Annotated in this window: 56 protein-coding genes and 1 pseudogene (2 of these 57 running past the window's edge); 30 read left to right on the forward strand and 27 right to left on the reverse strand. The window is 59.2% G+C overall.

What is annotated here, in order from left to right:
• A protein-coding gene (locus tag MT962_RS00920) for an SDR family oxidoreductase (RefSeq protein ID WP_024557783.1) crosses the window boundary here: on the forward strand, positions 1-798 show its 3' portion. 228 nt of this gene lie to the left of the window's left edge; 798 of the gene's 1026 nt are visible here — the last part of the coding sequence; its start codon lies beyond the left edge, outside the window; the stop codon is at positions 796-798.
• A gap of 58 nt (positions 799-856) precedes the next feature.
• Here the strand turns inward: MT962_RS00920 and MT962_RS00925 are convergent, their stop codons facing one another.
• From MT962_RS00925 to eat, 8 genes are all read right to left on the reverse strand, one after another.
• A complete protein-coding gene (locus tag MT962_RS00925) occupies positions 857-1624 on the reverse strand; it encodes a GGDEF domain-containing protein (protein ID WP_024557784.1) in 768 nt (255 codons plus the stop codon).
• On the reverse strand, positions 1618-2034 hold the full coding sequence (locus MT962_RS00930; protein WP_188723092.1) for a DUF1987 domain-containing protein: 417 nt from the start codon (positions 2032-2034) through the stop codon (positions 1618-1620). The genes MT962_RS00925 and MT962_RS00930 overlap by 7 nt, the downstream gene beginning before the upstream one ends.
• Positions 2027-2602, reverse strand: coding sequence for a SiaB family protein kinase (locus tag MT962_RS00935; RefSeq protein WP_029696821.1), 576 nt, complete (start codon positions 2600-2602; stop codon positions 2027-2029). Before MT962_RS00935 ends, MT962_RS00930 begins: the two co-directional genes overlap by 8 nt.
• A gap of 14 nt (positions 2603-2616) precedes the next feature.
• Positions 2617-3837, reverse strand: coding sequence for a SpoIIE family protein phosphatase (locus MT962_RS00940; RefSeq protein WP_024557787.1), 1221 nt, complete (start codon positions 3835-3837; stop codon positions 2617-2619).
• 154 nt (positions 3838-3991) lie between these two features.
• On the reverse strand, positions 3992-4561 hold the full coding sequence (locus MT962_RS00945) for a GNAT family N-acetyltransferase (protein ID WP_247364185.1): 570 nt from the start codon (positions 4559-4561) through the stop codon (positions 3992-3994).
• Positions 4562-4637: 76 nt separating this feature from the next.
• Positions 4638-5405: an ethanolamine ammonia-lyase subunit EutC gene (gene eutC, locus MT962_RS00950; protein WP_024557789.1), complete on the reverse strand. Its 768-nt coding sequence runs from the start codon at positions 5403-5405 to the stop codon at positions 4638-4640.
• A gap of 2 nt (positions 5406-5407) precedes the next feature.
• The gene (locus tag MT962_RS00955) at positions 5408-6790 is read right to left on the reverse strand and encodes an ethanolamine ammonia-lyase subunit EutB (protein ID WP_024557790.1); all 1383 of its coding nucleotides are present in this window, start codon (positions 6788-6790) and stop codon (positions 5408-5410) included.
• A gap of 10 nt (positions 6791-6800) precedes the next feature.
• On the reverse strand, positions 6801-8180 hold the full coding sequence (eat, locus tag MT962_RS00960) for an ethanolamine permease (RefSeq protein WP_029592027.1): 1380 nt from the start codon (positions 8178-8180) through the stop codon (positions 6801-6803).
• Between the two features lie 246 nt (positions 8181-8426).
• Here eat and zapE point away from each other — a divergent pair, with 246 nt between their 5' ends.
• Positions 8427-9395 carry a cell division protein ZapE gene (gene zapE, locus MT962_RS00965; protein WP_247365077.1) on the forward strand — a complete coding sequence of 323 codons (969 nt, stop codon included), beginning with the start codon at positions 8427-8429 and terminating at the stop codon, positions 9393-9395.
• 160 nt (positions 9396-9555) lie between these two features.
• On the opposite strand, the gene MT962_RS00970 is transcribed toward zapE, so the two are convergent.
• Positions 9556-9702 (reverse strand): Hok/Gef family protein, encoded by a 147-nt coding sequence (locus tag MT962_RS00970; RefSeq protein ID WP_028019862.1) that lies wholly within the window; start codon positions 9700-9702, stop codon positions 9556-9558.
• 514 nt (positions 9703-10216) lie between these two features.
• Here MT962_RS00970 and MT962_RS00975 point away from each other — a divergent pair.
• From MT962_RS00975 to MT962_RS00990, 4 genes are read left to right on the forward strand one after another with little or no spacing between them, the layout of a single operon-like run.
• Positions 10217-11023, forward strand: a complete 807-nt coding sequence (locus MT962_RS00975; RefSeq protein WP_188723096.1) for an SDR family oxidoreductase — start codon at positions 10217-10219, stop codon at positions 11021-11023.
• Positions 11024-11040: 17 nt separating this feature from the next.
• Positions 11041-11802, forward strand: a complete 762-nt coding sequence (locus MT962_RS00980) for an SDR family NAD(P)-dependent oxidoreductase (protein ID WP_024557794.1) — start codon at positions 11041-11043, stop codon at positions 11800-11802.
• Between the two features lie 50 nt (positions 11803-11852).
• Entirely contained in the window at positions 11853-13067 is a 1215-nt protein-coding gene (locus MT962_RS00985) for an MFS transporter (RefSeq protein WP_028019861.1), read from the forward strand.
• Positions 13068-13099: 32 nt separating this feature from the next.
• Positions 13100-14053: a GlxA family transcriptional regulator gene (locus MT962_RS00990; protein ID WP_024561887.1), complete on the forward strand. Its 954-nt coding sequence runs from the start codon at positions 13100-13102 to the stop codon at positions 14051-14053.
• Here MT962_RS00990 and MT962_RS00995 read toward each other — a convergent pair.
• Genes MT962_RS00995 through fdhF form a run of 4 tightly spaced genes read right to left on the reverse strand, consistent with a single transcriptional unit; the run spans position 14023 to position 19910 of the window.
• Positions 14023-15030 (reverse strand): cytochrome d ubiquinol oxidase subunit II, encoded by a 1008-nt coding sequence (locus tag MT962_RS00995; protein ID WP_024561886.1) that lies wholly within the window; start codon positions 15028-15030, stop codon positions 14023-14025. The genes MT962_RS00990 and MT962_RS00995 overlap by 31 nt on opposite strands.
• Positions 15023-16435, reverse strand: coding sequence for a cytochrome ubiquinol oxidase subunit I (locus tag MT962_RS01000; RefSeq protein WP_247364188.1), 1413 nt, complete (start codon positions 16433-16435; stop codon positions 15023-15025). The genes MT962_RS00995 and MT962_RS01000 overlap by 8 nt, the downstream gene beginning before the upstream one ends.
• A 17-nt stretch (positions 16436-16452) precedes the next feature.
• The gene (locus MT962_RS01005; RefSeq protein ID WP_024555656.1) at positions 16453-16938 is read right to left on the reverse strand and encodes a hypothetical protein; all 486 of its coding nucleotides are present in this window, start codon (positions 16936-16938) and stop codon (positions 16453-16455) included.
• The gene (gene fdhF / locus MT962_RS01010; protein WP_247364191.1) at positions 16938-19910 is read right to left on the reverse strand and encodes a formate dehydrogenase subunit alpha; all 2973 of its coding nucleotides are present in this window, start codon (positions 19908-19910) and stop codon (positions 16938-16940) included. Before fdhF ends, MT962_RS01005 begins: the two co-directional genes overlap by 1 nt.
• Positions 19911-20215: 305 nt before the next feature.
• Here fdhF and mmuP point away from each other — a divergent pair, with 305 nt between their 5' ends.
• From mmuP to asr, 3 genes are all read left to right on the forward strand, one after another.
• Positions 20216-21619, forward strand: coding sequence for an S-methylmethionine permease (gene mmuP, locus MT962_RS01015; RefSeq protein ID WP_024555658.1), 1404 nt, complete (start codon positions 20216-20218; stop codon positions 21617-21619).
• Positions 21606-22547, forward strand: a complete 942-nt coding sequence (mmuM, locus tag MT962_RS01020) for a homocysteine S-methyltransferase (protein ID WP_247364193.1) — start codon at positions 21606-21608, stop codon at positions 22545-22547. The genes mmuP and mmuM overlap by 14 nt, the downstream gene beginning before the upstream one ends.
• A 159-nt stretch (positions 22548-22706) precedes the next feature.
• Positions 22707-23174, forward strand: a complete 468-nt coding sequence (gene asr / locus MT962_RS01025; RefSeq protein ID WP_247364194.1) for an acid resistance repetitive basic protein Asr — start codon at positions 22707-22709, stop codon at positions 23172-23174.
• A gap of 70 nt (positions 23175-23244) precedes the next feature.
• Here asr and MT962_RS01030 read toward each other — a convergent pair whose 3' ends face one another.
• The 3 genes from MT962_RS01030 to MT962_RS01040 all read right to left on the reverse strand — a co-directional run bounded on the left by MT962_RS01030 (position 23245) and on the right by MT962_RS01040 (position 26355).
• Positions 23245-23499 carry a SemiSWEET transporter gene (locus MT962_RS01030; RefSeq protein WP_024555661.1) on the reverse strand — a complete coding sequence of 85 codons (255 nt, stop codon included), beginning with the start codon at positions 23497-23499 and terminating at the stop codon, positions 23245-23247.
• A gap of 2 nt (positions 23500-23501) precedes the next feature.
• Entirely contained in the window at positions 23502-24920 is a 1419-nt protein-coding gene (melB, locus tag MT962_RS01035; RefSeq protein WP_247364196.1) for a melibiose:sodium transporter MelB, read from the reverse strand.
• An 82-nt stretch (positions 24921-25002) separates the two neighbouring features.
• Positions 25003-26355, reverse strand: a complete 1353-nt coding sequence (locus MT962_RS01040) for an alpha-glucosidase/alpha-galactosidase (protein WP_188723105.1) — start codon at positions 26353-26355, stop codon at positions 25003-25005.
• Between the two features lie 237 nt (positions 26356-26592).
• Here MT962_RS01040 and melR point away from each other — a divergent pair, with 237 nt between their 5' ends.
• Positions 26593-27525: a transcriptional regulator MelR gene (melR, locus tag MT962_RS01045; RefSeq protein ID WP_024555664.1), complete on the forward strand. Its 933-nt coding sequence runs from the start codon at positions 26593-26595 to the stop codon at positions 27523-27525.
• Positions 27526-27554: 29 nt separating this feature from the next.
• On the opposite strand, the gene MT962_RS01050 is transcribed toward melR, so the two are convergent.
• The 5 genes from MT962_RS01050 to ampH all read right to left on the reverse strand — a co-directional run bounded on the left by MT962_RS01050 (position 27555) and on the right by ampH (position 33104).
• Positions 27555-29270, reverse strand: a complete 1716-nt coding sequence (locus MT962_RS01050) for a GNAT family N-acyltransferase (RefSeq protein WP_247364198.1) — start codon at positions 29268-29270, stop codon at positions 27555-27557.
• Between the two features lie 363 nt (positions 29271-29633).
• Entirely contained in the window at positions 29634-30611 is a 978-nt protein-coding gene (hemB, locus tag MT962_RS01055; protein WP_024555666.1) for a porphobilinogen synthase, read from the reverse strand.
• Between the two features lie 103 nt (positions 30612-30714).
• Complete coding sequence (locus MT962_RS01060) at positions 30715-31194, reverse strand: carboxymuconolactone decarboxylase family protein (RefSeq protein WP_024555667.1); 480 nt, start codon at positions 31192-31194, stop codon at positions 30715-30717.
• 104 nt (positions 31195-31298) lie between these two features.
• Positions 31299-31793: a 2-oxo-tetronate isomerase gene (locus MT962_RS01065; RefSeq protein ID WP_024555668.1), complete on the reverse strand. Its 495-nt coding sequence runs from the start codon at positions 31791-31793 to the stop codon at positions 31299-31301.
• Positions 31794-31946: 153 nt separating this feature from the next.
• Positions 31947-33104, reverse strand: coding sequence for a D-alanyl-D-alanine-carboxypeptidase/endopeptidase AmpH (gene ampH / locus MT962_RS01070; RefSeq protein WP_247364202.1), 1158 nt, complete (start codon positions 33102-33104; stop codon positions 31947-31949).
• Positions 33105-33310: 206 nt separating this feature from the next.
• Here ampH and MT962_RS01075 point away from each other — a divergent pair, with 206 nt between their 5' ends.
• From MT962_RS01075 to MT962_RS01085, 3 genes are all read left to right on the forward strand, one after another.
• Entirely contained in the window at positions 33311-33865 is a 555-nt protein-coding gene (locus tag MT962_RS01075) for an isochorismatase family protein (RefSeq protein WP_247364204.1), read from the forward strand.
• 153 nt (positions 33866-34018) lie between these two features.
• A complete protein-coding gene (gene sbmA, locus MT962_RS01080) occupies positions 34019-35236 on the forward strand; it encodes a peptide antibiotic transporter SbmA (RefSeq protein ID WP_024561065.1) in 1218 nt (405 codons plus the stop codon).
• Between the two features lie 136 nt (positions 35237-35372).
• Positions 35373-36473, forward strand: a complete 1101-nt coding sequence (locus tag MT962_RS01085; protein ID WP_024561064.1) for a DUF1615 domain-containing protein — start codon at positions 35373-35375, stop codon at positions 36471-36473.
• Here the strand turns inward: MT962_RS01085 and MT962_RS01090 are convergent.
• Positions 36470-36775: a DUF2755 family protein gene (locus tag MT962_RS01090; RefSeq protein WP_024555673.1), complete on the reverse strand. Its 306-nt coding sequence runs from the start codon at positions 36773-36775 to the stop codon at positions 36470-36472. The genes MT962_RS01085 and MT962_RS01090 overlap by 4 nt on opposite strands.
• Positions 36776-37042: 267 nt before the next feature.
• On the opposite strand from MT962_RS01090, the gene MT962_RS01095 reads away from it, so the two are divergent.
• Positions 37043-37264 carry a DUF2754 family protein gene (locus MT962_RS01095; RefSeq protein ID WP_024561063.1) on the forward strand — a complete coding sequence of 74 codons (222 nt, stop codon included), beginning with the start codon at positions 37043-37045 and terminating at the stop codon, positions 37262-37264.
• A gap of 3 nt (positions 37265-37267) precedes the next feature.
• On the opposite strand, the gene ddlA is transcribed toward MT962_RS01095, so the two are convergent.
• Complete coding sequence (gene ddlA / locus MT962_RS01100; protein WP_024555675.1) at positions 37268-38368, reverse strand: D-alanine--D-alanine ligase; 1101 nt, start codon at positions 38366-38368, stop codon at positions 37268-37270.
• 132 nt (positions 38369-38500) lie between these two features.
• Here ddlA and MT962_RS01105 point away from each other — a divergent pair, with 132 nt between their 5' ends.
• From MT962_RS01105 to MT962_RS01140, 8 genes and pseudogenes are all read left to right on the forward strand, one after another.
• On the forward strand, positions 38501-39199 hold the full coding sequence (locus MT962_RS01105; protein ID WP_048887272.1) for an extensin family protein: 699 nt from the start codon (positions 38501-38503) through the stop codon (positions 39197-39199).
• Between the two features lie 165 nt (positions 39200-39364).
• Positions 39365-40585 carry a multidrug efflux MFS transporter gene (locus MT962_RS01110; RefSeq protein ID WP_247364205.1) on the forward strand — a complete coding sequence of 407 codons (1221 nt, stop codon included), beginning with the start codon at positions 39365-39367 and terminating at the stop codon, positions 40583-40585.
• 230 nt (positions 40586-40815) lie between these two features.
• A complete protein-coding gene (iraP, locus tag MT962_RS01115; protein WP_024555678.1) occupies positions 40816-41076 on the forward strand; it encodes an anti-adapter protein IraP in 261 nt (86 codons plus the stop codon).
• Between the two features lie 178 nt (positions 41077-41254).
• Positions 41255-41561, forward strand: a pseudogene (locus MT962_RS01120) (alkaline phosphatase); the annotation flags it as partial.
• 191 nt (positions 41562-41752) lie between these two features.
• Positions 41753-42067 carry a PsiF family protein gene (locus MT962_RS01125; protein ID WP_247364209.1) on the forward strand — a complete coding sequence of 105 codons (315 nt, stop codon included), beginning with the start codon at positions 41753-41755 and terminating at the stop codon, positions 42065-42067.
• A gap of 103 nt (positions 42068-42170) precedes the next feature.
• Positions 42171-43271, forward strand: a complete 1101-nt coding sequence (adrA, locus tag MT962_RS01130) for a diguanylate cyclase AdrA (RefSeq protein WP_024555681.1) — start codon at positions 42171-42173, stop codon at positions 43269-43271.
• Positions 43272-43395: 124 nt separating this feature from the next.
• Positions 43396-44931, forward strand: coding sequence for an FAD-dependent oxidoreductase (locus MT962_RS01135; RefSeq protein ID WP_247364211.1), 1536 nt, complete (start codon positions 43396-43398; stop codon positions 44929-44931).
• 365 nt (positions 44932-45296) lie between these two features.
• The gene (locus MT962_RS01140) at positions 45297-46715 is read left to right on the forward strand and encodes a sugar porter family MFS transporter (RefSeq protein ID WP_024555683.1); all 1419 of its coding nucleotides are present in this window, start codon (positions 45297-45299) and stop codon (positions 46713-46715) included.
• Positions 46716-46742: 27 nt separating this feature from the next.
• Here MT962_RS01140 and proC read toward each other — a convergent pair whose 3' ends face one another.
• Positions 46743-47552, reverse strand: coding sequence for a pyrroline-5-carboxylate reductase (proC, locus tag MT962_RS01145; RefSeq protein WP_024555684.1), 810 nt, complete (start codon positions 47550-47552; stop codon positions 46743-46745).
• Positions 47553-47664: 112 nt separating this feature from the next.
• Between proC and MT962_RS01150 the strand changes: the two genes are divergently transcribed.
• Genes MT962_RS01150 through MT962_RS01160 form a run of 3 tightly spaced genes read left to right on the forward strand, consistent with a single transcriptional unit; the run spans position 47665 to position 49091 of the window.
• Positions 47665-48177 (forward strand): hypothetical protein, encoded by a 513-nt coding sequence (locus MT962_RS01150; RefSeq protein WP_024555685.1) that lies wholly within the window; start codon positions 47665-47667, stop codon positions 48175-48177.
• A gap of 9 nt (positions 48178-48186) precedes the next feature.
• Positions 48187-48642 carry a YetF domain-containing protein gene (locus MT962_RS01155; RefSeq protein ID WP_048887269.1) on the forward strand — a complete coding sequence of 152 codons (456 nt, stop codon included), beginning with the start codon at positions 48187-48189 and terminating at the stop codon, positions 48640-48642.
• Positions 48642-49091 (forward strand): YaiI/YqxD family protein, encoded by a 450-nt coding sequence (locus MT962_RS01160; RefSeq protein WP_024560709.1) that lies wholly within the window; start codon positions 48642-48644, stop codon positions 49089-49091. Before MT962_RS01155 ends, MT962_RS01160 begins: the two co-directional genes overlap by 1 nt.
• Positions 49092-49094: 3 nt before the next feature.
• Here MT962_RS01160 and MT962_RS01165 read toward each other — a convergent pair whose 3' ends face one another.
• On the reverse strand, positions 49095-49868 hold the full coding sequence (locus tag MT962_RS01165; protein ID WP_247364214.1) for a DUF2076 domain-containing protein: 774 nt from the start codon (positions 49866-49868) through the stop codon (positions 49095-49097).
• Between the two features lie 352 nt (positions 49869-50220).
• Between MT962_RS01165 and aroL the strand changes: the two genes are divergently transcribed.
• The 4 genes from aroL (at position 50221) to ppnP (ending at position 52306) form a co-directional block, all read left to right on the forward strand.
• Positions 50221-50745: a shikimate kinase AroL gene (gene aroL / locus MT962_RS01170; RefSeq protein ID WP_024555689.1), complete on the forward strand. Its 525-nt coding sequence runs from the start codon at positions 50221-50223 to the stop codon at positions 50743-50745.
• Positions 50746-50796: 51 nt separating this feature from the next.
• Positions 50797-50988 (forward strand): YaiA family protein, encoded by a 192-nt coding sequence (locus tag MT962_RS01175; protein WP_024555690.1) that lies wholly within the window; start codon positions 50797-50799, stop codon positions 50986-50988.
• Positions 50989-51263: 275 nt separating this feature from the next.
• Positions 51264-51941 (forward strand): AroM family protein, encoded by a 678-nt coding sequence (locus MT962_RS01180; RefSeq protein WP_024555691.1) that lies wholly within the window; start codon positions 51264-51266, stop codon positions 51939-51941.
• 80 nt (positions 51942-52021) lie between these two features.
• Entirely contained in the window at positions 52022-52306 is a 285-nt protein-coding gene (ppnP, locus tag MT962_RS01185; RefSeq protein WP_024555692.1) for a pyrimidine/purine nucleoside phosphorylase, read from the forward strand.
• A 64-nt stretch (positions 52307-52370) separates the two neighbouring features.
• Here the strand turns inward: ppnP and rdgC are convergent, their stop codons facing one another.
• Positions 52371-53282 (reverse strand): recombination-associated protein RdgC, encoded by a 912-nt coding sequence (rdgC, locus tag MT962_RS01190; RefSeq protein ID WP_125454194.1) that lies wholly within the window; start codon positions 53280-53282, stop codon positions 52371-52373.
• A gap of 126 nt (positions 53283-53408) precedes the next feature.
• On the opposite strand from rdgC, the gene mak reads away from it, so the two are divergent.
• Entirely contained in the window at positions 53409-54320 is a 912-nt protein-coding gene (gene mak / locus MT962_RS01195) for a fructokinase (RefSeq protein WP_028019858.1), read from the forward strand.
• A 27-nt stretch (positions 54321-54347) separates the two neighbouring features.
• Here the strand turns inward: mak and sbcC are convergent, their stop codons facing one another.
• Positions 54348-55372 carry the final stretch of an exonuclease subunit SbcC gene (gene sbcC, locus MT962_RS01200; protein WP_247364217.1) on the reverse strand. 2128 nt of this gene lie beyond the right edge of the window, so only the last 1025 of its 3153 coding nucleotides appear in the window; its start codon lies beyond the right edge, outside the window — the gene reads right to left on this strand; it ends in the stop codon at positions 54348-54350.

Genomic DNA, 55372 nt, shown 5'->3' on the forward strand with positions numbered 1-55372 from the left:
ATGAACCCGCGTCCCGATCACGGCGAGCAGAGCTACAAGGGGAGCGGGCGGCTTGCCGGGCGCAAGGCGCTGATAACCGGCGGCGACTCCGGCATCGGGCGCGCGGCGGCCATCGCTTTCGCCCGCGAGGGGGCGGATGTGGCGATAAACTACCTGCCGGTGGAAGAGCCGGACGCCCGCGAAGTTATTGCGCTCATCGAAGCCGCCGGGCGCAAAGCGGTGGCGATCCCGGGCGATATTACCGACGAAGCCTTTTGCCAGAAGCTGGTGAACGACGCAGCCGCCCAGCTCGGCGGGCTGGATATTCTGGTGAATAACGCCGCGCGCCAGCGCAACGTGGAGTCGATTAACGATCTCAGCACCGAGTTTTTCGACAAAACCTTCAAGACCAACGTTTACGCCATGTTCTGGATAACCAAAGCGGCGATGGCGCACCTGAAGCCGGGCGCCGCCATCATCAACACCGCTTCGGTACAGGCGCATAAGCCGGACGCTAACCTGCTCGACTACGCCTCCACCAAAGCGGCTATTGTCGCTTTCAGCAAAAGCCTTGCTAAGCAGCTCGCCGAAAAAGGGATACGCGTGAACGCCGTCGCGCCGGGCCCGTTCTGGACGCCGCTGCAACCAAGCTGCGGTAAAAAGAAAGAGAAGTTCGAACAGTTTGGCGCCGAGTCGCCTTATGGCCGCCCGGGCCAGCCTGCGGAGATAGCGCCGCTCTACGTGACGCTGGCGGCGGCGGAAACCAGCTACTCGTCAGGCCAGGTCTTTTGCGCCGACGGCGGCGCCGGCACGTTCTGACGACGCTATCCGCGGCGCCTGAAACGCGCCGCCAGCGCGGCGAACAACGTGCGGCGGGTTACTCCATTCGCAGCTTTCCCGCGGCTAAAGGCAGCGACGGCGGGCGAAAAAGCGTGTCGCTGAGCGCCACCTGGTTACGCCCGCGCTTTTTCGCCACATAAAGCGCCGCGTCCGCCGCGCCGTACAGCGTTTCGAAATCGCTGTCGCGCAGCCCAAGGCTGACGCCAAGGCTTACCGTCACCCGCTGTTCGGGCAGGACATCAAGCGGCGAGGCGTTCAGCGAAGCGTGAATATAGCTGGCGATAATCATCGCCTCTTCAACGCGGCTGCCCGGCAGCAGCACGGTAAACTCCTCGCCCCCCACGCGGCCGATGGCGGCGTGAGCGGGCAGGGCTTTGCGCACCCTTTGCACCAGCGAGCAGATCACCCGGTCGCCGGTGGGGTGGCCGTGCTCGTCGTTAATGCGCTTGAAGTGGTCGATATCCAGCAGGATAAGCCCCACGTTGCCTTGCGTCAGCGCCTGGTTTATCTGGTGGATAATGGCGCTGCGGTTAAAGACGGCGGTGAGGGCGTCATGGGTGGCTTCGTATTCCAGCTGCCGCGCCAGCTTCTGAAGCTGTTCGTTCATGCGCGTCAGCTCCCGCTCCGCCCGGTCGCTGCGGGAAATCAGCCGGTAGGAGTGGCGAATCAACCGCTGATAATGTTTGGCTATCAGCCACAGCTTATCGCGACAGGCGTCGGCGCTAAGCTGCGGGTTGGCGGCCGCGAGGCGGGCCTCTTCCAGCACGGCATACTCGTCCTGGAACAGCTCGTTAATATCTAGCATGCGTTCAGTTCCGGCTTCAGCAGCACCGTCAGCGAGGTGAAGTCCAGGCTCAGCTCCTGGCCGAACTCCTCGGAAATGTCATCCTCTTCATCGTAATACCAGTGCAGCTCGCAGCGTTTGCCCCGCTTCGCGAAGCTGTTGAGGCATTCGAAAAACTCAAACAGCAGCTTGGTGCTGGAGCTGTTGAAATAGCTAAGCGCCACGTGCAGCGCAATGGGCTGCGCATCGACGGGCGAGGCGTTAAGCCAGTTCTCCACCGCCTGAATGAGCGGGCGGAAAAAGGCGGCGGCGTTTTCCGGGTAGGCTTCGCCTTTCAGCCACAGGCGATGGGCGGCGAAATCAAAATTCACTTCCGGCGTGGAGTGGGTCGCCGCCAGCACAACGGCAGGCGTTAAGGTAGTTTCAGTCATGGCAGAACGTCGCCTTCAGGTGAAAGGCGGACAGATGACTCGCCGCCAGGGGATGTAAACGGTATTCCAGCGGCTCGCTGGTGTCCCGCGCCATTGTCAGCAGACCGATGTTGGCGCCTTTGCTGGTGGGCGGCGCTTCGCTGCGCAATCCCTGCTTCCAGGCCTGCCGGATTTCGTCCTGCGTCATGGCGCGCAGCACTTCCAGATTGGCGCGCAGCAAAGAGGACTCTTCCGGCCCCACCAGGTTTGCGGTTTCGAGGTAATAGCGGGTGCAGTCGGCGTGAAAGCAGAGCGAGCCGTAGCGCAGCGCCTCTTCGCCCTTATGCAAAAAGCGTTCGTCAGAGGAGTAGCGCACAATGTTCTGGCCCATTTCGACAAACACCGAAAAGAGCTTGCGGCGCAGCGCCGCGGAGGCTTCGTTTTCATCAAGCCAGGCGCGGACCACTTCGCCCATCGACACAATATTCTGCTGCGAAATAAAACCCGTGTAAGAGAGGGCGACGCCGCCCTGTCGCTGTGGGGTAAGCAGCGGCAACAGCGTCGCTGTTTTTACCTGTAATTCACTCATGCTCATCTCTTTATTTACCAGCGAAAGCCAAACCAGGTCATGTCATCGCGGGAAGGTTGTTTGCCCTGCCACTCGCGAAGCGTGGCAAAGAGCGCGTCGGAAAACTCGCGCATCGGCAGGTGACGCTGCGCCAGCAGCAGCGACTGGATGCGTTTTTTGCCAAACATGATGTTGCGCTCGCCGCCGATCTGGTCAGTCACGCCGTCGGTGACAATCAGCACCCGATCGCCAGGCTTAAGCGCGCGCCGATGGCGCTGCCAGCGGAAATCGGCAGGCGTGTCGATATAACCCATCCCTTTACGATCGCCTTCCAGCAGCGCCACCTCGTCTTCCCCCTCGCCCAGCACAAAGGCGTGCATCTGCGCATTCGCCCAGACAATCTGCGCGTCGCGGGCGTCGACAAACAGCGCGATGGCATCGCAGCCGTCGTTCGACTGGCTATGGTTAGGCGTGGTTTGAAGCTGGCTCAGCGTCTGTTTGATGTACTGGTTAATCAGGCTCAGCAGGCGGTCCGGCTCGTCGGGCGCCGCCTGCGTCAGCGCTTTTTCCAGCGCGGAAGAGAAAATAAAGGTCATAAAGGCGCCGGGCACGCCGTGGCCGGTGCAGTCGGCTATCACCAGCAGCCAGCCGTGCTCGTAACGCTGGAAAGCGTAAATGTCGCCGCCCACGCAGTCGCGCGGATACCAGGAGAGACACCAGTCGCGCAGGTGCGCTTCCATCGTCTGGCGCGAGCGGTTTAGCATAGAGTCCTGAATCACGCGCGCGTATTCGATGCTTTGCATAATCTGCTCATGTTGACGGGCCTGCAGGCCAGAGACGGTTTTAATCAGATCGATGCCAAGGCCGATGCCTACGTAGCCGCCCGCCTCGGTGAGAATAAACCCCTCAGCGACCGCCTTGTCGCCTGTCTCCACCACCCGCTCGGCCAGATATTCCAGCCCGGCGTCCGCCTCGACGATAAGCGGCGTTTTATCCATAAACGCGATGCAGCTTTTCTGATCGTAAAGCTCATGGAAAAAGGGGCGGCTCATTTGCGAGAGAAAAATGTGCCGGTTGATCATGCCAATCGGCCGGTTGTTCTCCAGCACCGGCAGGCCAATCAGCGATTTATGTTCGTTAAAGAGCGCCATCACCTGCAGATTGGTGGAACCCGGCGTGACGTGGGGCACCGCGATGCGCAGGATCCCGGCGTTAAGCTGCTGCGACGAGGAGGCCAGCGCCAGTGGAATATCCATTAAACAGATAACCCGTTACGAAGTAAGAATTATCTTAGGGTAGGGGAGAAGTGTGACACTTTTACTGCAATACCAAACTTAAGCGTTATTCAAGAGTTTAGCGTCACTAAAATTAAACTGAAGCCATAAAAAACTATTAGCGCGGCGTTATCCCTTAAACGCCATCCGCCTGCTTTACTTGCAGCCATTCATCACGCGTAATTTCCCACACTTCGGAATCCAGCTCGCCGCTGACGTACTGCTTTTTTTCGTGGCGGATAAGCCGCATGCCGCTTCGGTTTGAGAGATTGCGTGAAGCGTCGTTGGCCTGCGCTTTCGCCACGCGCAGCACCTTACGATCGAGTACGGTAAACCAGAAGTCGTTCACCGCCCGGCACGCCTCGCTCATCAGCCCCAGGCGTTGTTGCTCCGGCGCCAGCCAGAAGCCGCGGTTGTTGTCTGGCTCATCCAGCAGGCAGATAACGCCAATCAGCTGCGCCGGCGCTTCGCGGCGACGCAGCGTCCAGAACCAGCCGCGGCCTTCCGCCGCCGCAGGTAGCGCCACGTTATTCACATAATGCCGCGCCGCGTCCGGCGGATAGGGCCAGGGAACGCTCGCCACCAGGTAGCGCACAATTTCCCAGCGGGGAAAGGTCTGTTGAATCTGTTCTGCATCTTCCGGCGCGAGCGGTTTTAGCAGCAGGCGTTCGGTATGAAGTTCAGGTGCGGCGGGAATCGCTGTCATGACGGCTTCCTTTCTCAACAGTAAAACACCGTTTTTACACAGAACGGTGCGCCTGTCGACCCCGCTTTGCAGGAGGTTAGCGCAGCAGCGGCTTTACTTTGCCATGCAGCGCCGGGTTGTCGCTCTCATCCTTGAGCTTCACGCCGGTAAGCCTGCGCAAAAAAGCCTGCTCCAGCAGCCAGGCGAGCTTAAACGCCGCCGCTTCCCAGGGCAGCCCTTCAGGCCGGATGTTGGAGATGCAGTTACGCTCGGACTCGATGCGCGAACGTTCGGGTTTCCAGGTAAGGTAAACCCCGAGGCTGTCGGGCGACGAGAGGCCGGGCCGCTCGCCAATCAATATAGCCACCGCTTTCGCGCCGAGCGCTTCGCCAATATCATCGCCCAGCGCCACCCGCGACTGATGCGCCAGCGCCACCGGCGCAAGCGTTAAGCCGAGCGTTTCAATATAGGGCAGCAGGGCGCGAATCAGCCCAACGGACTGGCGGTGCACGGCATGCGAAGAGAGCCCGTCGCCAATCACCAGTAGCAGGTCGGCATTCCCTTTACGGCGCGCCAGCAGCGCGCGGCTCTCCTCATCCAGCCTGCGGCCTAAGTCGGGGCGGTGAAGATAGGTATCGCGGTCGGCGGCGGCGCTGTGAACAGTGAGCGTTTCCAGACCCAGCGCCTCCAGTTCGCCGCGCAGCGGTTCGCTGTCGAAAGGCTGATGAATAGCGTCCCGCGCCTGCGCATGGGCGAGGCCGAATTTCAGCACTTCGCGGGTAGGCAGGCTGGCGCCGCTGCGCCCCAGCGCAATGCGGGCGTCGGTAAACTGGCGTAACAGATCCCAGGCGTCGTGGGTGCTCATCGCTATACCTCCTGCGGCAGCGCCGCCAGCAACGGATGGTTGGCCCCGGTGAGCCGCAGCTGCCCCTGGGCGTTGATAATCTGCATCTTCTCAAGCCAGGCGGCGAACTCCGGCGCGTGCTTCAGGCCCAGCAGGCGGCGAATATAGAGGGCGTCGTGAAACGAGGTGCTCTGGTAGTTGAGCATGATGTCATCCGCCCCCGGCACGCCGATGAGAAACGTCAACCCGGCGTTCGCCAGTAAGGTAAGCAGCGTATCCATATCATCCTGGTCCGCCTCGGCGTGGTTGGTATAGCAAACGTCGCAGCCGAGCGGCAGCCCCATCAGCTTGCCGCAGAAGTGATCTTCCAGCCCCGCACGAATAATCTGTTTGCCGTCGTAGAGGTACTCCGGGCCGATAAACCCCACGACGGTATTGACCAGCAGCGGCTTAAAGTGTCGCGCTACCGCGTAGGCCCGCGCTTCGCAGGTTTGTTGATCGACGCCGTGATGCGCGTTTGAAGAAAGGCAGCTTCCCTGACCCGTTTCGAAATACATGACGTTATCGCCAAGCGTGCCGCGACCCAGGCTTAACGCCGCCTCGCGCGCCTCTTCCAGCAGGGCGAGATTGATGCCAAAGCCGCTGTTGGCCGCCTCGCTGCCCGCCACCGACTGAAACACCAGGTCCACCGGCGCGCCGCGCTCGATGAGCTGGAGCGTGTTGGTGACGTGGGTCAGCACGCAGGATTGTGTTGGGATCGCAAAGCGGCTGATAACGTCGTCGAGCATATAGTTGAGCCGCTCCAGCACCGGCAGGCTGTCGCTCGCCGGGTTGATGCCGACCACCGCGTCGCCGCAGCCGTAGAACAGCCCGTCGAGCATGCTGGCGGCGATGCCGCGCAGGTCGTCCGTCGGGTGGTTGGGCTGTAAGCGCACGCTTAAATGGCCCGGCAGGCCGATGGTGTTGCGAAAGCGGGTGACGACGCGGCATTTGCTCGCCGCCAGAATCAAGTCCTGGTTGCGCATCAGCTTGCTCACCGCCGCCGCCATCTCCGGCGTGACGCCAGGCGCGACCCGGGAGAGCGTCTCAGAGGTAGTGGCGTCGTCCAGCAGCCAGTCGCGGAACGCCCCCACCGTTAAATGGCGGATGGGGGAGAACGCGTCGCGGTCGTGGGTGTCGATAATCAGACGCGTGACTTCATCCTGCTCGTAAGGGATGAGCGGGTTATTGAGCAGCTCGCGCAGCGGCAGGTCGGCGAGCGCCATCTTCGCCGCCATGCGCTCTTCGGCGCTTTTCGCGGCGACGCCCGCCAGCACATCCCCGGACCGCGCCGGGGAGGCTTTCGCCAGCAAATCTTTCAGAGAAGAGAAGCGGTAAACCGTATGCGCAAGCGTAGTCTGGTACACGAGTGACTCCTTACGAGGCGACGCGCAGTTGCGGGTCCAGCGCGGCGCTGGCGCGGGCGCGCGCCGTCAGCCGGAACCACAGATAGCCCGCCAGCATCATGACGGCGAAGATGGCCGCCAGCACCAGGTTGTAGTAAACCATCGCCGCGAGACACAGCACCGCCATGCCCAGCGCGAAGGCCGGGGCGAGGGGGTAGAGCGGCGCGCGGAACGGGCGCTCCAGCCCCGGCTCGCTGCGGCGCAGCTTAAACAGCGACGCCATAGAGACGATATACATAACAATAGCGCCAAAAACCGACATGGTGACGATGCTGGCGGTCAGCGGCATGCCGTTAATGGTGATGAGCGAATCAGAAAAAATCGCCGCAATGCCCACCACGCCGCCCGCAAGAATAGCCAGGTGCGGCGTGCGGGTGCGACGGTTGATTCTGGCGAGGCTTGCCGGCAGATATCCGGCCCGCGCCAGCGAGAAAATTTGCCGCGAGTACCCCATGATGATGCCGTGAAACGACGCCACCAGACCAAACAGCCCCAGCCACACCAGCATATGCAGCCAGCCGCTGTTTGCGCCGACGATGATTTTCATTGCCTGCGGCAGCGGGTCGTTGATGTTGGAGAGCGTGCGCCAGTCGCCCACGCCGCCGGCGAAAATCATCACTCCTACCGCCAGCAAGGTCAGCGTAATGATGCCGCCGCCGAGGGCGCGGGGAATGGTGCGTTTCGGATCTTTGGCTTCTTCCGCCGCCATCGACGCGCCCTCAATGGCCAGGAAAAACCAGATAGCGAACGGAATGGCGGCAAACATCCCCGGCAGCGCCAGGCTGCTGAAGGTTTCCGACCCGGCCCAGCCGTTGGCGGTGAAGTTGCTCCACGAGAAGCCCGGCGACACCACCCCCATAAAGACCAGCAGTTCGAAGATGGCGAGCAGGGTCACGATAAGCTCAAACGTCGCGGCGATGCCGACGCCCAGAATATTCAGCGTCATGAAGATAACGTAAGCGGCGCAGGCAACCCATTTCGCATCGAGCGAAGGGAACTGCACGTTGAGGTAAGCGCCAATCGCCATGGCGATGGCGGGCGGCGCGAAAACAAACTCCACCAGCGTCGCGAAACCGGCGATAAACCCGCCTGTTGGCCCGAATGCCCGGTAGGCGTAAGCAAAGGGGCCGCCTGCGTGGGGAATGGCGGTGGTCAGCTCGGTAAAGCTGAAAATAAACGCGCAATACATGGCGGCTATCGCCAGCGCTACAATAAGAAAACCCATGGTGCCCGCCTGCGACCAGCCGTAGCTCCAGCCAAAATATTCACCGGAAATCACCAGCCCCACGGCAATGCCCCACAGGCGGAAGCTGCCCAGCGTGCGTTTTAATCCGGACTGTTCGGTTTGCATTCTCATTACTCACCTCGCCAATAAACGGATATCCCGCAGGGCTATTGCAAGGAGTGTACCAGCGGCAAAACGGGCAACTTTTCACCCGCCGGTATGAGGCGCTGCCTCGTGAAGTGGCAGGGCGTGCGCCCTTTTGGTGAAGCTTTTGAAAATTACGCCCGCTTATGGGTAAATAACAATTCATTCACAAAACAATTGAGAAAAGCGATGCTGCTGAAAGAACCGCGTCTGAACTTTACCGACGTGATGAACCGTAAAGCGCAGGAGAAAGGGATTCAGCTTGATAATGACCAGCAGCGGCTCATCCGGCATCTGGAGACGCTTGCCGAAACGCTGCTGCGCCGCCGGGCCGCTTTCGCCGGGCTCTACCTGTGGGGGCAACCCGGACGCGGCAAGAGTTTTATCGTCGACAGCTTCTTCGCCGCGCTGCCGCTGGCGCAAAAAAAGCGCGCCCACTTTCATACCTTCTTTCGCGAACTGCATCAGCAGCTTAACGGCCAGGGGCTGGACGCCGCGCTGCTTGAGTTGATGGGCGAGGCGCGGTTGCTCTGCTTTGATGAGTTCCATCTGCACGATATCGGCGACGCGATGCTGGTGAAAAGGCTGATAGCGCTGGCTATAGCGCGCAACGTGGCGCTTATCTTCACCTCAAACTATCCGCCGCGCGCGCTGCTGGCGAACCCGCTTTATCACGATCGCTTTGTGCCTTCCATTGCGCTTATTGAGCGCCACATGACCGTTATGGCGCTCAATGGTCCGCGGGATTATCGCCAGCAGGCGACGGGCCACGGCGTTTTCAGCGAAGGCGCTTATCTGTGGCCCGCCAGTGCGGCCCGGCGGCAGGCTTTGGGGCTGCCGGACGCCTCCGGGGTGGTTGCGCTGACTGTCGGCCACCGCACGCTGCACGCCGCCTCCGCGCCGGGCGAGTTTTTGCATTTTACCTTTGCTGGCCTTTGCGAGGCGCCCACGGCGGTAATGGACTATCTGGCGCTGTGCGAAGGGCATGAGCGCTGGTTCCTTGACGGCGTGCCGCCGCTTGCGCGCGTCAGCCCCGCCGCGCAGCAGCGTTTTATCAACCTGGTCGATGTGCTCTACGACCAGCAGCGCCGCCTGTTTATCGCCGCCGCCTGTCCGCTTACGGAGCTGGTGGCGGGCGTGGAGCAGGAAGACATTGCGCGCACCGCCAGTCGCCTTTCGCAATTAACGACGGAATAAATTAACCTGGCGCTAATTAATTAAGAAAAAGCCAGGGCGGAAGCGAAAATAAATAACGTCTTACATAAAGCCGTTATTAAAATAATGAAAAAAGGGCGCCGTTGGGCATGATCCTGACAGCCTGATTCGCGGGGATTGCTCCCCGCGTAGACGCTTACTTTCAGGGCTTACAGGCTAATAAAGCCGTTACCTCTTTTTCCCCATCCCGGTAACGGAGTTCGTAAAGCCTTTCCCGGGTAAGGAGTATTATTGCCAGCACCGTCGCGCAGACGATAACCAGACGCCATACAGAAGTGTTGTGCTTCATAGCCTTTTCTCCTTGCCGTGAGGCGAGTAAGAGGCTAACATCATGACTGTTTGGGTTCATGTGTCGGCCTCGGGTTAAGTCATTAACTCGGGGCCTTCATCTTTCTGGAAACCACACGTTGCCTGAAACCAGAAAGCCTCAGGCGCCCGCGCAAATAATAAATAACCTGCCTTATCTCAGCTATTTATTTCCGGCGAAGTGCGTACTTTTGCCGTTATTAATAAATTGTCATTCTTCACTCCGCTTTAAATTACGAGCCGCCTCGCATTTTATTTTTATTATTTTCATTGGTTTTCATTTTCCCTTGCTTACTGTCGCCGGCGTTTATTAAGCCTTCCTGTAAATAACCCCCTTTACCGACCGCGACGGTTTTCCGCCACCTTTTTGCAGGATGTCCTGAATCACTACCCTATTCGTCATTCAGGTCATGCCGGGTTCGCGTAATCTCTGTTCATCGACACAACATCGACACAACACAAACACAACAACACCTTACCTGAACCGGAGAAGCAGCATGAACAGAGCAGCAGAGCACAAAGGCACTGCGGTGATTACCGGCGCATCCAGCGGCATCGGCGCCGTTTACGCCGACCGCCTGGCGCGTCGCGGCTACGACCTGATTATCGTTGCCCGCAATCGCGACAAACTGAACCAGCAGGCCCGCCAGATTTCCGCCGAAACGCGCCAGAACGTGGAGGTGGCGGCGGTTGACCTGAACAACCCGCAGGCGCTACGCGCGCTGGAAGAAAAGCTGCGTCAGGACGCCAGCATCACGCTGCTGGTGAATAACGCGGGCGTCGGCACCCATACCTCTCTGCTGCAAAGCGATATTGACCGCATGGAGCAGATGATAGATCTCAACGTCATTGCTCCCACGCGTCTGACCTACGCGGTTGTTCCTGGCATGGTGGCGCGCGGGCAGGGGGCCATCATCAATATCGCCTCCATCGTCAGCATCGCGCCGGAAATCTTAAACGGCGTTTACGGCGGCTCGAAAGCCTACGTTCAGGCCTTCAGCCAGTCGCTGCACCACGAACTGCACGGCCAGGGGATCCAGGTGCAGGCGGTGCTGCCGGGCGCGACCGCCACCGACTTCTGGGAAACCGGCGGGCTGGCGCTTGAGCATTTAGATCCAGACATCGTAATGACGCCGCAGGCGCTGGTGGACGCCGCCCTTGTCGGCTTCGACCGCGGCGAGCTGATTACGCTGCCCTCTTTGCAGGACGAAAGCGAATGGCAGGCGTTTGAAGCCGCTCGCCAGACCATGATGCAACACCTTTCCGTGAATAAACCCGCGCCTCGTTACCAGGCCGCTCAATAAGAAATCTGGAGAAAACCATGAAACTGACCAACAACACCATCTTCATCACTGGCGGCACATCCGGTATTGGCCGTGGGCTGGCAGAAGCGCTGCACAAGCTTGGCAACCAGGTGATCATTTCCGGGCGTCGCCGGGCGCTGCTGGAGGCGGTCAGCAAGGCGAATCCAGGTATGGATTTCGTTGAGCTCGACATCACCGACCCGCAGCAGATTAAACAGGCGGCGCAGCAGCTCATCGCCAAGTACCCGTCGCTGAACGTGGTTATCAACAACGCGGGCATCATGCCGTTTGACGACGCCGCCGGCGCGCTGGATGACGACCAGGCGGTGACGCTTGTCACCACCAATCTGTTAGGCCCGGTGCGCGTCAGCGCCGCCTTTGTCGACCACCTGAAAAAGCAGCCGCAGGCGTGGCTGATAAACAACAGCTCGGTGCTCGCCTTCCTGCCGCTTGCCGCCACCGCGCTTTATTCCGCCACCAAAGCGGCTATCCACTCCTACACGCTCTCTCAGCGTTTCCTGCTGCGTGATACCAGCGTCAGCGTGGTGGAGATTGCGCCGCCGTGGGTGGATACCGACCTTATCTACAAAAGCGGCGACGAGCGCGCCATGCCGCTGGATGATTTCATCCGCGAGACGCTGGAGAAACTGGCGGCGGGTGAAGAGGAAGCGATTGTCGACCGCGTCCTGCCGGTGCGCGACAACCCTGGCCGCAACGAACATGGGCTTGTGAACCAGTTCAACCAGGCGATGGCGGAAAACCCTATTCCGGTTCATTAATTCTCATGCCGGGCCTGGCGCCCGGCCTTTCTCTCAGGCGGGAGACGCGCATGACACCTTCACTTTCACTGCCCCAGCGCCGGGCCTTACGGGCGTTAAGCTTCGCCTATTTCGTACAGGCCACCGGTTCGCTGGCGGTGTCCGGCAGCCTGGTGCCGATTGCCCGCGAGTGGGCCATCAGCGAATCACAAAGCGCCTGGCTGCTGGCGCTGTTCGGCATCACCTTCGCCCTTGCCGCGCCGCTCTCTCAGGTGCTGTTCGGCCATCTGCCGCGCCGCAAGCTGGTGCTTTATGGCGCGGCGACCTTCGGCGGCGGCGCGTTTCTTTTTTCGCTGGCGCCCGATTACGGCGTGCTCGCGGCGTCGCGCATCGTGATGGGGCTTGGCGCCTCGCTGATGGGGCCGGTGCTGGTGGGGCTGGGTGCCGAACTGGCGCACGAGAAAGAGCGCGGCAGCGCGATTGCGAAAGTGCTGTTCGGGCTGTCGCTCGCCAGCATGCTCGGTATCCCGCTCGCCGCCTGGCTTGCCGACGCCTGGGGGCCGAGAGCGCTGTTTGGCGCGGTGGGCGCGGTCAGCCTGCTGGTGGCGCTGAATATTCGCCTGACGGTGCCGGAAACGGGCGCGGGCGTGCGCATCCGGCTCTCCACCATCGGCGACGTGTTGACGAATGCGAAACTGCTGAGCGCCTTTCTGGTGGTCTTTTTTATCGCCGCAGGGGTCTTCGCCACCTATGCGTTTATCGCCCCGGTGGTGCGCGACAGCTTTCACGGCACGGCGCACGATGTATCGGTGGCGCTGGCGGTGCTGGGCGTCGCTGGTATTGTCGGCAACCTGGCGGTCGCTCGTGCGGCGCGTCATTTCAGCGCCGAGAGGCTGCTGGTGGCGGGCATCGGGCTGTTGATGGTCGACATGCTGCTGATGCTGGCCGCGCCGCCGCACCTTTCGCTGCTTTTCGCCGCGTTCACCGTCTGGGCTTTCGCCACCGATATTCTCTGGCCGACCCAGCAGCGGCGAATAGTGGAGGTCGCCGGGCCGTGGCGGGGTATTGCGCTCGCGCTCACCAGCGCCTTTATGTTCTGCGGCATTGGCTTTGGTTCGGCGGTGGCGGCGTGGGTCTATCCGCGCTTCGGCTATGGCGGGCTGCTCGGGCTTTCCGTGCTGCTGCTGGCGCTGGCGCTGGCAAGCCTGGCGGTGTCCGAACGGGCGAAACGGCGCGAGCAGGAAAAGTGCGCCGCCCCCTGTTCGACGACGCGCATTTTGTCGTAAAAAGAGAACTCTTCTTCGCTCCGGAGGCGTGCATGCACAAGATTGGCTTTTTACTGGCGGACGGCTTTCAGCTATTGGCGCTCTCGACGCCCTCGGTGTTTGAGTTCGCCAATCTGGTGATCGGCGAGCCTTTTTACGAACTGGAGACCTGGTCGGAAGCGGGCGGGGCGGTGCGCTCGTCAGCCGGGGTCACGGTCAGCAGCCAGCCGTTAAGCGAGCATTCGCGCGCCGATACCTGGCTTGTCGGCGGGGTAATAAACCCGCTGGAAGCGCCGCCAACGCCTGCGGTGGTCGATTTTCTGAAAGCCGCGAGTCTTAACTCACGCCGCATTGCGGGCATCTGCACCGGGGCGTTTGTGCTGGGCGAAGCGGGGTTGCTGGACGGCAAGCGCGTCACCACCCACTGGGCGCACGCTGAAGCGTTAAAATCCAGAGTTCCCACGGCGCTTATTGAATCAGACCGCATCTTTATTACCGACGGCGCGGTCTGGACATCGGCGGGCATGACGGCAGGGCTGGATATGGCGCTCGGCATCGTAGAAAAAGATCTGGGCGCGGAAGTGGCGCGCTCTGTGGCGCACCGGCTGGTGATGCATCACCGTCGCTCCGGCGGCCAGACGCAGCACTCCGAGATGCTGGCGCTTTCGCCGCGATCCGATCGCATTCAGAGCGCGCTGGAGTATGCGCGCAAAAACTTAAGCCGCACGCTGACGGTGGAGGATCTCGCCAGCGCCGTGCATTTAAGTCCGCGCCAGTTCAGCCGCCTGTTTCGCGAAGAGACGGGCAAATCACCGGCGAAAGCCATTGAAGGCTTACGGCTGGAGGCGGCGCGCCTGATGATTGAGCAAAGCCGTCTTTCGATGGACGCCATCGCCCGCGAAGCGGGCTTTCGCGACCGCCGCCATATGCGCGAGGTTTTCGTGCGCGGCTTTGGCGTGCCGCCGCAGGCGCTGCGTCAGGGGCGTTCTTCTTCACGCGCGGCGTGAACCTTGCCGCGAAAGATCCAAAAGCCCCAGCTGTTGTAGATAAGCGTGACGGGCACAAACGCGCCGAAGGCGATAAGCATTAGCTTCTGAGTCGCAGGCGGCGCGGCGGCCTGGGTCAGCAGCAGGTCGGGCGGCAATAAATAAGGAAACACCGCCAGCAGCATGCCGCCGAAGGCAACGACAAACAGCGTCAGCGTCATGGCCAGCGGTAAAAATTCACGTTTGCCGCGCAGCGCGGCGCCAAGCCCCGCCAGCGCCAGCAGCGCGATCAGCGCCAGCGGCCCGCTGTAGCGCCACGCCAGCAGGTGCAGCCGGTAGCTCTCCTGCAACTGCATCGTCCAGACCACCAGCGCCGCCAGCAGCAGGACGGTTAGCGGCGCAAGCCGCATCGCCTGACGTCGGCCCCAGGCGGCAAGCGCCCCTTCGCAGCGCCAGATAAGCCAGCAGGCGCCCAGCAGCGCGTATCCCACGCTTAGCGCCACGGCGCAGTAAAGCGAGAAAGGCGAGAGCCAGTCCATGGCGGATCCGGTGAAGTGCTGGCCGTTATGGCTGATCCCCTCGATCCACGCGCCCATCGTCGCCCCCTGGCTTAACGAGGCGATCCATGAGCCGGCAATAAACAGCGCATCAAAAAGCGCCGGGCGCTGGTGGCGAAACTCAATCGCCATGCCGCGCACGATAAGCGACAGCAGCATGATGTAAACCGGCAAATAAAGCGCGCTGTAAAGAATGCTGAAGGCGACGGGAAACATCGCCAGCAGGGCGCCGGCGGTGAGCACCAGCCAGGTTTCATTGCCGTCCCATACCGGCAGAATGGTGAGGTTCATCTGCTGGCGGGCGTCGGTGGACTGAAACGGCGCCAGCAGCCCCACGCCGAGGTCGGTGCCGTCGAGCAGCACGTAAATCAGCACGCCGCAGGCCAGCGCCATGGCGCAGAGCAGCGTGAGCGGCGGCAGGGAGAGGGCAACCTCAAGCATCGTAGCGTCCTCTTATGCTCTGCGGCGTAATGCCGCTTCCGGTCTGTTCCGCCACCTCGGCGTTGGCCTCTTTCTCATCGCCCTGCGGCGCTCTGCCCAGCAGACGCAGCAGAAACCAGAGGCCGATGGCGAAGATAGCGAGATAAACCAACACGATGGCGATAAACGAGGTCAACACCAGCGAGGGGGCGACAGGCGAGGTGCTGTGCGCGGTGCGCAGCACCCCATAGACGGTCCAGGGCTGGCGTCCGGTTTCCGTCACCAGCCACCCCGCCAGCATGGCGAAAAAACCCGCCGGGGCCATCGCTACCATGCCGCGCTGCAGCCAGCGCGCACTCCAGAGTTTGCCGCGCAGTCGCGTCACCAGCCCGGCCACGCCGAAAAAGATCATCAGCAGCCCCAGCCCCACCATGGCGCGAAACGAAAAAAACACGCCCGGCACCCAGGGGCGCTCATCCGCCGGATACTGGTTCAGGCTATGGATGGTGCCGGAAAGGTTATGGCGCAGATAGAGCGAGCCGATATTGGGAATAGCCAGTTCGGCATGGTTGCGCTGCGCCTGCATATCGGGAATGGCGAAGAGCCGCAGCGGCTCCCCCTGGCCTGGCGGCGGCGGGTTCCAGCTTCCCTCCATCGCCGCGAGCTTCACCGGCTGGTGATCGCGCGTGTTCTCGCCATGCAGGTCGCCCACCACCGCCTGAAGCGGCGCCGCCGCCAGCAGTAGCCACAGCCCCCAGGAGAACATCAGCCGCGCGCCGCGGTTATCGGGATGCTTTAGCAGGTGCCATGCTCCCACGGCGGCTATCAGGCAGGCGGCAGCCAGCATCGCGGCTATCGTCATGTGCGCGAAACGATACGGAAAGGAGGGGTTAAAGATAACGGCCCACCAGTCGACGGGCTGAAAACGGCCGTCCGCGCCAGTGACGAAGCCTGCGGGCGTCTGCATCCAGGAGTTGGCGGAAAGTATCCAGAAGGCGCTGAAAATGGAGCCAGCCGCCACCACGCAGGTGGCGAAGAAGTGCACCCACGGGCGCACCTTGCCCATGCCGAACAGCACTACGCCCATAAAGCCGGCCTCAAGGAAAAAGGCGATCAGCACCTCCATGTACATCATCGGCCCCATTACTGCGCCGGCGCGGCTGGCAAGCGCGCCCCAGTTGGTGCCGAACTGGAACTCCATCAGCACCCCGGTCACTACGCCGACCGCCACGTTAAGCGCGAAAACCCGGCTCCAGTATTTATAGAGGTTGAGGTAAACCGGCTGCTTGCGCCACAGCCACAGCCCCTCCAGCAGCATCAGCCACTGCGCGAGGCCGATGGTAAACGCCGCCAGCACGATATGAAAACCGATGGTAAAAGCGAACTGACTGCGCGCCAGTAGTAAAGCCGTCTCCTGGCTTATCATGCTTCCTCCGCAAAAACTCAGGCGTCGCTTGGTTTACCGCTGAACGACGAAATCGGTTTATCCACTTCTTCCTCCATGCGGCGGGAAAACGCCTTCAGGCCATTTAAAAGCGGCGTAAGCGAATGCCACAGCTCGTCGTCGTGCAGCATTTTCCAGGCGCCGCGCGCGCCGGGCGCGCTGTCGGCCGCGCTTTCCTCCTGCTCTTCGCGGCTGAGTTCGGCCATAAAATCGCGCAGGCCGAAGGCGAGTTTGTACATGCGCTCAGGCGGAATAGTGGAGAGCGCCAGCAGCAGCACGGAGATGTTCTGGATGGTGTTCAGCGAGCCTTTACGGCTCAGGCCGCTTACGATCACCTGCATCCACTCGTTGTTGGACGCCACCAGATCGTTGGCGAGGCGCAGCACGCCATGCTCATGCAGCGTCTGCAACAGGCGCTGAAGTTCTTCCTCGGCGGTGGGGCCGATTTTGGGCGGCTCCACCTGATATTCAATCGCTTTAGCCATTAAAATTTCTCCGGATGCGGTTCCTGTGCGGGCGGCGGGGTATAGTCGTCACGCTGCCATTTCGCCTCGACCGGCACGTGGGTGATAGGAGTGCGCTTGCCATAGCGGAAATTATGCCGGGGCAGGGGAGAGGGATGCGGCTCGCGGGAGAGTTTCTCGAGCTTCACCGCCAGCTCTTTGTAGGCCGGGGTGTTGACCACCGGGTCGTGATGTTCGCCGGTAAGCAGGTTGATGCCCGGCTTGCCCTGATGAATTGAGATAAAGAGCGAGCCGCCGGCTACCCGGTCCGTCACCACGACCGGCACTTCCAGCGAGCCGCGCCGCGAGGTGAGCTTCACCCAGTCCCCCTCTGCAAGGTCGCGTTCGGCGGCGAGCTGCGGGCTGATTTCCACAAACCAGTCCGGCGAGAGCGACATGGTGCGCCCGCCGCGTCCGCTCTGGTTAGTGGACTGGAAATGCTCCAGCATGCGCCCGTTGTTGAGCGCAAGGTCGTACTCTTCATCCGGCGCTTCAGCGGGCGGCTGCCACTCCAGCGGGTAGAGCACGGCGCGCCCGTCGGGGAACGTAAAGCCGTCGGTGTAGAGCAGCGGCGTGCTCTCGCCATCCGGTTTCACCGGCCAGAGCTGCGAATTCCACCCTTCGAGCCGCTCATAGCTTACGCCTGCGAAAATCGTGGCGATGCTTGCCGCCTCCGCCATGATCTGCGAAGGGTGCGTGTAGCCCCAGTCGTGACCCATGCGCGCGGCAAGGTCGGTGAGGATGCGCCAGTCCGGGCGGCTGTCGCCAAGCGGCGCCATCGCCTCGTAAAAGCGCTGGATGCGCCGCTCGGTGTTAACGAAAGTGCCCTCTTTTTCCACGCTCGGGCAACCGGGCAGCACCACGTCGGCGAACTGCGCCGTGCGGCTTAAAAACAGATCCTGCACCACCAGAAAATCGAGGTCGGTAAACCCTTCGTGAACGTTGGTGGTGTCGGCATCCGAAAACGCCGTCTCTTCGCCGATAACGTACATGGCGCGAATCTGCTTCGTGCGTGCGTGCTCGACCATCTCGAAGTTGTCCGAACCCACCTCAAGCGAGAGCCGCTCCGGCTCAACGCCCCAGGCGTTGGCCCATTTGGCGCGCACGCTTTCATCGCTCACCGATTCATAGCCGGGGTAGTAATTTTTCAGGCAGCCGAAATCGCTCGCGCCCTGCACGTTGTTGTGGCCGCGCATTGGGTAGCTGCCAGTGCCGGGGCGGCCGTAGTTGCCGGTCACCAGCAGCAGGTTAGAGAGCGCCGTGCTGGTGTCGGCGCCGTGGCTGTGCTGGGTAATGCCCATCGCCCAGACAATGCAAACCGACCCCGCGTTGCCGATAAGCTCGGCGGCGGCGGTCAGCTCTTCCACGGAAAGGCCCGTCGTTTTCGCGGCGAACTCCAGCGAGAAGGGCGCCAGCGACTGGCGGTACTCATCCACCTGATTGACGTGGTTCGCCAGAAACGCCTTGTCGGCGTAACCGTTGTCAAACAGATAGCGCGACATCGCCGAGGCCCAGACCATATCGGTACTGGGGCGGATGCGCAGGTACAGGTCGGCGCGCTCGGCCATTTCGTGGCGGCGCGGGTCCACCACCAGCAGCTTCTGGCCGTGGTGTTTTTTCGCCGCTTTGAGGCGCGAGGCGATAACCGGATGGTTTTCAGCGGTGTTGCTGCCGACGATAATCACCAGCTCCGCTTTTTGCAGGTCATCGATGGTGCCCGCGTCGCCGCCGTAGCCGACGGTGCGGAACAGCCCTTTGGTGGCCGGGTTCTGGCAGTAGCGCGAGGAGTTATCGACGCTGTTGGTGCCGATGATAAGCCGGGCGATTTTTTGCGTCAGGTAAGCCTCTTCGTTGCTCGCTTTGCTGGAGCCGATAAAGCCAATGCTCTGCGGGCCGTGCTGGTCGCGGATTTGCAGCAGGCGGCGGGCCACCAGCTCCAGCGCCTCGTCCCAGCTCGCCTTGCGAAAGCGGTCGTTCTCGCGTATCAGCGGCGTGGTCAGGCGCTCCTTGTCATTCAGGAAATCCCAGGCGAATTTGCCCTTTACGCAGGTAGAGATGCCGTTGGCGGGCGCATCGGCGACCGGCTGCACCTTCAGCACATGGCGGTCCCGCGTCCACATCTCAAAGCTACAGCCCACGCCGCAGTAAGTGCAGACGGTTTTGGTGCGCTTGATTTCCGGCTGCCGCCAGTGCATGTCCATCACCGAAATGCCGGTGATGATTTCCGCTCCGGTGCTGTTCTCTATCGCTTTCACAAGATCGATCATCGGACGCTTGAGCGTCTGTTTGATGTTGGTGAAAGGCCCGGCGTCGGGCTGCATGGTTTTTTCCAGCAGCGCGTTGCAGGGGCAGACGGTCACGCAGTGGCCGCAGCTCACGCAGCTTGAGCCGGCGATAGTTTCGCCGCCGTCCCACAGCACGCGCGGGTGCGCCATGGTGTAGTCGATGCTCAGCGTCTCGTTTACTTCGACGTTCTGGCACGCCTCCACGCAGCGGCCGCAGAGAATGCACTGGTCGGGGTCGTACGTGTAGAAGGGGTTGGAGTGATCTTTAACGTAAGGTTTGCGCTGGTATTCGTAACGCTGAATGGGGATATGCATATCCGCCATGGTGTTGTGCAACGTGCAGTCGCCGGTGTTGTGTTCGCAAACGGTGCAGTAAAGCTCATGTTTCGCCAGCAGGCGGTCCATGCCTTCGTGCTGCGCCGCCTGGGCTTTTTCCGTGCGGCTGGTTATCTCCATCCCTTCTGCGCTTTTCAGCGTGCAGCCGCGCACCAGTTCGCCCTGGTATTCGACCCAGCAGACGTCGCAGGTCTGCATCGGTTCAAGCGATGGGTGGTAACAGACGTGGGGCAGCGTCAGGCCCCCTGCGGTCAGAAAATCGATCAACGGGACATTCGCAGGGCCAGTAACCGGCCGCCCGTCGTAAAACAGGGTGCAGAGAGACTCACTCATTATGCTTCCTCAACCTTGCCAGTGGCTGTCGGCGAACGGCGCCGCAGCTGATGAGAACGTCTTTTCCCGACGGGATGCGTTCTCGTTATAGTGGTTTAAAGGTAGCTATGGCCTCAGGGCTTCGCCAGAAAGGGATGTTGCGAAGTATGTACGGTAAGGGCTAAGCGAAACGCGAAAAATAGCGCAGTCGCGCAGAAAACAGGCAGAGTAACGTCTGAGAAAACAGGCGGTTTTGCAATTTGTCGCGCATGTCGGTATAACGTTCGCTTATGGATGTTTAGACGTCTGAACGTATAGAAGGTGACATGCAGGAATCGCAACAGCTACAACGCACCATGAAAACCCGCCATCTGGTGATGCTCTCGCTCGGCGGCGTGATCGGCACCGGGCTCTTTTTCAACACCGGCTACATTATTTCCACCACCGGGGCGGCGGGCACGCTGCTGGCCTATCTTATCGGCGCGCTGGTAGTCTGGCTGGTAATGCAGTGCCTGGGCGAGCTGGCGGTCGCCATGCCCGAAACCGGCGCATTTCACGTTTACGCCGCGCGCTACCTCGGCCCGGCCACGGGCTACACGGTGGCCTGGCTTTACTGGCTTACCTGGACCGTGGCGCTCGGCTCAAGCTTTACCGCCGCAGGCTTCTGCATGCAGTACTGGTTCCCGCAGGTGCCGGTCTGGATCTGGTGCCTTGTGTTCTGCGTGGTGATTTTTGCACTCAACGTTTTCTCCACCCGGCTTTTCGCCGAAGGGGAGTTCTGGTTCTCGCTGATTAAGGTCATTACCATTATCGCCTTTATCGTGCTCGGCGGGGCGGCGATGTTTGGCTGGCTGCCGCTGAAAGACGGCTCGCCCGCGCCGCTGTTGCACAACCTCACGGCGGCAGGCTGGTTCCCGCACGGCGTGCTGCCTATTCTGATGACCATGGTGGCGGTGAACTTCGCCTTCTCCGGCACCGAACTTATCGGCATCGCCGCCGGCGAGACCGAAAACCCGCAGCACGTGGTGCCGGTGGCTATCCGCACCACCATCGCCCGGCTGATTATCTTTTTTATCGGCACCGTGCTGGTGCTGGCGGCGCTCATCCCGATGGACCAGGCGGGCGTGGTGAAAAGCCCGTTCGTGCTGGTGTTTGAAAAAGTCGGCATCCCGTATGCGGCGGACATTTTTAACTTTGTCATCCTGACGGCGATTCTGTCGGCGGCGAACTCCGGGCTGTATGCTTCCGGGCGCATGCTCTGGTCGCTCTCTAACGAGCGCACGCTGCCGCGCTGCTTTTCCCGCCTGACGCGTCGCGGCGTGCCGCTGACCGCGCTTTCGGTGAGCATGCTGGGCGGCGTGCTGGCGCTGCTCTCAAGCGTTATCGCGCCCGATACGGTGTTTGTCGCGCTGTCGGCCATTTCCGGCTTCGCGGTGGTGGCGGTGTGGCTGAGCATCTGCGCGTCGCATTACCTTTTCCGCCGCCGCCATCTGGCCGAGGGGCGCGCGCTTGATGAACTGCACTACCGCGCGCCGTGGTTCCCGCTGACGCCGATACTGGGCTTTATCCTCTGCCTGGTGGCCTGCGTGGGCCTGGCGTTTGACCCGAGCCAGCGCATTGCGCTGTGGTGCGGGCTGCCTTTTGTTGCGCTCTGCTATGGCGCCTATTATGTTACGCACGCCTTTTCAACGCGTCAGACCCGTGAGGAACCGCGCCATGCCACTGAATAATCCTTTAAATGCGCTGTTGAGCCAGCAGCCTTATGTCGTGCTGGACGGCGCGCTCGCCACCGAACTTGAAGCGCGCGGCTGCAACCTGGCGGACAGCCTCTGGTCAGCGAAAGTGCTGATGGAAAACCCGGAGCTGATTTACCAGGTGCATCTGGATTACTTTCGCGCCGGAGCGCAGTGCGCCATTACCGCGAGCTACCAGGCCACGCCCGCAGGTTTTGCCGCGCGCGGGCTGGATGAAGCGCAATCCTGCGCGCTGATAGCCCGCAGCGTGGAGCTGGCGCGCCAGGCGCGGGAGGATTTTCTTAAAGAACAGCCGCAGGCTGCGCCGCTGCTGCTGGTGGCGGGCTCGGTAGGGCCGTATGGCGCTTTTCTTGCCGACGGCGCGGAATACCGGGGCGACTACCAGCTTAGCGAAGCGGCGTTTAACGCGTTCCACCGTCCGCGCGTTGCGGCACTGCTGGCGGCGGGGGCGGATCTGCTGGCCTGCGAAACGCTGCCGTCGCTGGCCGAGGCGCGGGCGCTGGCCGCGCTGCTGACAGAGTTTCCTGCCGCTCGCGCGTGGTTCTCGTTTACGCTTCGCGACAGCGAGCACATCAGCGACGGTTCGCCGCTCGGCGAGGTGGTGGAAGCGCTGAAGAATAATCCGCAGATTGTGGCGCTCGGCATTAACTGCATCGCCCTTGAGAAAACCACCGCCGCGCTTTCTCACCTGCACAGCTTAACGCCGCTGCCGCTGGTGGTTTACCCCAACTCCGGCGAGGAGTATGACGCGGCAAGTAAAACCTGGCGCCACCGCGGCCACGCCTGCCATACGCTTGAACACTACCTGCCCGCCTGGCGGGAAGCGGGCGCGAAGCTGATTGGCGGCTGCTGTCGCACCACGCCGCAGGATATCGCCGCGCTTGCCCGTCAGCGTCGCGCGTAGACGCGCGTTTTCCGCCCCGAAAGGGGCGGCTCTCCCGCCTTGTACATTCGGTTACACGCCGATACCAATCACTCACGGAAGCGGCGGCGCGGCTTCTCTATAGTGACTTCAACGGCCCCGCAGTGGGGTAGCGAACAAAACAACGTTGAGGGTAAAGAGATGAAAAAAGTATTAGCACTGATTGTTGCTGCGACCATGGGCCTGTCCGCCGCCGCTTTCGCTGCAGATAACGCTGCTGCGCCGGCTCCGGCTGCCACCGCCACCACTTCCGCGCCGGCGAAAGCCCCGGCTGCAAAAACGCACCATAAGAAAGCGCACAAGAAAGCCGTTGAGCAGAAAGCCCAGGCGGCTAAAAAGCACCACAAAAAAGCGGCTGCCACCACCGAGCAGAAACCGGTAGAACAGAAAGCGCAGGCGGCTAAAAAGCACCATAAAAAAGCGGCTGCCACCACCGAGCAGAAACCGGTAGAGCAGAAAGCCCAGGCGGCTAAAAAGCACCATAAAAAAGCGGCTGCCACCACCGAGCAGAAAAAACCGGTAGAGCAGAAAGCGCAGGCCGCTAAAAAGCATCACAAAAAAGCGGTAAAACACACCGCCGCTAAACCGGCTGCCCAGCCTGCCGCATAAGTTTCATTCGTTTGTCCCCCCGCAAAACACCCGGCTCGCCGGGTGTTTTTTTGTGACGTTTCAGCCGCGCTTACTCCCGGCGCAGCGTCATCAGCAGAATCGGCAACGCCAGCAGCAGCGTCAGCAGATTGGCCGCGCTAACCGCGATGTCGTTAATCAACATCCCATACACCAGCCAGAGCACCAGACCGCAGACAAACATGGCGTACATCATCCGCGAAATACCCTGCGTATTGCGGGTCGTGAGCACTTTTATCGCCTGCGGCAGAAACGACAGCGTGGTCAGGCTCGCCGCCAGATACCCGATTATCTTCACCCATTCCATACCTACGCCCCGACCTGTTCAGCCGTGACCGCCCGATCCGGCTTCGCCGGCGACCGATCGACATGCCGGTATTTATCCAGCAGGTGGATCTGAATGCGGCGCAGCAGATCGCCATTGAGCTTGTAGAAGCGGAAGTAAACCAGCAGCGAAACGAGGAAGAAGATCGCAGGCAGCGCCAGCATGATAAGCTGCATCCCCATCAGGGTGCTGGCGGACTGGGCAGCATTCGGCACATACCCGATAAGACCGAGCGCAACCGCGATAAAGTACGCCGCGAACGCCGCGCCCGCTTTGACTACCAGCGTCTGCACCGAATAGGCGATGCTTTCGCAGCGCACGTTCAGTTTATATTCCCCGTAGTCCACGGTGTCGGCGACCATAATCACCTGCAACACCCAGAAGAAGGCTTTGCCGATGCTAAACAGCACGCCCGCCAGCAAGATGATGACCGCATGGGTAAAACCCGTCATCGCCATCCACAGCAGTACGCCGCTGCCCAGCACCGGCAATATCGACGCTCCGGCCCATAATATCCGCCGTGAGAAGAGTTTCACCAGCTTCGGAAACAGGATAAGAATAAGCAAATTGGCGATGCCCGCATAAGACATGTAGTACGGGAAGAGGTCGACATTGCCGAGCGCGTAAGTGAAGTAATAAATGGCGAAGCCGTCGATAATGTTGGCCGCCGTGTTATAGGCCAGCGCCATAATCAGCAGACAGGCGAGCTGATCGTTTTTAACGATAAGCATCAGCATCTGCTTCAGGCCCATCGTGTCGCTCCCGGCGCCAGCCTGTTTATCCGAAGAGTAAACCTCATGCACGTTGCGCAGGGTGACGAAGGTGGAAAGCACAAAGAAGCCAATCAACACCAGCGTGAACATCTGAAAGCCGAAACCGCGATCCGCACCGCCCACCGCATTTACGAAAGGCAGCGCCACGCCTGCGGTGACAAAGCCCGCAAGGCTTGCGAAAAAGCGCGGGTAGGGCACCAGTTGTTCCCGCTCGCGCTTGTCGAGCGTGATGGTCGGCACCAGCGACCAGAACGGCACATCCATGATGGTGTAGGTAAAACCCCACAGCAGGTAGGTCGCCCAGACCCATACCAGCTGCGTCGCGCCTTCGAAGTGGTGCGCGCTGAACAGCATGTAGAGCACGGCGGAATTCGCCAGGGTGCCAATCAAGATCCAGGGCTTGAATTTCCCCCAGCGTGAGCGGGTACACTCCACAATCCAGCCCATGATCGGGTCCGCCAGCGCATCGAGAATGCGGGCTATCAAAAACAGGGTGCCGACCATGCCGACCGACAGGCCGACAATATCGGTGTAGTAATACATCAGGTACATGTAGACGATGCCGATAGCGAAATCCTTACCAAACGCGCCGAATCCGTAGCTGAGCTTTGTTGTCATTGAAATACTCATAGGGTACCGATTGCCTCTTTCAGTGTCGGGCAGGGGGAGCGCGAAAGCAGCCGGGCTCGTTGGCCCGGCTGCCGTGCAGGCATTAGCGGTGCAGCCAGGCGGGCAGCCAACTGCCGTGGCTGTCGATAAGGTCGTCCACCAGCGCGTAGATCTCCTCAATACCCAGAACGGCGGCAGTATGCGGATCCATCAGCGCGGCGTAGTAAACGTAATCGCGGTTTTCCGTCAACACCGCCTCCGTCAACAGCGTCTGCACGTTAATGTTGGTTTGCATCATGGCGGCCAGATGTGCGGGCAGGCGGCCTGCTTTGGTCGGCTGGATGCCGTTGGCGTCCACGAGGCAGGGCACCTCCACGCAGCAGCCTTGCGGCAGGTTGTCGATAAGCCCATCGTTGCGGACGTTGCCGTAAATCACGCTCGGTTCGCCCGTCCAGACGGCGTTCATGATGGTGCTGGCGTATTCGCGCGAGGGTTTCACGTCGATGCGGTCGGCCGTTTTAAACTGCTCTAACTCCTTGCGCCAGTTCGCTAACTGCTCCACGCAGCGTTTTGGATACTCATCCAGCGGCACCTGATAGCGGGCTATCAGATCCTCGCGTCCGGGTTTGATAAACCAGGGCGTATATTCGGCGAAATGCTCGGAGGATTCGGTCACGAAATAGCCCAGCTTTTTAAACATTTCGTAGCGCACAATGTTCTGGCAGCGCGGGTTGCCGTGCAGGTTAGGCTTCGGCGCGCGTTTTTCGGCATAAGCTTGCAACAGCTCCGGGTAGAGGCTGACGTAGCTGCCGTCCGCGCACTTTTTCTCAAGCGTCAGATAGAACGCCATATGGTTGATGCCGGCGCAGCGATAGCGCAGGGAAGCCGGGTCGAGGTCAAGATCCCGCGCCAGCTCCTCCGCCGTGCCCTGCACCGAGTGGCACAGCCCAACCTGTTTGATGTGCGGGTAGCGGGCATACATCGCCCAGGTGTTCATCGCCATGGGGTTGACGTAGTTGAGCATGATGGCGTTGGGGCAGACTTCCGTCATCTCTTCGCAAATCCGCCAGAGGTGCGGAATGGTGCGCAGCGCGCGCATGATGCCGCCCGGGCCGAGCGTATCGGCGATGGTTTGCTCAAGGCCGTGGCGCTTGCAGACCTCAAAGTCGGTGACGGTGCAGGGCTCATAGCCGCCAATCTGGAAGGCGACGACGACAAAGTCGGCGTCGGCAAGCGCGCTTTTCTGGTCGGTATGGCAACTTATCTGCCCGTGCGCGCCGACGGAGTCCATCAGTTTACGGACCACGATATGCGACTCTTCCAGCCGCGCGGCGTCAATATCCATCAGCGCGACGTGGGCCGCTTTCAGCGCGGGACGCTGAAAGACATCGCCGAGGATGTTTTTCACAAAAACCGTGGAACCGGCGCCGATAAAGGTAATTTTTGGAGCGGACATAGCTTTCTCCCTGGTGTGGTGATGTCTGCTTAGCGTGGCACACCCTTTTTGCGCTATCCGCTCTCTTCCCGGCAGGGCATTCCCGAAACCTCAGATCGCGCCATGCGGCGCGCGGGATCTGAGGTTTCGGGAAAAAAGAGACGATTTAGCAGAGTTAACGGCAACCCGACTGGCTAAACTGGAAGAGCAAGCCGGCATCCGCTGCATGAAAATGAGAATCCAGGAAAGAGGGAGAAGATGGGAAAACTAACGACGCCATCCCCGGCAAGACCGGATATGTGCAGCGGCGATGAGAAAGAGACCCGCGGCCCGCTGTCGCTCTATTCAGAATATCAGCGGATGGAAGTTGAACTGCGCCCGCCGCACGCGATGCCCGCCAGCCACTGGCACGGACAGGTGGAGGTGAATGTGCCGTTCGACGGCGACGTGGAGTATTTGATAAACAATGAAGTGGTGCGCATTAAACAGGGTTACATCACGCTCTTCTGGGCCTGTACCCCGCATCAGTTGACGCGGCCTGGCGACTGCACGCAAATGGCGATTTTCAATCTGCCGATGCACCTGTTTCTCTCCTGGCCGCTCGATCGCGAACTTATTAACCACGTTACTCACGGCATGGTGATTAAGTCGCTGGCCGCCCAGCAGTTAAGCGCCTTCGAGGTGCAGCGCTGGCAGAACGAACTCAACAGCGATAATGAACAGATACACCAGCTGGCGATAGATGAAATCGGCCTGATGCTCAAGCGCTTTAGCCTCTCCGGCTGGCAGCCGATTCTGGTGAACAAAACCTCGCGCACCCATAAAAACAGCGTCTCGCGGCACGCGCAGTTTTACGTCAGCCAGATGCTGGAATTTATCGCCGTTAATTATGATCAGATGCTGACCATTGACGCGATTGCCGAGCATGTAAAGCTCAATCCCAACTATGCGATGGGGATTTTCCAGCGCGTCATGCAGCTCACCATGAAGCAGTACATTACCGCCATGCGCATCAACCACGTGCGCGCGCTGCTTAGCGATACGGACAAAACCATTCTGGATATCGCCTTGACCGCCGGGTTTGGCTCCAGCAGCCGTTTTTACAGCACCTTCAATAAATATGTCGGCATGACGCCGCAAAAGTACCGCAAGCTGAGCCAGCTGCGGCGACGGGGAAACGAACTGGCATAGGCTGGCGCTGCGTCAGCGCATCGTTTGTCTTAACCGTCCGCCGCGCGTTGATGGGCGCTGATGTAACGCTCGCGCCGCGACGCTTTAAGGCGCGTTAAGTCCACCAGCACCAGCCCGTCAATGCAGTCGTTAAACGCCGGGTCGCTGCCGAAGTCGATAAACTGCACGCCGCCGGGTTCGCAAAGCTCCGAATATTGCTTATAGAGCGGCGGAATGCCGCAGCCGAGATTGCCGAGCAGCGTTTTCAGGCGCGTCAGATCTTCCACATAATCTGCGCCGCTGAACTGCGCCAGGGCCTCGGGCAGCGAAACGGGATAAGGGCGACGGGAGGCGGCCAGCGCCTCGGGGGCCGGAAACCAGAGCCGGTAAAACGCCACCAGCAAATCGCGCGCGGCAGGCGGCAGCCCGCCGGAGATAGAGACCGGTCCAAAAAGATAGCGGTAGTGCGGATAACGCGCCAGATAAGCGCCGATGCCGCTCCACAGATAATCCAGCCCGCGACGTCCCCAGTATTGCGGCTGAATAAAGCTGCGTCCCAGTTCAATACCCTGGCTGACTATCGCCTTCATTCGCTCGTCATAGTGGAAGAGCGTATGGCTGTAGAGCGCGTCAAAGCCATGCTGCGCCACCAGCCCGGCGCAGGGGGCGAAGCGGTAAGCGCCGACTATCTCCAGCGCCGCGTCATCCCAGAGGATCAGATGCTGATAGTCGTCGTCGTAACGGTCGATATCGCGGCGTCTGCCGCTGCCTTCGCCCACCGCGCGAAAGGCGATTTCCCGCAGGCGGCCCAGTTCGCGCAGCACCGGCGCCTCTTCCGCGCCGCGCCGCTGCCAGAGGTAAATTGTCTTGCCGTCGGGGGTTTGCCCTAACACTTCCGCCTGCGCCAGCGCGTGGCGCAGCGTGGCGCGGTCTTCCGGTCTGGCGATGGCGCATTCGCTGTTAAAAACGCCCTTGCGGCCTTTACCCAGTTGCTGCACATGGCGGCGAAAGCGCGCCGCCGTCTCTTTCGCCGCGGCGTCAGGCTCATGCCAGCAAGTCCAGGGGATGCGTTCGCCGATGCGCACAGGCAGCGTGGCGCCGCGCTTGCGGAACATTTCGCCAATCAGCATCAGCATGGCGAGCGTGGGAGAGAGCAGCGAGGCGCCGTAAAAAGCGAGGCTGTTGCGCCCGGCCAGGTACGCCGGCAGCACCGTAGCGCGATAGCGGCTGGCAAGCTTAACAAAGCCCGGGTTCCAGGCTTTATCCACAATGCCCTGCGTCGCCGGACGCGACACTTCGCCCGCCGGGAAAAAGATCAGCACGCCGCCGCGCTCAAGCTGCGCTTCCATCTGCTTAATGGCGCTTTTCCGGGTGCGATTGCCCAGATTATCCACGGCGATAAAGAGCGAAGAGAGCGGTTCGAGATGGCTCAACATGCGGTTAGCCACCACTTTGATATCCCGCCGCACGCGGGAGAGCGCGTAGAGCAGCAGCAGGCCGTCAAGCGTGCCGGTGGGATGGTTCGCCACCACCACCAGCGGCCCGCGATCGGGAATTTGCTCAAGCTCTCTTGCCGCGATGTCGCAGCGGATCTGCAGATGTTCCAGCACCTGTTCCACCATATCCAGCCCTTTAAGGTGACGGTGGCGGTCGGCGAAAAGCCGGAATTCCTCTTCGTGAAGCAGACTTTTTAATACGCGCTTTAGCCAGGGGGCGGTGTTGCCGTGGGGGTTAAGGTCGTGCAGAACGTTATCGATACTGAACATGCCAGGCTCTCCTCGCGTTAACGAGGTGAACATAACGAGAAAAGATGACGGCGCCGTGTCAGCACCATGAAGGAAACGTCACAGCGTGAGCGCAGCGAAAAAAGAGCACTTAACGCTTTTTGACGCGAATGCGTCATCAAATGGGCGTAAATAACCTCTCTTTAGCCTGGAATAACGACTTTATGGCGAAAGATAACATGTGTTGTAGCGTAATTGTTAACCATTGAGGTTCTGCCCGTAAAACGCAGGGCTGGTAAGGCATTCAGACGAGTTGGTAAGCGAAAAAGCTCAAAAACGATCGTTAAAAAACGACAATAGCGGGGCTTAATAAAAAGGGCGGCCCGTAAGCCGCCTTTTAACGCATCAGATAATGTTTTTCTCGGCCAGATCGAGCGCGAAATAGGTAAAGATGAGATCCGCGCCGGCGCGCTTAATAGCGCCCAGGCTTTCCAGCACGACGTTGGTTTCATCAATCGCGCCCGCCTGCGCGGCGAATTTGATCATCGCGTACTCGCCGCTCACCTGATAGGCGCCGAGCGGCAGGGCGGTGCGTTCGCGGATATCGCGCAGAATATCCAGATACGGGCCTGCCGGTTTCACCATCAGCGCATCCGCGCCTTCCGCCTCATCCAGCAGAGACTCGCGAATCGCTTCGCGGCGGTTCATCGGGCTCATCTGGTAGGTTTTGCGGTCGCCTTTCAGGGCGGTGCCCGCCGCTTCACGGAATGGGCCGTAGAAAGACGAGGCGAATTTAGTGGAGTAAGACATGATGGCGGTATCGGTAAAGCCCGCCGCGTCCAGCGCCTGACGAATCGCTTTTACCTGGCCGTCCATCGCGGCGGAAGGGGCGATAAAGTCCGCGCCCGCGCGTGCGGCCACCACGGCCTGCTTGCCGAGGTTAATCAGCGTCTGGTCGTTATCCACGCCGTGGTCGCACAGCACGCCGCAGTGGCCGTGGGTGGTGTATTCACAAAAGCAGGTGTCAGACATGACGATCATCTCCGGCACCGCGTCTTTAGCGATGCGGGACATGCGCGCCACCAGGCCGTTTTCATTCCAGGTGTCGCTGCCGCACTCGTCGGTGTGGTGGGAGATACCGAAGGTCATCACCGAGCGGATGCCCGCGTTGGCGATACGCTCAATCTCTTTGGCGAGGTATTTTTCCGGAATGCGCACGACGCCCGGCATCGCAGCGATAGGTTTGTAATCATCCAGCCCCTCTTCAACGAAGATTGGCAGCACCAGGTCGTTGCGGCTCAGCGAGGTTTCTTCAAACATAGCGCGCAGCGAAGGCGATTTACGCAGGCGGCGCGGACGGGAAATCAGGGAGAAATCGGACATGGCGGTTATCTTTTGTCTGCAAGAAAGACCCTTATTTTACCCGATTTATTGCGCGACGTTTTACGATTATGGTCGCTAAACGGCCATCCCTGGCCCTGCAGGGTTAATTCAGGCCCGCTTTATCCAGCCCGTAAGCCGCGTCGGCGGAGCCGGGAGTCGCGCGAAACGCCACGCCCATACGGTTCCAGCTGTTGATGGCGGCTATCTGGAAACTGATTTGCGCAATCTCTTCTTCGTTGAAGTGCTCGCGCACCGCGCCCCACTCTTCGTCAGAGACCTCCTGGTTGGTCAGGCGGGTCAGCGCCTCGGTCCAGGCCAGCGCCGCCCGTTCGCGGGCGGAAAAAAGCGTGGATTCGCGCCAGACGGCGACATGATGCAGACGCAGCTCGCGCTCGCCGTGCATTCTCGCCTCTTTTACGTGCATATCGACGCAAAAGGCGCAGCCGTTAAGCTGAGAAGCGCGCAGCATAATAAGCTGCCCCAGCTCTTTGATGACCGGCTTTTGGTTGAGCGCGGCGCTGAGTTCCATACACTTTTTCGCCAGATCGCCCGCGGCCTGGAAGTAGTTAAGACGTTGTGACATGGTGATTCTCCCGACGTGTTTGAATGAACTGGCGTCATTGTGCCGGGAGTATGGTCTGCCTTACAGGGCCATGTTTTGAGTTTACAGGCAGACCATAAGGCGGGTTACTCTTGCTCTTTAAGCAGTTCGATTAAACGTTCCAGGGCGAAGGCCGCCGCCTGGTCGATAACGGTTTTTGGGTCGCCGTTAAAATGACGCTTTTCCGCCACCACGCGACCATCATTTAGCGCCCAGCCAAACCAGACGGTGCCCGCGGGCGTGCCGTCTTCGCCGCCGTCCGGCCCGGCGTAGCCGCTGACCGACAGGCTGACATCCTCCCCGGAGCGGTCGCGCGCGCCCTGCGCCATCTCTTTTACCGTCTGTTCGCTGACGGCGGTGTACAGGCGCAGCGTCTCTTCGCTGACGCCCAGCATATTCTGCTTCGCTTTATTGGTGTAAGTGGTAAAGCCGCTGGAGAAGAAATCGGTGGTGTCGCCGGTGGCGCATAGCGAATAGGCGATAAGCCCGCCGGTGCATGACTCCGCCGTGGCAAGCTTCAGGCCTTTCGCACGAAGGTACTCTCTGACTTTAGTGGTAGCGCGTTCGATAGCATCATTCATTTTTATCTCCTGTAACCAGAACCCTAAGGAGTATAGATGACACTCTGGCCATTAACGGAGCGGCGAGGCCGGGGTATTGACGCGCTTTTCTTGTGGGGAAGGGGAGGAGGCGTAAAAAACGGCGCAGGCTGACACCCCGCGCCGTAGAGGCATTCAGGAGGCGGGCGTTGGCAAAGGCCTGTTGCCGCTCAGTTCCGTAACCAGATCGTTAACGCCGTCGCTCATGTTCACGAAACGGGTTAAGGGCGAACGGGTCACCACCACGAAAACGCCGATATTATTTTGCGGCACCATCGCCATATAGGTAATAAAGCCGCCGCCGCCGCCGGTTTTTTGAATAATGCCAGGGCGGCCCGCTTTCGGCGCCATGTAGACCCAGCCCAGCCCCAGCGCGTCGGCCCGGCCCGGCACATCCATGCCGACCACGCGGGTGAACTGCGCGCGCTGGTAAATCAGCGTCTGCATCCGGTCCGCCTGCGCGCCGCGTGAATGGAAGTCGGAGGCGAGGAACTGCTGCATCCAGCGCATCATGTCGTCAGGCGTGGAGTACACGCCGCCGCTGCCGATGGCCGCCAGCGTGTTGTTGCAGGGGCTGGCCCCTTTTTCCGCCACCATCAGGCGCTTGCACTGGTCGGGCGACGGGGTGAAGGTGGTGTCTTTCATGCCGAGCGGGCGGGTTATCTGCTCTTCAAAAAGCTGGGGATACGGTTTGCCCGCCGCCCGCGAAAGCGCATCCGCCAGCAGATCAAACGCCAGGTTGGAATAAGAGACGATAGAGCCTGGCGCCGCCTTCAGGCTCGCCTGGCTAATCCAGTTCCAGCGCTGCTCTTTGGTCGGCCAGACAAACACCGGGCGGTGCGCCGCGCCGCCGGGCTGCTCGCGGGGCAGGGCGCTGGTGTGAGTGGCGAGGTTCACAAGCGTAATCGGCTTGCCCTGATAAGTGGGCACGCGCGCGCCGGCAGGCGCATATTTGCTGAGCGGATCGTTAAGCTGCACCACGCCCTGGTCGAGCAGCTTTACCAGCATTTCGCTGGTCATCAGTTTGGTCAGGGAAGCAATACGGATGACCGAATCGAGTTGCGGGCGCACATTATTGCCGGGGCGGGTTTCGCCGAAGCTGCGAAAGACGCGCTGGTTGCCATCGATAACCACCATCGCCATGCCGGTGGCGCCGCTGCCATAAAAAATATGATTGGCATAACGGTCAACGATTTCGGAAGCAAATACCGGGTCAGGCGAGGCGGGGGCAGCCTGGGCCGCAGGCAACACCGCAGCGCTCAGCGCAGCGAGAAAAAGCAAGCAACGTTTCAACGGACGGATCCATACAGTTATTAAGGGGTAAAGGCTATTTATACTACTCTGCGCCGTTGTGCAAAGGGCCGATTAGCGACATAAAACGCGAAAAAGCGTAACGATGAGTAACCACAGCACTTTTTCTTTTCTCCCCTCATACTCTTTTTCACCGTTACGTTGCGCCAGGCTACAATCTTCCCTTTTAATTCATTGTGGAGCCTCTCATGCCAACCCGACGTGTCGTTATGGTTGTTGATATGCAAAACGGCGTCTTCGCCACGCCGCGGCTTAACCGCGAAGCGTGCGCGGCGCGCATCAATGCGCTGACGCAGGCGGCTGACGCCGTTATCTTTATTCAGCATGCCGACGAGGAAGCGTTGCCGGAAGGGAGCGAGGCGTTCGCGCTGCTGGCGGAGCTTAACCAGCCTGAAGGGGCGTTTTACGTGACGAAAAGCGCCTGCGACGCGTTTTATAATACGTCGCTCGATGCGCTGCTGCGCGAGCAAAGCATCGATGAGTTTGTGATTTGCGGCTGCGCGACAGATTACTGCGTGGACGCCACCATCAAAAACGGCGTCAGCCGGGGTTATCGCATTACCATTGCAGAAGACGCCCATACCACCGCCGACCGTCCGGCAGCGCCAGCGGACGTGCTTATCCGTCACTACAACGATGTCTGGCGCTCGTTCATTGCGCCGGCTAATCCGCCGCAGGTGCTTCCCACCCAAACTATCCTTGACGCGTGGCGGACGAACTCACCTTTTCCCGTTTTGTCTTAACAGGCGCAGCGCGGTCTGGCGCCTTTTATTTTTAGCAACAACATTCACCGCGCCTTACGGACGGTTTTAGGTAAGCTAACGCCCTCCGTGGTTAAAAACGGCGAAGATGAAGCGCAGCAACGCGATAACAATCAGAAGTGCAGGAGTGAAGTGATGTTTAAATCTTTTTTCCCCCGGCCGACCGCCTTCTTTGTGTCGGCCTTTATTTGGGCGATGCTTGCCGTCATTTTCTGGCAGGCGGGCGGCGGCGACTGGCTGCTGCGTCTTGCTGGCGCTGAAAAAGAGGTCCCCATCAGCGCGGCGCGCTTCTGGTCGGTGAATTATCTGGTCTTTTACGCGTACTACGCGCTTTGCGTAGGGGTTTTTGCGCTCTTCTGGATGCTCTACAGCCCGCACCGCTGGCAGCACTGGTCGATTCTTGGCTCGGCGCTGATTATTTTCGTGACCTGGTTTCTGGTGGAAGTGGGCGTGGCGGTCAACGCCTGGTATGCGCCGTTCTACGATCTCATCCAGACGGCGTTAAGCGCGCCCCATAAGGTTAAGATCGAGCAGTTTTACCATGAGGTTGGCGTGTTCCTCGGCATCGCGCTGATTGCCGTGGTGGTCGGCGTGTTGAATAACTTTTTCATCAGCCATTACGTGTTTCGCTGGCGCACGGCGATGAACGAATATTACATGGCGCACTGGCAGCGCTTGCGTCACATTGAAGGGGCCGCGCAGCGCGTGCAGGAAGACACCATGCGCTTCGCCACCACGCTTGAAGATATGGGCGTGAGCTTTATCAGCGCGGTGATGACGCTTATCGCTTTCTTGCCGGTGCTGGTAGCGCTGTCGCCTCACGTGCAGGAGTTGCCGATTATCGGGCATATCCCTTACGGTCTGGTGATTGCGGCGATTGTCTGGTCGTTGCTCGGTACGGGGCTGCTGGCGGTCGTGGGCATTAAGCTGCCGGGGCTGGAGTTTAAAAACCAGCGCGTGGAAGCCGCTTACCGTAAAGAGCTGGTCTACGGCGAAGATGACCCGACCCGCGCCAGCCCGCCAACCGTGAGCGAGCTGTTCGCCAACGTGCGCCGCAACTACTTCCGCCTCTATTTCCACTACATGTATTTCAACATCGCCCGCATTTTGTATCTGCAGGTGGATAACGTGTTTGGCCTGTTCCTGCTTTTCCCGTCTATTGTTTCGGGCGCTATCACGCTTGGCCTGATGCAGCAGATCAACAACGTCTTCGGCCAGGTGCGCGGCGCGTTCCAGTATCTGATTAGCTCCTGGACGACGCTTGTGGAGCTGATGTCCATCTATAAGCGTTTGCGCAGCTTCGAGCGCGAGCTGGATAACGAGCCGCTCAACGAGCCGCAGCAGGCGCTGTAACCTCAACGCTCCTTCGGGAGCGTTTTTTTATGCCGTTACGCCAGCCGATTCCGATTCTCCGCTTTTTGCGAAAATGTTACGCTCGGGCGGACTTTTAAAACGAAACAGGAACGGTATGGAAAACGCGCTTCCCCCGATAGCCCGCCCGTCGCGGCGTGCCCTCACGCTTGGCCTGGCCGCTTTTTTCACGCTGGCGGGCTGTACCAGTCAAAAAAGCGAACCAACGGCGGAAAAGGTTAAGCCGCTGGATGTGAAGAGCGTGGTGAAACAGAAAATGCCGGCAAGCGTGAAAGACCGCGACGGCTGGGCGAAAGATATCGCCACCGCTTTTGAAAGCCAGAAGCTGCCCGCTACCGAAGAGAACATCTGCTCCGTGCTGGCCGTGGCGGAACAGGAGGCGAACTATCAGGCGGACCCGACGGTGCCCGGCCTCAACAACATCGCCTGGAAGGAGATTGAGCGCCGCGCCGGGAAGCTGCATATTCCGGCTTTCGTGGTGCGCACGGCGCTGCTGATTAAATCCCCCAACGGCAAAAGCTACAGCGAGCGGCTCGATAAGGTGAAAACGGAAAAGCAGCTGAGCGCCATTTTTGACGATTTTATCGGCATGGTGCCGCTCGGCCAGACCCTGTTTGGCAATCTTAACCCGGTGCATACCGGCGGGCCGATGCAGGTAAGCATCGCTTTCGCCGAGCAGCATGAGCGCGGCTACCCATACAAAATGGAGGGCACGGTGCGCCAGGAGGTGTTTACCCGGCGCGGCGGCCTCTGGTTTGGCACCTATCATCTGCTTAACTATCCGGCGAACTACACGCAGCCGCTTTACCGCTTTGCGGACTTTAACGCGGGCTGGTACGCCAGCCGTAACGCCGCTTTCCAGAACGCGGTCAGCAAGGCGAGCGGCGTGAAGCTGGCGCTCGACGGCGATTTGATTCGCTATAACAGCGACGAGCCGGGCAGTACGGAACTGGCGGTACGCAAGCTCGCCGGCAAAATCGGCATGAGCGACAGCGCCATTCACCGCGCGCTCAGCAAAGGCGACAGCCTGGATTTCGAAGAGACCGATCTTTACCAGAAGGTGTATAAGCTGGCTGAACAAAAGGCAGGCAAAAAATTGCCGAGGGAGATGCTGCCCGGCATTCAGCTGGAAAGCCCGAAAATTACCCGCAATTTAACCACCGCCTGGTTTGCTAAACGCGTGGACGATCGCCGGGCCCGCTGTATGAAGAAGGGTTAGAAAAAGCGCTGGCGCAGGCGCAGATAAAGCGCAAAGGCGCCAGCCATAACACAACCCAGCAGGAAGGGAACCACGCCAAACAGCGTGCTCACCGCAAGCCCCATCTCAATGCGGGGGCGGCCGTTCTCCTGCATCTGCATCAGATGGTCAAACACGCCTGGCGCATGAACCAGCAGGTTCAGAATCTGTGCGCCTACCCAGAAGCAGAACAACACAAACACGGCATAAGCGATATTGCCAGGCAGGGTTGTTTCGCGTTTTTTCCTGGCGAAGCCAGGTTTCGACAACATAATCTCTGCCATACAGACCTCCAGGGGTATACCTGCACGCTGGCGTTATGCCAGCTGACTAGAGGTGAGTTTGACAGGAGTTAACAAATGTCAATATCGGATTTCTGGTAATTTCAGGGGTGGATTACTCCTGGATGTCAGTTTTATGTCGATTCTCACATTTACGTAACTTTATTAATCAACAGGTAACATTTCAGATTTTCCCCATCCGCCGCGATCCGGGCCACAGACAGCCTGAAAAGGATATGCGATGATGGCTTTTTTTCCTCCGGAGCCGCAATGAACCTGCCTGTGAAAATCCGCCGCGACTGGCATTATTATGCTTTCGCGATCGGGCTTATTTTTATCCTCAATGGAATTATCGGTTTGCTGGGCGTTGAGACAAAAGGCTGGCAAAACTACGCCGTCGGGCTGGTGACCTGGGTGATTGGCTTCTGGCTGGCGGGGCTGATTATTCGCCGGCGTCCGGAAGAAGAGAAACCGGACGCGGCAAAAGAATAACCGTTAGCGGGTGATGGCGCTTTTCAGCGCGCTGTCGGCGCGGTGGCGCTCCAGCGCCAGCTCGATCAGGCGCGTGATCAGCGCCTGGTAGCTAAGGCCGCTCGCCTGCCACAGCTTGGGATACATGCTGATATTGGTAAAGCCTGGCAGCGTGTTAATTTCATTAATAATAACGTCGTTATCCGCCGTCAGAAAGACATCGACGCGCGCCATGCCGCAGCACTCCAGCGCCTGATAAGCGCGGATAGCGATGGCGCGGATCGTATCGTTAATATCCGGCGTGATGGCTGCGGGCACCACCACCTGCGCGCCTTTGTCATCAAGGTATTTGGTGTCGTAAGAATAGAACTCGTCGTTGACGACCACTTCGCCGCAGGTGCTCGCTTGCGGCTCGTCGTTACCGAGCACCGCGCATTCGATTTCACGTCCTTTAATGCCCTGTTCCACCACCACTTTATGGTCGAATTCAAAGGCCAGCGCCACCGCCTGGTGAAACTGCGCTTCGCTGGTCACTTTGCTTACGCCGACGGAGGAGCCTTGATTCGCGGGCTTTACAAACAGCGGCAGGCCGAAGGTTTGCTCAAGTTCGCTAAAGCTCACGCGGTTGCGGCTGGCGCGGGTGAGCGTAACGAAAGGCGCCACGTTTAAGCCCGCGTCGCGCAGCAGCCGCTTGGCGACATCTTTATCCATGCTGACCGCCGAGCCGAGCACGCCGGAGCCGACGAACGGCAGGTTGGCCATGCGCAGCATGCCCTGCAGGGAGCCATCTTCGCCAAGCGTGCCGTGCACGATGGGGAAAATCACGTCTACCTGATCCAGCGCCTGACGGCTGTTCGCCTCAATTAACTGCGCTTCGGTCTGGCCTGGCACCAGCGCGACGGTTTTCTCTGAGCGATGAAGCGCGATGCGCGCCGGGTCGTTGGCGTTCAGCAGGTAGCCGGACGCCTCGTTGACGTGCCACTGGCCCTGTTTATCAATTCCCAGCAGTACAACCTCAAACTTCTCTTTATCAATGGCGTCGACGATATTTTTCGCCGACTGGAGCGACACTTCATGCTCCGCCGATTTTCCGCCAAAGACGATGCCCACGCGCAGTTTTGCCATCACACAATCCATCCTGAATGCTTACGAAAGCTGACAACATAGCACGCGATAAGGCGCGTTTCATGCGCTTCCTGCGGTACGCTGGAAAGCGACGGCTATACTCAGGATTCAGGTCAGAAAAAGGGAGAGCGCATGGCGAAAGCGGGAGGTGTGGTGGCGGGAGTCGGGGTAGCGGCGCTTATCGCGTACAGCTTGTATAACTGGCTTCCCGCCTGGTACAACCCCTTTGCGCCGCTCTCGCCCGATGACCCGCCCACCATGGTGACTCGCTATAAGCTGCGCCAGATGGCAAACGAGCCGCAGGCCTGCCTTGCCATCCTCAGGCAGGCGAGCGACAAGGGCATGATTAGCTTTCGCGAGCAAAATAATGTAGCGGGAAAATGTCCGCTCGACGCGCCGGTGCGCGTCACCCAATTTGGCGACGTGCGGCTCAGCAGTTCGTTTCTTGCCAGCTGTCCGCTGGCGCTAAGCAGCGCCATGTATGTCCAGCAGCGCGCAAAGCCCGTTGCCGCTTCCATTATGAAGAGCGAGCTGACGCGCATCGATCATTTAGGCAGCTATGCCTGCCGCAATATCTACAACCGCCCCGGCGCGCGGTTAAGTGAGCACGCGACGGCGGACGCGCTGGATATCAGCGGCTTTCGTTTCGCCAATGGCCAGCACATCACCGTGCTGAAAGGGTGGAACGAGCAAAACGCGCGAGGAGAAACGCTGCGCGCGCTGTTCGACCAGAGCTGTCCGTTCTTCGGCAATTCGCTGGGGCCGGACTATAACGCCGCCCATGCCAACCATTTTCATCTGGGCATGCGGGGGTTCGGCATCTGCCGTTAAAGAGGAAAGTGCGGCAGTGACGGCGGCTTATGTGATAAATATCACAAATAACTCGCTCTGAAAGATAAAATCCTGAAATGAATCAGAGCGCAAGGGATGCCACGCGCCGGAAGCGGGCGGCTGGTATGGTGGGCTTATTCATTTAATTCTTTTTGTCGCGGGCGTATGGAATCCTGGAAGGTCAATATTATCTCGGTCTGGTTCGGCTGCTTTTTCACCGGCCTCGCCATCAGTCAAATCCTCCCGTTTCTGCCGCTCTATGTTGCCCAGTTGGGTGTGACCTCTCATGAAGCCCTGTCGATGTGGTCGGGCTTAACCTTCAGCGTCACGTTTCTGGTTTCGGCGATTGTCTCTCCCATGTGGGGCAGCCTGGCCGACCGCAAAGGCCGCAAGCTAATGCTGCTGCGCGCTTCCCTCGGCATGGCGATAGCGATTCTGTTGCAGGCGTTCGCCACCAACGTCTGGCAGCTCTTTTTCCTGCGGGCCATTATGGGGCTGACCTCGGGTTATATTCCCAACGCCATGGCGCTGGTGGCTTCGCAAGTGCCGCGCGAGCGCAGCGGTTGGGCGCTCAGCACCCTCTCCACGGCGCAAATCAGCGGCGTGATTTGCGGCCCGCTGATGGGCGGTTTTCTGGCGGACCATCTTGGTCTGCGCACCGTCTTTTCGGTGACCGCGCTTCTGCTGATGATAAGTTTCCTGGTGACGCTGCTGCTGATAAAAGAAGGCGTGCGTCCTGCAGGCAGCAAAGCCCAGCGCCTTTCCGGCAAGGCGGTCTTCGCCTCGCTGCCTTATCCGGGGCTGGTTATCAGTCTCTTTATTACCACCATGGTTATCCAGCTTTGCAACGGCTCCATCAGCCCGATACTGGCGCTGTTTATTAAGGCGCTTTCGCCGCAGAGCGACAATATCGCTTTTCTGAGCGGTATGATCGCCGCCGTGCCGGGCGTCTCGGCGCTGCTTTCCGCCCCGCGTCTTGGCAAGCTTGGCGACCGCATCGGCACCGCCCGGGTGTTGATGGCGACGCTTATCTTCGCCGTCGCGCTCTTTTTCGCCATGTCCTTTGTCACCTCGCCAACCCAGCTCGCCGTGCTGCGCTTTCTGCTCGGCTTCGCCGACGGCGCCATGCTGCCTGCGGTGCAGACGCTGCTGGTGAAGTATTCAAGCGACCAGGTAACAGGACGCATTTTTGGATACAACCAGTCGTTTATGTATCTGGGCAACGTGCTGGGGCCGCTGATGGGGGCGGGCATTTCGGCGATGGCGGGCTATCGCTGGGTTTTTATCGCCACCGCGCTGGTGGTGCTGGTGAATGTGGTTCAGTTAGCCTGTGCGCTGCGCCAGCAGCAGTTAAGCGCCTTGCAGCGAAAGCAGGACTTAACTTAATGAAATGTATTGCATTAATCTTTACTTAATAACAATAAGAAAAAAGAAGGGTTTTTTCTGCATATCTGTGCCAGGAATTTAAGTTAAATAACAAAAACGTTTCGCTGTTGCTTGCTTTTTGTTCTGAACCACACTTCCATTAAATTAATATAAAAATTGGTTCATTTTTACTTTGCAACTTTGAAACGGGGTGATAACTTCCCCCCGGTATTAACTAAGGGAATTGGGTTATGAAAAATCTTATTGCCGAATTGCTGGTAAAGCTTGCACAAAAAGAGGAAGAGTCAAAAGAGCTGGTGGCCCAGGTCGAGGCACTGGAAATTATCGTGACTGCCATGCTGCGCCGGATGGAGCAGAAAGAGCAGGAAGCGCTGATTCAGGGCATTGAGGGAGCCTTGCAGGAAGCAACCCCGCCGAGCGAAGTTCCACATCGCGATACTGAATTACTCAACCAATATGTAAAAAAGCTTTTACGGCACCCCAGAAGCTAGTCTGTTAACGGCATCATGGTTCGTCATGATGCCGTCATAATTTGATTCTATCGTCGCGCTGTTGTTATTTCTTTTTTATCTTTTAAAGGTCGAAAATAGGGTGAAAAAGTGCGCGATAGCAATTGCCTTAATATCATCGTTGAGTTGTGTTGTGGCCAGTGTCGCGCATGCAAACCGTCCGGGCTCGATAATCGGGCGGCGCGAGGTGATATTACTCAGCCAGCCGGCGCGCGCCGTCTGACGAGCGATAAAACTGAAGCGTTGGCGCCTCATTAAATAATCGGCCGGCAAAAAAGTATTCTGTGAATTGACGATGGTATCGATGATTCGGAAATAACGGCAGCGCGCAATGACGCCGAGGGTGCCGGCGGCTTTTTTAAAGGTATTGCCGCGCTGCCGCTGACCGACCAGTACACCCGCTATCTCCTTGATAAGAAAACCATAAACTTGGTTTCATTACTGGCGCCGCCGCTTGCGCCGCGGCGTGAAAATTGACAACATCCCGCACGCGGCCGCTGTAGCGTGCATAACCGATCAAGCCCGCTCTTGTGCATCAGGAACCCCCCCGGCCTGTAATAAAAAATGCTACCGGGCAGACATTCCTGACGCTGGCGGGTGGTTTTCCTCCGCTCTCCTGACCAGGCTTAAAGTGCGGCTATCGCTTGCAGGAGAAACAATGAAAACCACGCTGCTTACCGCGCTGGTGATGGGGATGCTCTCTCCAGCGCCGACCTGGAGCGCCGAGCGCGGCGCTCTGCTTCCGCCATCGCGCACCGTCTGCAATCAGCAGGCTACCGCCGCGCAAATCACCGGCGACGCCCGCAAGGTTTATATTCGCAACTGCCTGCAAAATCGCCAGAGCGCGCCTCGCGATAAAAGCCTTACGCCGCGTGAGCAGCAAATGAAAAAATGCAGCGCGCAGACGCAGATGCTGGATGGCGACGAACGCCGCCGCGCGGCAGGCGACTGTATGGCGCAATCTGGCTGGTAGTTCATATGGGTGAGTGGCTAAAACCGCTCACCCGAAATTTCATACTCGGGCCGTTTGCCGCCTCCTTATACTTTGGGAAATGTTGCGAAACCGTCCCGAAAAAATGAATCAACAACAAATATTTAGTCGATGGACCTCCTGGCAGGCCCGCCAACAGGCTCGCTTTACGGATGACTATCTGCGCTCCGGGCAACGCTTCGCACGCCGCATCTGGCTGCCGCGCACGGTAGGCCACGGCATCAGCTTTCTTTTTCTCGCCCCCATTTTGCTCACCCAGCCGCTCTCCGCGTGGTGGTGGCTGGTGCTGTCGATTTACGCGTTTATCTGGCCGCATGTCGCCTGGCTGCTGGCGGACCGCGCCGCGAACCCGATGGCCGCCGAACAGCGTAACCTGACGTTCGATTCAGTGATGGGCGGCGTCTGGATCGGCGCAATTGGGCTCAACGCGCTGCCCTCCATACTTATTCTGATGATGGTCAACATGAATAATATGGGGGCAGGGGGCGTAAAGCTGTTTCTGGTCGGTCTGTTGCTACAAGCGGCGGCCTGCTTTACGACGATTGCGATAATTAACCTGCCGGTGGATATCACCACCACGCCCCTTGAGATGTGGGTTTGCCTGCCCGCGCTGCTTATTTACCCGGTTTTCTTTGGCTTTGTGACCTACCGCACCGCCATCAACCTGGCTGAACGCAAGCGTCGGCTTCAGCTTCTCAGTACCCGCGACGGCATGACCGGCGTCTATAACCGACGCCACTGGGAGCATCTGCTGCATAACGAGTTCGACAACTGCCGACGCTATCAGCGCATTTCCACGCTGTTGTTAATCGATCTCGACCACTTCAAGACGATTAACGATACCTACGGGCATGATGTCGGCGATGAAGCGATTCTTGCCATCACGCAGCATTTACAGCTCACGCTACGCACCACCGACGTTATCGGCCGCTTTGGCGGCGACGAATTTGCGGTGTTTATGACAGGCACGTCGGTGCAGAGCGCCATCGCCGCCATGCACCGGGTGCATGAACATCTTGATGACTATCGCTTTGACTCCGCGCCGGATCTGCGGGTGCGCATAAGCGTAGGCGTGGCGCCGCTCACGCCGCAAATGACCCACTACCGCGAATGGCTGAAAGCGGCGGATAACGCCCTTTACAAAGCCAAAAAAGCGGGCCGCAACCGCACTGAAGTGGCCGCCTGATCCTCCTCGTTTGCCGACCCCGCCATCTCTGCCAGGCTTAAAAGAGCGCTGCAACATAACCGACTCTCGCGACGCGGCGGATAAGCCGCGTCGACGCACAATAACAATCAGGAGGTGCATTGCGATGAATTATCAGTATGTGGCGAGCATGAATGAATTACCGGAAAGCCAGCCGCAGAAAGCGGAAGTGGGCGAAAGCGAGGTGGTGCTAATCCGCACTGGTGAGACGGTGCGCGCATTTCAGAGCAAATGTCCGCATGCGGGGGCGCCGCTGGAAAAAGGCGCGGTCTGCGAAGGGCATCTGGTCTGCCCATGGCATAAAGCGGTGTTTGACATCAGCAACGGTGCATGGCGCGAGCCGTTAGCGCTCTCCAGCCTGCGTCAGTATCCGGTGCGCGTGGAAGAGGGCAAGGTCTACGTGAGCCCGAAGGCGATGTCGCCCGCCTCACGCCCGCAAATTCGCGGCGATGGCTCGCAAACCTTCGTTATCCTCGGCGTCGGGGCGGCGGGCAGCGCGGCGGCCATTACGCTGCGTGATGAAGGCTTCAGCGGCAAATTAATTCTTATCGACCGGGAGCGCGAAGCGCCCTACGACCGCACCGCGCTCAGTAAATTCGTTCCTTCCGGCAAAATGAAAATCAGCGAGGTGCCGCACCCGCTGGATGAAAATTTCTGGCAGCAGCCCGGCGTGGAGGTTATTCGTGAAGAGGTCGAATCCCTTGACCCTTCGCTTCGCGAGCTGCGTCTTGCCAGCGGAGAAACCCTGGCTTTCGACAAACTGTTGCTGGCGACCGGCGGCGCGCCGCAGCGCCCTGCGTTGCCCGGCAACCAGCTAAAAGGCGTTCATGTGCTGCGCAGCATCGGGCAGGCTGAACGCCTGCTCAGGGAGGTCAATAGCGAGCAGCGGTTAGTGATTATCGGCAACAGCTTTATCGCTCTCGAACTCGCCTCAGCGCTGCGCAATCAGGATATCGACGTAACGGTAATCGCACGCCATCCGCAGCCGTTTGAGAAGCAGTTTGGCGAAGAGGTGGCGCGAGGATTTCGCCAGCTGCACGAACAAAACGGCGTGCGTTTTGTCATTGGCGAGCCGCAGGCGCTGGAAGGCGACGACCACGTTCACCGCGTGACGCTCAAAGATGGCCGCCATGTTGCGGCTGAAGTGGTCGTTTTCGCTACCGGTATCCAACCGGTTACGGGTTTTACGCATACGCTGGCGCAGGAAGAGGACGGCAGCCTGCGCACCAACGATCGGCTCGAAGCCAGCGCCGGCATCTGGGCGGTGGGCGACATCGCCAGCTATCCGGCGCCGGAAGGCGTGCGGCGCGTTGAGCACTGGCGCGTGGCGCAGCAGCAGGGGCGTATCGCCGCCCGCAATATGCTGGACAAAAATGAGGTGTTCGACCGTGCGCCTTTTTTCTGGACCACCCATTACGGCACTCGCTATGAATATCTCGGCCACACGAAGAACTGGGATAATTTTAAATTTATCGGCTCCTTTGCAGAGAAAAAATTTATCGCCCTTTACGGTGAAGCTGGCGTGCTGAAAGCCGTGTTCAGCTGCGGCTATTACACCGGCACGGCGGCGCTGTTGCTGCGAATGCAGCAGCCGTTAACCCTGGAAGAAGCGCAGGAGATTATTTTATCGGCGCAGGGGTAATCACCGCAGAGCGTTTTATGCAGCCAGAACAACCGGGGCGTTTATTTAGCGCCCCGGTTTTTTTATGGACATATCAGGCGCGCCGTGGCTTTTCCGTAACGACTCCCCATTGCATAATCGTCCATGCCGCTTATTCGCAGGAAAGTGACAAACGGAACGGTTAATTGTGCAGCAATCACATTTTATGGTGATTAATTGAGCAATAAGGTGACGTCACTCGCCCTTTTATTTTGATGGTTGCGTCACAAAACAGAGGTGTGCAGCATATTTATCCATATCTGCGCCGCTTTAACGCCTGACTCTCTTTGCAGGATTCTTCTACCGTTATCGTGTTGGCAACGTGCCTCTCAACGGGAGAAGTAAAGATGTCCTCGGTAAGTGATGTCACGCCTGGATTAACCGCGCACGAGCGTAAAGTGCGCCGCATGAATCTCTTTGTTTCCGTGTCCGCCGCCGTCGCCGGGTTATTGTTCGGCCTTGATATCGGCGTTATTTCCGGAGCTTTGCCTTTTATTACTCACCATTTCTCCCTGAGCAGCCGGGCGCAGGAGTGGGTGGTGAGCAGCATGATGCTAGGCGCTGCGCTTGGTGCGCTTTTTAACGGCTGGCTCTCCTCGCGGCTGGGACGAAAATATAGCCTGCTGGCGGGGGCAATCTTATTTATTCTCGGCTCGCTGGGCTCTGCTTTCGCCACTTCGCTTGAGATGTTACTGATTTTCCGCGTGGTGCTGGGCGTGGCGGTGGGTATCGCCTCTTATACCGCGCCGCTCTACCTCTCTGAAATGGCCTCGGAGAACGTCCGCGGCAAGATGATAAGTCTCTATCAGCTGATGGTGACGCTTGGGATCCTGCTCGCCTTTTTATCCGACACGGCGCTGAGCTACAGCGGCAACTGGCGAGCCATGCTCGGCGTGCTGGCGTTGCCCGCCATCGCGCTGCTGATTATGGTGATTTTCTTGCCCAACAGCCCGCGCTGGCTGGCGGCGAAGGGGATGCATATCGAAGCGGAAGAGGTGCTGCGCATGCTGCGCGACACGTCCGAGAAAGCGCGTCAGGAGCTTAACGATATTCGTGAGAGCCTGAAGGTGAAGCAGGGCGGCTGGTCATTATTCAAAGCCAACCGCAACGTGCGCCGCGCCGTTTTTCTCGGCATGCTGCTGCAGGCGATGCAGCAGTTCACCGGCATGAACATCATCATGTATTACGCGCCGAAAATTTTTGAGATGGCCGGGTTCGCCAGCACTGAACAGCAGATGATAGCCACGGTGGTCGTGGGGCTGACCTTTATGCTCGCCACGTTTATTGCGGTGTTTACCGTGGATAAAGCCGGGCGCAAACCGGCGCTGAAGATAGGCTTTAGCGTCATGGCCATCGGCACGCTGGTGCTGGGCTACTGCCTGATGCAGGTCAATGGCGGCGACGTCTCGCGCGGCATCTCCTGGCTTTCTGTCGGCATGACCATGATGTGCATCGCCGGTTATGCCATGAGCGCCGCGCCGGTGGTCTGGATCCTGTGCTCTGAAATCCAGCCGCTGAAATGCCGCGACTTTGGCGTCACCTGTTCAACCACCACCAACTGGGTGTCGAACATGGTTATCGGCGCGACCTTCCTGACGCTGATTGATAACGTCGGCGCGGCGGGCACCTTCTGGATCTATACGCTGCTGAATGTCGCCTTTATCGGCGTCACCTTCTGGCTTATTCCGGAGACCAAAAACGTCACGCTGGAACATATCGAGAAAAACCTGATGGCGGGCAAAAAGCTTCGCGACATCGGACGATAAAAAAAGGCCCCTGCGGGGGCCTTTTTCTTACCCTTTGCTGAGCTTTTCCGACTTCGCCATGCAAGCCTGCATCGCTTCAATCACGGCGGAACGCAAACCGCGCTCCTCCAGCACCCGTACCGCCTCGATAGTCGTGCCGGCAGGGGAGCAGACCATATCTTTCAGTTCGCCCGGGTGTTTACCGGTTTCCAGCACCATTTTCGCCGAACCCATCACCGCCTGGGCTGCAAATTTATAAGCCTGCGCGCGCGGCATGCCGCCCAGCACGGCGGCATCGGCCATCGCTTCGATAAACATAAAGACATACGCCGGGGCCGAGCCGCTAACACCCACAACCGGGTGAATCAGGTATTCGGCCACCACTTCCGCTTCGCCGAAGCTTCTGAAAATAGCCAGCACGGCGTCGATATCGTCCGCCGTCGCCAGCGCGTTGGGGGTGATGGAGGTCATGCCCGCCTGCACCAGCGACGGTGTATTCGGCATCGTGCGGATGATTTTTCGGTCGTGGCCCAACGCCGTGGCGAGCTGATCCAGCGTAACGCCCGCGGCGATAGAGACCACCAGCGACTCTTTATTGAAGCTGGAAGCGATGTCGCTCAACACTTTCACGGTAATGTTCGGCTTCACTGCGCTAAAAACGATATCGGCGGTTTGCGCCACTTCCTGCGCGCTCCCGGCGCCGTTGATGCCATACTCCTCCTGAAGCTCAGCGACATTTTCCGGCGTCGGCGTATATACCCAAATCTGGTCCGCCCGCGCCTGGCCGCTGGCGAGCAGCCCGCCCAGGATAGCCTTGCCCATATTGCCGCAACCGATAAACCCTATTTTCTTTTCCACAGCTTCACTCCGTTTCTGTCGCGTAAGTAGTCAGAAGGGGTATAGCTTAACGCGCTTTCGGGCGATTCGTTAAGGCTTCGGCTAGGCTTAAATGAAAAACCAGGAGGCTGATATGGATAAGACAACGGATGAATACCGCAGTCGTCACTATCCGATTCAGGAAGATATGCGCGCCCAGCGAGTGGAGTGGGTACTGCAGCGTAGCGGCAACTGGCTGCTTTATGTCATTGTGGTTATCGCCTTGCTTGGCGGCTTCTCCGACGGCTGGCTGAGCGAAACGTCAAAGGCGAACGCGCAGGGGACGCTGACGGTGGAATATCAACGTTTTTTGCGCTCAGAGAGCGATGAGCCTTTCACGCTGCGTATTAAAGGCGAGCCTGATAAACCGGTAACCGTGCGGCTTGCCGGCGACTTCATGGATAAGTTTGTTATCCAGACGCTGCGCCCGCAGCCGCTGGTCACGCACTCCTCAACGCATGAAATCTCGCTGACCTTTCCTGCCACCAAAACGGGAGAACACGCCGTCTGGTTGATGACCCAGCCGCAAACGGCAGGGCTTTTCACCTCGCAGATCGCGCTTGAAGGCGCTGACGCCGTCACGCTGAAACAGTGGGTTTATCCCTAGGAGAGAAAAATGGAAAGCGTACTTCGCGCTGCGGGAATGTACGTGCTGCTGCTGATTGTGTTGAAAATAGCCGGGCGGCGCACGCTGCTGGAGATGAATTCCTTTGATTTCGTGCTGCTACTGATTATCAGCGAGGCAACGCAGCAGGCGCTGCTGGGCAACGATTTCTCTTTGACCGGCGCGGCGATTACCATCATCACCCTGATCGTGCTCGATATTCTCTTTAGCTACCTGAAAAATACGATCCCGCGTCTTGATCTTATTATTGACGGCTCGCCGCTGATACTGGTGGAAAACGGCAAGCTGCTGGAGAAGCGAATGCGGCGCTCGGGGATTTCCGAAGAGGATATTTTAAGCTCGGCACGCACTAGCCAGGGCATTGAGCGGCTGGATCAGATAAAATTCGCCATTCTTGAGAAAAACGGCAAAATTGCCGTTATTCCCGCCGAAAAACAGGAGTCGTAATGCCAGTCTGGGTGGATGCCGACGCGTGTCCGAATGTTATTAAAGAGGTGCTGTTCCGCGCAGCGGAGCGCACGCAAACCCCCGTCACGCTGGTGGCGAACCAGAATATCCGGGTGCCGCCATCGCGGTTTATACGCGCTATGCGCGTGCCGGCGGGCTTCGACGTAGCGGATAACGAGATTGTGCGGTTATGCGAGCGGGGCGATCTGGTGATTACCGCGGATATCCCGCTGGCGGCGGAAGTGCTGGCGAAAGGCGCGGCGGCGCTTAACCCGCGCGGCGAGCTTTATAGCGAAGCGACCATTAAAGAGCGCCTCACGATGCGTGATTTTATGGATACGCTGCGCTCAAGCGGCATTCAGACCGGCGGGCCTGACAGCCTGAGCCAGCGCGACCGGCAGCGTTTTGCCGCCGAGCTCGATAAGTGGCTCAGCGGCAAAAAAGGTTAAGGCTTAAACCCAGCTGTCGTCGTCGCCGCCGAAGTCGTCACCGCCAAAATCATCGCCGCTGAAGTCATTGTTGATATCTTCACTGGCGTAATAGTCGTTGGTGTCGTCTTGCTGCAGCCCGGCGTCCTGGTTCAGCAGCTGGCTGTCATCGGCCTGGTTGTAATCCTCCACCGCGTTAACCGCGCTGTTATCAGCCGGTTGCGCCGGTTCATTGATAATATTCACAATCTCTTCCGGCTGGTGATGGCTGAACATGCTGGTGAGCATGTTGCCAAGCACCACGCCGCCCGCCACGCCTGCCGCCGTTTGTAGCGCGCCCGCCATAAAGCCGCCACCGCGCGGCGCGCTGTAGTTTTGCTGGGCGTAACCCTGCGCAGGGGCATTGTTATAGCTGCCCGGCGCGGCGCCCTGGTAGTTTTGCGCGCCAGGGATAGGGTCTGCGCTGCGACCCGTCTGCGCCTGCTGTTGTGGTTCGCTCGCGCGGGAACCGCCGCCAAAGAGGCCCGCCAGGAAGCCGCCGCTGCTCTGCTGCTGTTTCGCGGCGTGCTGTAGCTGCGCGACCTGCGCTTCCAGCCCCTGAATACGGCTGTTGAGCTCTTTAATCGCCGCTTCCTGAATAAGGATCGTCTGCGCCATGTAGTAGCCCGCCGCGGGCTGCTCGCGCAGGTGTTGTTCGATTAACTGCTGGGCTTGCGCGTCGCGCGGCGCGCTGTTGGCCTCAGCGGTTTTCAGTCTGGAAAAAAGTCCATCAATCAGACGTTGTTCTTCCGATTGCATGATTTACACCTCTGTCATTGAGTCATAAAACTAAGTCTGGAGAAAATTTGGCGGTTGTAAACAGCCTGATTCGTAAAGCTATTAAGAAATGTGTTACCGAAGGCTCGCCCGCAGGGGCTTGTGCCCGGCCATCTTTTTCAAGTAAGGTGGGCGCTCTCAAATGTGCCAGATAAGCTTTACAGCTGACTCCAGGTTTCAAATGAAATTAAATTGTAAATTCAGAGAGTTGAAACATAGCTGTAACTTTTATTTTACGCCTGTCTTGCGTACTAGTTTAATGATATGATGACGCACCCGTCATCATCTTTACGCTTAATCTGTCCTGGCAACAGCGACTGAGGATAATCCATCCATGACCCAACCCATTTTCCTGGTCGGCGCCCGCGGTTGCGGCAAAACCACCATTGGGAAAGCTCTGGCGAAAGCCCTGGGGTACGCCTTTGTCGATACCGATCACTGGCTGCTGGAAAGCACGCGCATGACCGTCGCAGAAATTGTAGAAAGCGAAGGGTGGCCGGGATTCCGCGCGCGTGAAACGCAGGCGCTTAAGTCGGTCACCGCGCCTTCCACGCTCGTCGCGACCGGCGGCGGCATGGTCCTCGCGGCGGAAAACCGTCAGTTTATGCGCGAGAAAGGTGCGGTTATCTATCTCCAGGTGGAGCCGGAAGAGCTGGCGCGTCGTCTGGAGGCGTTTCCGGAAGAGGGGCAGCGTCCTACGCTCACCGGCAAACCGGTTTCGCAAGAGATAAGCGAAGTGCTCGCCGACCGTGAGCCGCTTTACCGTCAGGCCGCCCATCATGTGATTAACGCAGCCCGGTCCCCGGAGCAGGTTGTCGCGGCAATCCTCGCGGCATTGCGTCTGGCTCAGGCAAGCTAACCTGCGGGATTGTCTATACTTACTGCTTCTTCACCATAAAAAGGAAGCATTATGCCGACAAGACCCCCTTACCCCCGCGAATCGCGCATTGTTACCGTTGAAAAGGGCGGTACAGACAAAACCGTCACCTGGTACCAACTGCGCGCGGATCATCCGGAGCCGAATACGCTTATCAGCGAACACCCGACCGAGCAGGAAGCGCTGGACGCGCAGCGCCGCTATGAAGACCCGGATAAAACCTGACCGCCATGACAAGGGAAGTGGGTTGCATAAGCAACCCTGTCCCTGATTCTGAAAATCGTCCCCGCAGTGAATTATCACACCATTAATCCATTCGCTTCGTTAATAATCCGTTACTATTAAGTTATGCCTTGCGGTGAATGCAGCCAAAAGCCGGGAAGCGCATAAGAGGAAAACTGCTACGCTTTTTGATCTCACCTATCAATCCTGCCAGGTCAGGTAGCCTGCGTCGCAGCAAACTGTCGCAGCAAACTGGAGTTAAGAAAGGCGGAATAAGAATGAGTGCAACCTTGGCGATACTTACTGTCGGTGTGGTGCCGGTAAGTGCAGTTCTGCCGCTATTAACCGAACACATTTCTGAAGACCAGATAACCCACATCAGCCTGCTTGGGAAGATTACCCGCGAAGAGGTAATGGAGGACTACTCGCCTGACCCGGGCGATGAGGTCATGCTGACGCTGCTTAACGATAACCGCGCGGCGGAGGTTTCGCGCAATAAAGTGGAGAAGGCGCTGCAGGGCCTGGTCGAGGTGCTGGATAACCAGGGCTACGACGTTATTTTGCTGATGAGCACCTACCGCTTCAACTACCTCAAAGCACGCAATTCCATGCTGCTGGAGCCGGAGCGTATTATCCCGCCGCTGGTGGCTTCTATTGTCGACGGGCATCAGGTGGGGGTCATCATTCCGGTGCCGGAGTTGTTAAATGTGCAGGCGCAAAAGTGGCACACGCTGGAGAAAGCGCCGTTTTACGCGCTGGCGAACCCGGTATTTGGCACCGATGAAGAGCTGGTAAACGCCGGACGCGAACTTGTTGGCCGCGGCGCCGATGTGCTGGTGCTCGACTGCCTCGGCTTTTATCAAAAACACCGCGATCTACTGCAAAAAGCGCTGGATGTGCCGGTACTGCTATCAAACGTGCTGGTAGCCCGCCTGGCGGCGGAATTGCTGGTCTGAGAGGCGTTAACAATTTGCGTGACAGGCCGACGGCTTGCCCTCTATATTGTTTTTCCAACCATTTTTAAAAGGGCCAGGCCATGCTTCAGAGTAATGAGTACTTCTCCGGTAAAGTGAAATCCATCGGTTTTACCAGCAGTAGCACGGGCCGCGCCAGCGTAGGCGTGATGGAGCCGGGTGAATACACCTTCGGCACCGCGCAGCCGGAAGAGATGACGGTAATAAGCGGCGCGCTGCATGTTCTGCTGCCGGGCGAAACGGAATGGAAAACCTACGAAGCGGGCCAGTTGTTTAACGTGCCGGGCCACAGTGAGTTTCATCTGCAGGTGGCAGATACCACCACTTACCTCTGCCGCTACCTTTGATAGCCGAACCCTGTAAAAAAGCACCGTTAAACGGTGCTTTTTTCTTTGTGGCGCAACACGAGGATTAGCGCTGCGCTTCGCCGCCCAACCCTTCCACCAGGTTCTGGATAAGCGCCGACAGTTCGCCGGTCATTAGCGTGAAGTCGGCGTCAAAACGCGCCGCGACATCTTCCCGGTCAATATCTTCGTTCTGGTCGCGCAGCTCATCGGCGAATTTCAGCCGCTTGATTGAACCGTCGTCGGCCAGCACAAACTGGATGCGTTGCTGCCAGTCGAGCGCCAGTTTGGTGACCACTTTGCCCGTTTCGATATGCACCGCAATCTCGTCGCTTACCAGCTCCTGCTGTTTGCAGCGGATCACGCCGCCGCCTTCAAGAATCGCCTTCAGTTCGGCCTCATCCAGCAGCTGGAAGCCCTGCGCCGCGCTGCCGCTGCGCACCCATTCGGTCAGCGTCAGTTCGATAGGCGTCTCAAGCGTCAGCGGCACCACCGGCAGCGAACCCAGGCTCTTGCGCAGCAGCGCCAGCGTATCTTCCGCTTTTTTGGCGCTGGCGCAGTCCACCATAATGAGTCCGTTGACGGTATCTATCCACATCATGGTCTGGCTGAAGCGGCTGAAGGCGCGCGGCAGCAGCGAATGCAGCACTTCGTCTTTCAGCGAGTCTTTCTCGGTTTTTTTCAGCTTGCGGCCCTGGTCTGCCTCAAGCTTTGCGATTTTCGCTTCCAGCGCCTGCTTGATAACCGGCGCGGGCAACATTTTTTCTTCTTTGCGGGCGCAAATCACAATCTGTCCGTTGGCGGCGTGGGTTAATGCATCACTGTGCGAGCCCATGGGCGACACCCAGCCGGTTTTCGCCATATCCTGGCTACCGCAAGGGGTAAAGGAAAGGGGCGCTAACTGTTTCTCCATCTCATCCGCGCGAAGGGAAACGTCGCGGTTTAAACGGTATACCATTACATTTTTGAACCACAGCATAATCTTTTCCACGGCCTGCTTATTAAACGCAGCGGGCATGATAGCGAATCGGGGGTTCCGTTTCATTGCCTTTCCGGGGCGCGCCTTCTACTCTCTTGATAATTCATCAGATATAAGGAGCAACACGTGCGTATTGGGATTGACTTAGGCGGTACCAAAACTGAAGTCATCGCGCTCAGCGACCAGGGCGAACAGCGTTTTCGCCACCGCCTGCCGACGCCGCGCAACGACTATCATCAGACCATTGAAACCATCGCCGAACTGGTGCGTCTGGCGGAAGAGGCGACCGGCGAGCGCGGCACGGTCGGCGTAGGGATCCCCGGCACGATTTCGCCTTATACCGGCGTGGTGAAAAACGCCAACTCCACCTGGCTGAACGGCCAGCCTTTCGATAAAGATCTCAGCGCCCGGCTGGGGCGTGAGGTGCGCCTTGCGAACGACGCCAACTGCCTTGCCGTTTCCGAAGCGGTGGATGGCGCGGCGGCGGGCGCGCAGACGGTTTTCGCCGTGATTATCGGCACCGGCTGCGGGGCGGGCATCGCGCTTAATGCCCACAGCCATATTGGCGGCAACGGCAACGCGGGCGAATGGGGGCACAATCCGCTGCCGTGGATGGACGAAGATGAGCTGCGCTATCGCGAAGAAGTGCCGTGCTACTGCGGCAAACAGGGGTGTATCGAAACCTTTATCTCCGGCACGGGCTTTGCCACCGACTATCAGCGCCTGAGCGGACATGCATTAAAGGGCAACGAAATCATTCGCCTGGTAAGCGAGCAGGACGCGCTGGCGGAGCTGGCGCTCAGCCGCTACGAGCTGCGGCTGGCGAAGTCGCTGGCGCATATCGTGAATATTCTCGACCCGGACGTGATTGTGCTGGGCGGCGGCATGAGCAACGTCGACCGGCTCTATAAAACCGTGCCGCAGCTCATCAAGCCGTGGGTGTTTGGCGGCGAGTGCGAAACCCCCATTCGCAAGGCGCGACACGGCGACTCCAGCGGCGTGCGCGGCGCGGCGTGGCTCTGGCCGCTCGGTGAGTAAAGGCGAGGGCGCGTAAAGCGCCCTTTTTTACGGCACCGCAAACTCGCGCGCGAGCCGGCTGAAGCCCAGGCCGTTCACCTTTTTCACTTTGATTTGCACCGGGATGCGCTCTTTCATCGCTTCAACGTGGCTGATTACGCCAATGGTTTTGCCGCTGGCGTTCAGCGCGTCGAGGGCGTCCAGCGCCGTATCAAGCGTTTCGGCGTCCAGCGTGCCGAACCCTTCGTCAAGGAACAGCGAATCGATGCGCGTTTTATGGCTCACCAGATCCGAGAGCGCCAGCGCCAGCGCGAGGCTCACGAGGAAGCTTTCGCCGCCGGAAAGCGTGCGGGTGTCGCGCACCGCGTCGGCCTGCCAGGTATCGACCACCTCCAGCTCCAGCTCCTCGCTAAGCTTGCGCTTGAGCAAATAGCGCCCGTGCAGGCGCGTGAGCTGGTTGTTGGCGAGCCAGACCAGGTTATCAAGCGTCAGCCCCTGAGCAAACTTGCGGAATTTGTCCCCTTTTTGCGAGCCAATCAGCAAATTGAGATGTCCCCACTCCGCCAGGGTGCGCGTCGCCTGCGCAATCTCCTGCATCAGCGTCTGCAACTGCGTGCGGTTATGCTCATCCTGGCGCAGCTGCTGGCGGAGTTCGCCCTGGCGGCTGGCGTTGTCGCGAAGCATGCCGGCGACTGAGGCCAGCGCCTGCTGCAATGCTTCGCTGTTTTCTTGCTCGCTTAATTCTGCCGGACGTTGCGTAAGGTGCTGCGCCAGCTGGGCCTGCGCTTGCTCCAGCAGGGTTTGCTGTTGATGCAGCTGCCGCTCCAGCCGCGCTTTCACTCCTTCCAGCTCGCGAAGCGTCGCCTCGTCCAGCAGGGCGGCGGAAAAGGCGGCCTGTTCGCTGAAGGGGCTGGCCGCCAGCGCCGTTTCAAAATCGACACGGGCCTGCTGACAGCGCGCCTGCTCCTGGCGCATCTGTTGGTGCAGCGCCTGGCTGCGCGCCTCAAGCGAAAGGCAAAGCGTGTGGCTCTGCTGGCCTTCGCTAAGCGCTGCCTGCCGCTGCGATTCCGGCA

The sequence above is a fragment of the Franconibacter sp. IITDAS19 genome (genome assembly GCF_023079515.1).
Classification (GTDB): Bacteria; Pseudomonadota; Gammaproteobacteria; order Enterobacterales; family Enterobacteriaceae; genus Franconibacter; species Franconibacter pulveris.

What these genes read in the sequence shown, in the direction of transcription:
- MT962_RS00925 (WP_024557784.1), bottom strand. Translation starts at nt 1,624, where the DNA reads ATGCTAGATATTAACGAGCTGTTCCAGGACGAGTATGCCGTGCTGGAA.
- MT962_RS00930 (WP_188723092.1), bottom strand. Translation starts at nt 2,034, where the DNA reads ATGACTGAAACTACCTTAACGCCTGCCGTTGTGCTGGCGGCGACCCAC.
- MT962_RS00935 (WP_029696821.1), bottom strand. Translation starts at nt 2,602, where the DNA reads ATGAGTGAATTACAGGTAAAAACAGCGACGCTGTTGCCGCTGCTTACC.
- MT962_RS00940 (WP_024557787.1), bottom strand. Translation starts at nt 3,837, where the DNA reads ATGGATATTCCACTGGCGCTGGCCTCCTCGTCGCAGCAGCTTAACGCC.
- MT962_RS00945 (WP_247364185.1), bottom strand. Translation starts at nt 4,561, where the DNA reads ATGACAGCGATTCCCGCCGCACCTGAACTTCATACCGAACGCCTGCTG.
- eutC (WP_024557789.1), bottom strand. Translation starts at nt 5,405, where the DNA reads ATGAGCACCCACGACGCCTGGGATCTGTTACGCCAGTTTACCGACGCC.
- eat (WP_029592027.1), bottom strand. Translation starts at nt 8,180, where the DNA reads ATGCAAACCGAACAGTCCGGATTAAAACGCACGCTGGGCAGCTTCCGC.
- zapE (WP_247365077.1), top strand. Translation starts at nt 8,427, where the DNA reads ATGAACCGTAAAGCGCAGGAGAAAGGGATTCAGCTTGATAATGACCAG.
- MT962_RS00970 (WP_028019862.1), bottom strand. Translation starts at nt 9,702, where the DNA reads ATGAAGCACAACACTTCTGTATGGCGTCTGGTTATCGTCTGCGCGACG.
- MT962_RS00975 (WP_188723096.1), top strand. Translation starts at nt 10,217, where the DNA reads ATGAACAGAGCAGCAGAGCACAAAGGCACTGCGGTGATTACCGGCGCA.
- MT962_RS00980 (WP_024557794.1), top strand. Translation starts at nt 11,041, where the DNA reads ATGAAACTGACCAACAACACCATCTTCATCACTGGCGGCACATCCGGT.
- MT962_RS00985 (WP_028019861.1), top strand. Translation starts at nt 11,853, where the DNA reads ATGACACCTTCACTTTCACTGCCCCAGCGCCGGGCCTTACGGGCGTTA.
- MT962_RS00990 (WP_024561887.1), top strand. Translation starts at nt 13,100, where the DNA reads ATGCACAAGATTGGCTTTTTACTGGCGGACGGCTTTCAGCTATTGGCG.
- MT962_RS00995 (WP_024561886.1), bottom strand. Translation starts at nt 15,030, where the DNA reads ATGCTTGAGGTTGCCCTCTCCCTGCCGCCGCTCACGCTGCTCTGCGCC.
- MT962_RS01000 (WP_247364188.1), bottom strand. Translation starts at nt 16,435, where the DNA reads ATGATAAGCCAGGAGACGGCTTTACTACTGGCGCGCAGTCAGTTCGCT.
- MT962_RS01005 (WP_024555656.1), bottom strand. Translation starts at nt 16,938, where the DNA reads ATGGCTAAAGCGATTGAATATCAGGTGGAGCCGCCCAAAATCGGCCCC.
- fdhF (WP_247364191.1), bottom strand. Translation starts at nt 19,910, where the DNA reads ATGAGTGAGTCTCTCTGCACCCTGTTTTACGACGGGCGGCCGGTTACT.
- mmuP (WP_024555658.1), top strand. Translation starts at nt 20,216, where the DNA reads ATGCAGGAATCGCAACAGCTACAACGCACCATGAAAACCCGCCATCTG.
- mmuM (WP_247364193.1), top strand. Translation starts at nt 21,606, where the DNA reads ATGCCACTGAATAATCCTTTAAATGCGCTGTTGAGCCAGCAGCCTTAT.
- asr (WP_247364194.1), top strand. Translation starts at nt 22,707, where the DNA reads ATGAAAAAAGTATTAGCACTGATTGTTGCTGCGACCATGGGCCTGTCC.
- MT962_RS01030 (WP_024555661.1), bottom strand. Translation starts at nt 23,499, where the DNA reads ATGGAATGGGTGAAGATAATCGGGTATCTGGCGGCGAGCCTGACCACG.
- melB (WP_247364196.1), bottom strand. Translation starts at nt 24,920, where the DNA reads ATGAGTATTTCAATGACAACAAAGCTCAGCTACGGATTCGGCGCGTTT.
- MT962_RS01040 (WP_188723105.1), bottom strand. Translation starts at nt 26,355, where the DNA reads ATGTCCGCTCCAAAAATTACCTTTATCGGCGCCGGTTCCACGGTTTTT.
- melR (WP_024555664.1), top strand. Translation starts at nt 26,593, where the DNA reads ATGGGAAAACTAACGACGCCATCCCCGGCAAGACCGGATATGTGCAGC.
- MT962_RS01050 (WP_247364198.1), bottom strand. Translation starts at nt 29,270, where the DNA reads ATGTTCAGTATCGATAACGTTCTGCACGACCTTAACCCCCACGGCAAC.
- hemB (WP_024555666.1), bottom strand. Translation starts at nt 30,611, where the DNA reads ATGTCCGATTTCTCCCTGATTTCCCGTCCGCGCCGCCTGCGTAAATCG.
- MT962_RS01060 (WP_024555667.1), bottom strand. Translation starts at nt 31,194, where the DNA reads ATGTCACAACGTCTTAACTACTTCCAGGCCGCGGGCGATCTGGCGAAA.
- MT962_RS01065 (WP_024555668.1), bottom strand. Translation starts at nt 31,793, where the DNA reads ATGAATGATGCTATCGAACGCGCTACCACTAAAGTCAGAGAGTACCTT.
- MT962_RS01075 (WP_247364204.1), top strand. Translation starts at nt 33,311, where the DNA reads ATGCCAACCCGACGTGTCGTTATGGTTGTTGATATGCAAAACGGCGTC.
- sbmA (WP_024561065.1), top strand. Translation starts at nt 34,019, where the DNA reads ATGTTTAAATCTTTTTTCCCCCGGCCGACCGCCTTCTTTGTGTCGGCC.
- MT962_RS01090 (WP_024555673.1), bottom strand. Translation starts at nt 36,775, where the DNA reads ATGGCAGAGATTATGTTGTCGAAACCTGGCTTCGCCAGGAAAAAACGC.
- MT962_RS01095 (WP_024561063.1), top strand. Translation starts at nt 37,043, where the DNA reads ATGAACCTGCCTGTGAAAATCCGCCGCGACTGGCATTATTATGCTTTC.
- ddlA (WP_024555675.1), bottom strand. Translation starts at nt 38,368, where the DNA reads ATGGCAAAACTGCGCGTGGGCATCGTCTTTGGCGGAAAATCGGCGGAG.
- MT962_RS01105 (WP_048887272.1), top strand. Translation starts at nt 38,501, where the DNA reads ATGGCGAAAGCGGGAGGTGTGGTGGCGGGAGTCGGGGTAGCGGCGCTT.
- MT962_RS01110 (WP_247364205.1), top strand. Translation starts at nt 39,365, where the DNA reads ATGGAATCCTGGAAGGTCAATATTATCTCGGTCTGGTTCGGCTGCTTT.
- iraP (WP_024555678.1), top strand. Translation starts at nt 40,816, where the DNA reads ATGAAAAATCTTATTGCCGAATTGCTGGTAAAGCTTGCACAAAAAGAG.
- MT962_RS01125 (WP_247364209.1), top strand. Translation starts at nt 41,753, where the DNA reads ATGAAAACCACGCTGCTTACCGCGCTGGTGATGGGGATGCTCTCTCCA.
- adrA (WP_024555681.1), top strand. Translation starts at nt 42,171, where the DNA reads ATGAATCAACAACAAATATTTAGTCGATGGACCTCCTGGCAGGCCCGC.
- MT962_RS01135 (WP_247364211.1), top strand. Translation starts at nt 43,396, where the DNA reads ATGAATTATCAGTATGTGGCGAGCATGAATGAATTACCGGAAAGCCAG.
- MT962_RS01140 (WP_024555683.1), top strand. Translation starts at nt 45,297, where the DNA reads ATGTCCTCGGTAAGTGATGTCACGCCTGGATTAACCGCGCACGAGCGT.
- MT962_RS01150 (WP_024555685.1), top strand. Translation starts at nt 47,665, where the DNA reads ATGGATAAGACAACGGATGAATACCGCAGTCGTCACTATCCGATTCAG.
- MT962_RS01155 (WP_048887269.1), top strand. Translation starts at nt 48,187, where the DNA reads ATGGAAAGCGTACTTCGCGCTGCGGGAATGTACGTGCTGCTGCTGATT.
- MT962_RS01160 (WP_024560709.1), top strand. Translation starts at nt 48,642, where the DNA reads ATGCCAGTCTGGGTGGATGCCGACGCGTGTCCGAATGTTATTAAAGAG.
- MT962_RS01165 (WP_247364214.1), bottom strand. Translation starts at nt 49,868, where the DNA reads ATGCAATCGGAAGAACAACGTCTGATTGATGGACTTTTTTCCAGACTG.
- aroL (WP_024555689.1), top strand. Translation starts at nt 50,221, where the DNA reads ATGACCCAACCCATTTTCCTGGTCGGCGCCCGCGGTTGCGGCAAAACC.
- MT962_RS01175 (WP_024555690.1), top strand. Translation starts at nt 50,797, where the DNA reads ATGCCGACAAGACCCCCTTACCCCCGCGAATCGCGCATTGTTACCGTT.
- MT962_RS01180 (WP_024555691.1), top strand. Translation starts at nt 51,264, where the DNA reads ATGAGTGCAACCTTGGCGATACTTACTGTCGGTGTGGTGCCGGTAAGT.
- ppnP (WP_024555692.1), top strand. Translation starts at nt 52,022, where the DNA reads ATGCTTCAGAGTAATGAGTACTTCTCCGGTAAAGTGAAATCCATCGGT.
- rdgC (WP_125454194.1), bottom strand. Translation starts at nt 53,282, where the DNA reads ATGCTGTGGTTCAAAAATGTAATGGTATACCGTTTAAACCGCGACGTT.